General features: G+C 35.5%; 43 protein-coding genes (2 of these 43 cut by a window edge). 15 read left to right on the forward strand and 28 right to left on the reverse strand.

The window, feature by feature from the left end; translation table 11 throughout:
* The 7 genes in view from AAC069_RS11055 to AAC069_RS11085 are tightly spaced (at most 19 nt apart) and all read left to right on the forward strand, a layout consistent with a single transcriptional unit that may run on beyond the window.
* A protein-coding gene (locus tag AAC069_RS11055; protein WP_339920530.1) for a glycoside hydrolase family 88 protein crosses the window boundary here: on the forward strand, window positions 1-932 show its 3' portion. Its footprint begins 262 nt before the window's first position; 932 of the gene's 1,194 nt are visible here — the last part of the coding sequence; its start codon lies beyond the left edge, outside the window; its stop codon occupies window positions 930-932.
* Window positions 933-951: 19 nt separating this feature from the next.
* Window positions 952-2,172, forward strand: coding sequence for a glycoside hydrolase family 88 protein (locus AAC069_RS11060; RefSeq protein ID WP_339920531.1), 1,221 nt, complete (start codon window positions 952-954; stop codon window positions 2,170-2,172).
* A 15-nt stretch (window positions 2,173-2,187) separates the two neighbouring features.
* On the forward strand, window positions 2,188-3,810 hold the full coding sequence (locus AAC069_RS11065; protein WP_339920532.1) for a glycoside hydrolase 43 family protein: 1,623 nt from the start codon (window positions 2,188-2,190) through the stop codon (window positions 3,808-3,810).
* An 11-nt stretch (window positions 3,811-3,821) separates the two neighbouring features.
* Window positions 3,822-4,925, forward strand: coding sequence for a pectate lyase (gene pelA, locus AAC069_RS11070; RefSeq protein ID WP_339920533.1), 1,104 nt, complete (start codon window positions 3,822-3,824; stop codon window positions 4,923-4,925).
* Window positions 4,880-5,857 carry a pectinesterase family protein gene (locus AAC069_RS11075; RefSeq protein WP_339920534.1) on the forward strand — a complete coding sequence of 326 codons (978 nt, stop codon included), beginning with the start codon at window positions 4,880-4,882 and terminating at the stop codon, window positions 5,855-5,857. The genes pelA and AAC069_RS11075 overlap by 46 nt, the downstream gene beginning before the upstream one ends.
* 6 nt (window positions 5,858-5,863) lie before the next feature.
* Entirely contained in the window at window positions 5,864-6,595 is a 732-nt protein-coding gene (locus AAC069_RS11080; protein WP_339920535.1) for a rhamnogalacturonan acetylesterase, read from the forward strand.
* A gap of 6 nt (window positions 6,596-6,601) precedes the next feature.
* Window positions 6,602-7,960, forward strand: coding sequence for a glycoside hydrolase family 28 protein (locus AAC069_RS11085; protein ID WP_339920536.1), 1,359 nt, complete (start codon window positions 6,602-6,604; stop codon window positions 7,958-7,960).
* A gap of 61 nt (window positions 7,961-8,021) precedes the next feature.
* Here the strand turns inward: AAC069_RS11085 and AAC069_RS11090 are convergent, their stop codons facing one another.
* From AAC069_RS11090 to AAC069_RS11100, 3 genes are all read right to left on the reverse strand, one after another.
* The gene (locus AAC069_RS11090) at window positions 8,022-9,785 is read right to left on the reverse strand and encodes a DUF885 domain-containing protein (RefSeq protein WP_339920537.1); all 1,764 of its coding nucleotides are present in this window, start codon (window positions 9,783-9,785) and stop codon (window positions 8,022-8,024) included.
* A 187-nt stretch (window positions 9,786-9,972) separates the two neighbouring features.
* Window positions 9,973-10,812, reverse strand: a complete 840-nt coding sequence (locus tag AAC069_RS11095) for a cytochrome c (RefSeq protein WP_339920538.1) — start codon at window positions 10,810-10,812, stop codon at window positions 9,973-9,975.
* A gap of 169 nt (window positions 10,813-10,981) precedes the next feature.
* Window positions 10,982-13,249 carry a glycoside hydrolase family 3 N-terminal domain-containing protein gene (locus AAC069_RS11100; RefSeq protein WP_339920539.1) on the reverse strand — a complete coding sequence of 756 codons (2,268 nt, stop codon included), beginning with the start codon at window positions 13,247-13,249 and terminating at the stop codon, window positions 10,982-10,984.
* Between the two features lie 402 nt (window positions 13,250-13,651).
* On the opposite strand from AAC069_RS11100, the gene AAC069_RS11105 reads away from it, so the two are divergent.
* Window positions 13,652-14,443 (forward strand): prolyl oligopeptidase family serine peptidase, encoded by a 792-nt coding sequence (locus tag AAC069_RS11105; RefSeq protein WP_339920540.1) that lies wholly within the window; start codon window positions 13,652-13,654, stop codon window positions 14,441-14,443.
* Between the two features lie 176 nt (window positions 14,444-14,619).
* Here the strand turns inward: AAC069_RS11105 and AAC069_RS11110 are convergent, their stop codons facing one another.
* The 5 genes from AAC069_RS11110 to AAC069_RS11130 form a co-directional block, all read right to left on the reverse strand.
* Complete coding sequence (locus tag AAC069_RS11110) at window positions 14,620-14,982, reverse strand: nuclear transport factor 2 family protein (RefSeq protein ID WP_091089111.1); 363 nt, start codon at window positions 14,980-14,982, stop codon at window positions 14,620-14,622.
* Window positions 14,983-15,065: 83 nt separating this feature from the next.
* A complete protein-coding gene (locus tag AAC069_RS11115) occupies window positions 15,066-15,974 on the reverse strand; it encodes a pseudouridine synthase (RefSeq protein ID WP_091089107.1) in 909 nt (302 codons plus the stop codon).
* A 270-nt stretch (window positions 15,975-16,244) separates the two neighbouring features.
* A complete protein-coding gene (locus AAC069_RS11120) occupies window positions 16,245-17,201 on the reverse strand; it encodes a geranylgeranylglycerol-phosphate geranylgeranyltransferase (RefSeq protein WP_339920541.1) in 957 nt (318 codons plus the stop codon).
* A gap of 72 nt (window positions 17,202-17,273) precedes the next feature.
* Window positions 17,274-18,212, reverse strand: a complete 939-nt coding sequence (locus tag AAC069_RS11125; protein ID WP_339920542.1) for a mevalonate kinase — start codon at window positions 18,210-18,212, stop codon at window positions 17,274-17,276.
* Window positions 18,213-18,270: 58 nt separating this feature from the next.
* Window positions 18,271-19,356 carry a diphosphomevalonate decarboxylase gene (locus AAC069_RS11130; protein WP_339920543.1) on the reverse strand — a complete coding sequence of 362 codons (1,086 nt, stop codon included), beginning with the start codon at window positions 19,354-19,356 and terminating at the stop codon, window positions 18,271-18,273.
* Between the two features lie 242 nt (window positions 19,357-19,598).
* Between AAC069_RS11130 and AAC069_RS11135 the strand changes: the two genes are divergently transcribed.
* Window positions 19,599-20,075 (forward strand): TspO/MBR family protein, encoded by a 477-nt coding sequence (locus AAC069_RS11135; protein ID WP_339920544.1) that lies wholly within the window; start codon window positions 19,599-19,601, stop codon window positions 20,073-20,075.
* A 31-nt stretch (window positions 20,076-20,106) separates the two neighbouring features.
* Here the strand turns inward: AAC069_RS11135 and AAC069_RS11140 are convergent, their stop codons facing one another.
* The 11 genes from AAC069_RS11140 to AAC069_RS11190 all read right to left on the reverse strand — a co-directional run bounded on the left by AAC069_RS11140 (window position 20,107) and on the right by AAC069_RS11190 (window position 35,024).
* Entirely contained in the window at window positions 20,107-20,850 is a 744-nt protein-coding gene (locus AAC069_RS11140; RefSeq protein ID WP_339920545.1) for a hypothetical protein, read from the reverse strand.
* Between the two features lie 175 nt (window positions 20,851-21,025).
* On the reverse strand, window positions 21,026-22,234 hold the full coding sequence (locus AAC069_RS11145; protein ID WP_339920546.1) for an NAD(P)/FAD-dependent oxidoreductase: 1,209 nt from the start codon (window positions 22,232-22,234) through the stop codon (window positions 21,026-21,028).
* A complete protein-coding gene (locus tag AAC069_RS11150; protein ID WP_339920547.1) occupies window positions 22,231-22,908 on the reverse strand; it encodes a glycerophosphodiester phosphodiesterase family protein in 678 nt (225 codons plus the stop codon). Before AAC069_RS11150 ends, AAC069_RS11145 begins: the two co-directional genes overlap by 4 nt.
* Before the next feature lie 85 nt (window positions 22,909-22,993).
* A complete protein-coding gene (locus AAC069_RS11155) occupies window positions 22,994-24,526 on the reverse strand; it encodes an SPFH domain-containing protein (RefSeq protein ID WP_339920548.1) in 1,533 nt (510 codons plus the stop codon).
* Between the two features lie 13 nt (window positions 24,527-24,539).
* Entirely contained in the window at window positions 24,540-25,097 is a 558-nt protein-coding gene (locus tag AAC069_RS11160) for an NfeD family protein (RefSeq protein ID WP_339920549.1), read from the reverse strand.
* Between the two features lie 292 nt (window positions 25,098-25,389).
* Window positions 25,390-27,054 (reverse strand): alpha-amylase family glycosyl hydrolase, encoded by a 1,665-nt coding sequence (locus AAC069_RS11165; RefSeq protein ID WP_339920550.1) that lies wholly within the window; start codon window positions 27,052-27,054, stop codon window positions 25,390-25,392.
* Between the two features lie 52 nt (window positions 27,055-27,106).
* Window positions 27,107-28,984: a glycoside hydrolase family 13 protein gene (locus tag AAC069_RS11170; protein ID WP_339920551.1), complete on the reverse strand. Its 1,878-nt coding sequence runs from the start codon at window positions 28,982-28,984 to the stop codon at window positions 27,107-27,109.
* Between the two features lie 214 nt (window positions 28,985-29,198).
* A complete protein-coding gene (locus AAC069_RS11175; protein ID WP_339920552.1) occupies window positions 29,199-31,514 on the reverse strand; it encodes a glycoside hydrolase family 65 protein in 2,316 nt (771 codons plus the stop codon).
* A gap of 105 nt (window positions 31,515-31,619) precedes the next feature.
* The gene (gene pgmB / locus AAC069_RS11180) at window positions 31,620-32,276 is read right to left on the reverse strand and encodes a beta-phosphoglucomutase (protein ID WP_339920553.1); all 657 of its coding nucleotides are present in this window, start codon (window positions 32,274-32,276) and stop codon (window positions 31,620-31,622) included.
* Window positions 32,269-33,798 carry an MFS transporter gene (locus AAC069_RS11185; protein WP_339920554.1) on the reverse strand — a complete coding sequence of 510 codons (1,530 nt, stop codon included), beginning with the start codon at window positions 33,796-33,798 and terminating at the stop codon, window positions 32,269-32,271. The genes pgmB and AAC069_RS11185 overlap by 8 nt, the downstream gene beginning before the upstream one ends.
* A 194-nt stretch (window positions 33,799-33,992) precedes the next feature.
* On the reverse strand, window positions 33,993-35,024 hold the full coding sequence (locus tag AAC069_RS11190) for a LacI family DNA-binding transcriptional regulator (RefSeq protein ID WP_339920555.1): 1,032 nt from the start codon (window positions 35,022-35,024) through the stop codon (window positions 33,993-33,995).
* A gap of 332 nt (window positions 35,025-35,356) precedes the next feature.
* Here AAC069_RS11190 and AAC069_RS11195 point away from each other — a divergent pair, with 332 nt between their 5' ends.
* The 4 genes from AAC069_RS11195 to AAC069_RS11210 all read left to right on the forward strand — a co-directional run bounded on the left by AAC069_RS11195 (window position 35,357) and on the right by AAC069_RS11210 (window position 43,953).
* Complete coding sequence (locus AAC069_RS11195; protein ID WP_339920556.1) at window positions 35,357-38,296, forward strand: TonB-dependent receptor; 2,940 nt, start codon at window positions 35,357-35,359, stop codon at window positions 38,294-38,296.
* Window positions 38,297-38,313: 17 nt separating this feature from the next.
* Entirely contained in the window at window positions 38,314-39,906 is a 1,593-nt protein-coding gene (locus AAC069_RS11200; protein WP_339920557.1) for a RagB/SusD family nutrient uptake outer membrane protein, read from the forward strand.
* 21 nt (window positions 39,907-39,927) lie between these two features.
* A complete protein-coding gene (locus AAC069_RS11205) occupies window positions 39,928-40,995 on the forward strand; it encodes a SusE domain-containing protein (protein WP_339920558.1) in 1,068 nt (355 codons plus the stop codon).
* 69 nt (window positions 40,996-41,064) lie between these two features.
* The gene (locus AAC069_RS11210) at window positions 41,065-43,953 is read left to right on the forward strand and encodes an alpha-amylase family glycosyl hydrolase (protein ID WP_339920559.1); all 2,889 of its coding nucleotides are present in this window, start codon (window positions 41,065-41,067) and stop codon (window positions 43,951-43,953) included.
* A gap of 109 nt (window positions 43,954-44,062) precedes the next feature.
* Here AAC069_RS11210 and acs read toward each other — a convergent pair whose 3' ends face one another.
* The 9 genes from acs to AAC069_RS11255 all read right to left on the reverse strand — a co-directional run bounded on the left by acs (window position 44,063) and on the right by AAC069_RS11255 (window position 55,099).
* Window positions 44,063-45,970, reverse strand: coding sequence for an acetate--CoA ligase (gene acs, locus AAC069_RS11215; protein ID WP_339920560.1), 1,908 nt, complete (start codon window positions 45,968-45,970; stop codon window positions 44,063-44,065).
* A 16-nt stretch (window positions 45,971-45,986) separates the two neighbouring features.
* Window positions 45,987-47,903, reverse strand: a complete 1,917-nt coding sequence (locus AAC069_RS11220; RefSeq protein WP_339920561.1) for an acetate--CoA ligase — start codon at window positions 47,901-47,903, stop codon at window positions 45,987-45,989.
* A gap of 16 nt (window positions 47,904-47,919) precedes the next feature.
* Entirely contained in the window at window positions 47,920-48,282 is a 363-nt protein-coding gene (locus tag AAC069_RS11225; RefSeq protein WP_339920562.1) for a response regulator, read from the reverse strand.
* Between the two features lie 3 nt (window positions 48,283-48,285).
* Window positions 48,286-50,994, reverse strand: a complete 2,709-nt coding sequence (locus tag AAC069_RS11230) for a sensor histidine kinase (protein ID WP_339920564.1) — start codon at window positions 50,992-50,994, stop codon at window positions 48,286-48,288.
* Window positions 50,987-51,181, reverse strand: coding sequence for a hypothetical protein (locus AAC069_RS11235; RefSeq protein ID WP_339920565.1), 195 nt, complete (start codon window positions 51,179-51,181; stop codon window positions 50,987-50,989). Before AAC069_RS11235 ends, AAC069_RS11230 begins: the two co-directional genes overlap by 8 nt.
* Before the next feature lie 82 nt (window positions 51,182-51,263).
* On the reverse strand, window positions 51,264-53,015 hold the full coding sequence (locus AAC069_RS11240) for a sodium:solute symporter family protein (protein WP_339920567.1): 1,752 nt from the start codon (window positions 53,013-53,015) through the stop codon (window positions 51,264-51,266).
* Between the two features lie 28 nt (window positions 53,016-53,043).
* Window positions 53,044-53,304 (reverse strand): DUF4212 domain-containing protein, encoded by a 261-nt coding sequence (locus tag AAC069_RS11245; protein WP_091089014.1) that lies wholly within the window; start codon window positions 53,302-53,304, stop codon window positions 53,044-53,046.
* Window positions 53,305-53,332: 28 nt separating this feature from the next.
* Window positions 53,333-54,571: a hypothetical protein gene (locus AAC069_RS11250; protein WP_339920568.1), complete on the reverse strand. Its 1,239-nt coding sequence runs from the start codon at window positions 54,569-54,571 to the stop codon at window positions 53,333-53,335.
* A 108-nt stretch (window positions 54,572-54,679) separates the two neighbouring features.
* Window positions 54,680-55,099 (reverse strand): helix-turn-helix domain-containing protein, encoded by a 420-nt coding sequence (locus AAC069_RS11255; RefSeq protein ID WP_339920569.1) that lies wholly within the window; start codon window positions 55,097-55,099, stop codon window positions 54,680-54,682.
* A 218-nt stretch (window positions 55,100-55,317) separates the two neighbouring features.
* Here AAC069_RS11255 and AAC069_RS11260 point away from each other — a divergent pair, with 218 nt between their 5' ends.
* Window positions 55,318-57,237 carry a DUF294 nucleotidyltransferase-like domain-containing protein gene (locus tag AAC069_RS11260; protein WP_339920570.1) on the forward strand — a complete coding sequence of 640 codons (1,920 nt, stop codon included), beginning with the start codon at window positions 55,318-55,320 and terminating at the stop codon, window positions 57,235-57,237.
* Window positions 57,238-57,671 carry the 5' portion of a 3'-5' exonuclease gene (locus AAC069_RS11265; protein ID WP_339920571.1) on the forward strand. 181 nt of this gene lie beyond the right edge of the window, so the window shows 434 of its 615 coding nt (coding positions 1-434); it begins with the start codon at window positions 57,238-57,240; the stop codon falls past the right edge of the window. It begins immediately after the preceding gene.

Here is a 57,671-nt window from a genome sequence, read left to right on the forward strand (position 1 = left end):
TCAAAGAATATGCTGAGGGAATGATTGATCGTTCGGGTACAATAAGGACTTACAATAACAAAGAATATAATATAGATTTTATAAATCCAGGTAAAGTATTATTCGACTTGTTCAAGTTAACAAATGATGAACGGTATCGTACAGCACTGATGCATTTACGAAGCCAACTTGAACAGCAACCGCGAACAGAGAGTGGCGGTTTTTGGCACAAAGAAATATATCCTAATCAAATGTGGTTAGATGGATTGTACATGGCCGAACCCTTTTATGCGAGATATACAGTTGAATATGAAAACGGCAAATATTTGAATGATGTTGCTAAACAATTTGAGATTATTCACAAGAATATCGTGGACAAAAAAACGGGATTATTATTTCATGCTTGGGATGAAAGCAAGCAAATTACCTGGGCAGATCCTTTAACAGGAACTTCCCCAACGATATGGTCTAGAGGCATAGGTTGGTATATGATGGCATTGGTAGATGTTTTGGATTATTATCCAGACAAGCATCCTAAAAAGAAAGTATTAAAGGGTTATTTAAATGAAATGGCAACGACTTTACTGCAGTATAAAACAGCGACAGGTTTATGGTACCAAATTACTGATAAGACTTTACTAAAAGGGAATTACCTAGAACCTTCAGCATCAGCAATGTTTATATATGCTTTTGCAAAAGGAAGTAACCAAGGATATTTGCCAGGAAAATTTAAGAAGCAGGCTCAAAAGTCCTTTTCTAGCTTTATAACGGAATTTATAAAAATTAATGATACTGGTACGGTAAACATCGTTAATGTATCGCCAAATGTAGGGCTTGGAGGCACTCCTTTTCGAGATGGATCTAATGCATATTACCTCAAAGGCAAGCCAAAGGATAGCAGCTCAGCGGCTTTGGCTGCTTTTATACTAAGCGCGATAGCATTGGATAAATAGAAAATTAAAAATATTTAAAATGATACAAACTAGGAGACAAAGCTTTTTTGCTACAATGATATTCATTGTCACTATTAGTTTTACAAGCTGTAAAATGATTTCTCAGGAACCTACAAAGGCTACTTCAACAATTTCAAAAGAAAATAAATGGTCTGAGCGTATGGCGTTGTCTATTATGAAACGTCATCCAGAGTCCTTTCAAATTGATGGTCAAAAGGAGCCTAAATGGGATTATGTTCATGGTTTAGTTTTAACTTCTTTTGAAGAACTTTACAAACAGAAAAAGAATCCTCTTTATTATAATTATATTAAGAGTTATGCAGATATTTTGATTGATAAAAAAGGAACTATAGCGACCTACAAAATTCAAAATTACAACATTGATATGGTAGTAGCGGGTCGTTTACTTTTTAATTTGTATGGGCAAACTAAAGAGCCTCGTTATTTAGTTGCAATGCAAACGCTGAGAAAACAATTAGGAGAACAACCAAGGACAAACAGTGGTGGTTTCTGGCACAAAAAAGTATACCCAAACCAAATGTGGTTAGACGGATTGTATATGGGAGAACCATTCTATGCGCAATACACAACTACCTTTGAGAACGGAAAAAATTTGGATGATATCGCCCATCAATTCGAATTAATTCAATTGCACGCTACCGATAAAAAAACAGGCTTATTGTACCATGGGTGGGATGAAAGCAAACAAATGGCTTGGGCCAATGCTCAAACAGGAACATCTCCCAATTTTTGGTCAAGATCCATTGGCTGGTATGCTATGGCTTTAGTAGATGTTCTGGATTATTTTCCTAAGGAGCACCCAAAACAAAAAGAATTGGTTGGGTATTTGAATGCTGTGGCAGAGAGCTTAGTTAAATTCCAAGATAAATCGGGATTGTGGTATCAGGTTACTGATCAGGGAAATAGTGAAGGTAATTATTTGGAAGCATCGGGAAGTGCTATGTTTGCTTATGCTTTTGCAAAAGGAGCAAACAAAGGTTATTTACCAGCTAAATATAAGGCAATAGCTAATAAAGCTTTTGATGGGCTGACAGAAAAGTTAATAAAAGTCAGTGCAGATGGTGAAGTTACCATCACCCAAGCTTGTGCAGTTGCTGGACTAGGAGGAAACCCTTATAGAGACGGTTCTTACGAATATTATGTAAATGAACGAAAACAAGACAACGATCCTAAAGCTACTGGGCCTTTTATATTAGCGGCTTTAGAATTAAACAGATAATTTAAAAAAGATAGCATGAGATTTTTGAAAGTCATTGTATTATTATTTTTGGGTAGTCACTTTGTGATGGCTCAAGCAAATAATAAGAGTAGTATTTCAAAAGCATGGGTTGCTGATAACGGAGATGGAACCTATAAAAACCCCATTTTAGATGCTGATTATTCTGATCCAGATGTAATACGAGTTGGAGATGATTATTATATGACTTCTTCCTCTTTTAATTGTATTCCAGGTTTGCCAATTCTTCATTCGAAAGATATGGTCAACTGGGAGTTGGTTAATTATGCAATGCAAAAGCAACCTCCCTTAGATGTCTATGATAAACCAGGGCATGGGAATGGAGTTTGGGCACCTTGCATAAGATTTCATAATAATGAATTCTATATATATTATCCTGACCCAGATTATGGAATTTATATGGTTAAAGCTAAAGATCCTAAAAAGGTCTGGTCCAAACCAATTTTAGTAAAGGAAGGGAAAGGATTAATCGATCCTTCACCTTTATGGGATGACGATGGGCAAGTGTATTTGGGGTATGCATTCGCAGGAAGTAGAGCAGGTATCAAAAGTCTTCTAGCGATTTGTAGTATGAATGCAGCGGGAACTGTAGCTAATAATGATGATACTATTATTATTGATGGCCACGAAGATGAGTCAACTATTGAAGGCCCTAAATTATACAAACGTAACGGATATTATTATGTTTTTGCACCAGCAGGAGGTGTGCCTACAGGATGGCAAACGGTATTAAGAGCTAAAAATATTTACGGTCCATATGAAAAAAGAAAAGTACTAGACCAAGGTAAAACGGCAATCAACGGTCCGCATCAAGGGGCTTGGGTACAAACACAAACGGGTGAAGACTGGTTTTTTCATTTTCAAGATAAAGGCGCATATGGTCGGGTTGTTCATTTGCAACCCCTAAAATGGATAAACAATTGGCCAGTTATTGGAACTGATAAAGATGGAGATGGAATAGGGGAGCCGGTTATGGCTTATAAAAAACCAAATGTTGGAAAATCATATCCAATAGTAACCCCTGCTGATTCAGATGAATTTAATATGCCAACAATAGGTTTGCAATGGCAGTGGCATGCCAACCCAAAAGTGTACTGGGGTTTTCCTTCCACTATGGGGTATTATACAATGTATTGCCAAGCTATGCCTAATGAGGCTACCAACTTATTTGATGTTGGTAATTTACTATTGCAAAAATTTCCTGCAGAGGAATTTACAGTAACAACCAAAATGACTTTCAATGCTCGTTTTGATGAAGAACAAACGGGACTTTTGGTTATGGGCTTAGATTATAGCTATTTAAAAGTCAAACGATCAAATGGTTCTCTTTATGTATCTCAAGTTGTCTGTAAGAATGCAGATAAAAAAGGCGTAGAAACAGAGAATGGTAAATACAAATTAGAAAATAATAGCTTTTATCTACGAGTAAAAGTAAGCTCGGGCGGAACATGTGATTTTTATTACAGTGACGACGGAGAAAAATTCAAATCCATTGGTTCTAGTTTTACAGCTAGAGAAGGAAAATGGATTGGTGCAAAAATAGGTTTTTTAGCACTTCGAAATGGAGTGACAAATGACGCAGGGAATGTTTTAATAGACTGGTTTAGAGTTACTAATTAATACAAATTAAAATGAAAAAATTTCAAAAATGGAGCGTTGTGCTACTTGTTTTTTTAGCAGTTAATACATTTGCTCAAGTGCATGATAAATCATGGAAAAGCATTACTGAAATGCCTGAAGGAAAATGGTTTGCTTCTGCGGAAGCCAAAGCTATTGCCGAAAATGTATTGCTTTACCAGCGTAATATTGGTGGTTGGCCTAAAAACATTCAAATGCAAAAACTACTTTCAGATGAAGAGAAAAAGGAACTATTGGCGCTAAAAAGTGATATGCATAATATCACTACAGATAATGGCGCAACCTATCAAGAAATGGTTTTTTTGTCAAAAATGTACAGACAAGTTCCTGACGAAAGGTATAAAAGTGCTTTTCTAGCTGGATTAGATTATATTTTAGAAGCGCAATACGATAATGGAGGTTGGCCCCAATTTTATCCATTAAAAAAAGGCTACTATACGCACATTACCTATAATGACGATTCGATGGTCAATATATTAAACGTGCTTGAAGAGATTAAAGATAAAACGGATTGTTTTTCGATAAAGGCTTCAGATGAAACGATTAAAAAAATTGAATTAGCGTTTAATAAAGGGATTGACTGTATTATAAAAACGCAATACAAACAAAATGGGGTTTTAACTAGCTGGTGTGCACAACACGATGAAAATACACTTTTACCAGCGAAAGCGCGTGCATATGAACTACCTTCATTGAGCGGAAAAGAATCTGCTAAAATAGTTTTGCTGTTAATGTCGCTTGATAATCCTTCGAAAGAAGTAATTACGGCAGTGAATAGTGCGGTTGCTTGGTTTGAAAAAGTAAAAATAGATGGCTTACGAGAAGATCGAATATTGAATGCAGAAGGTAAAATAATTGACAAGAAAATGATACCAGATGCCAATGCACCAGCAATATGGGCGCGCTTCATGGAACTGGATAACAATAAACCATTTTTCTCTGATAGAGATGGTATAAAGAAATATGCACTATCTGAAATTGGTGACGAACGCAGAAACGGATACGCTTGGTATACAAATGAACCAAAAGAGGTTTTGAAAGCATACGATAAGTGGAAAAAAAAAATCTCATCGGGAAGGATCGGTCTGAAAAATTAGAAACTAAAACGCCAAAAGACGACTCTAATATTATTGTTGCTCAAGATGGAAGTGGCGATTTTACCAAAATTCAAGATGCTATAAATGCTGCAAAAGCTTTTCCAGATGATAGAATTACTATCTTTGTGAAAAATGGGGTTTATTATGAGAAGGTTAAAATTTATTCTTGGAACCCCAAAATTTCATTGATTGGTGAAAGTCGTGAGAAAACGATAATTACGTTTGATGATTATTTTAATAAAATCAATATCGGTAGAAACAGCACTTTTCATACGTATACAGTTTTAGTGGAAGGGAATGATTTTTTTGCTAAAAACTTAACAATTCAAAATTCATCCGGCGAGGTGGGACAGGCAGTAGCTTTGAACGTAAATGCGAATCGTGTCATGTTTACTAATTGTTCGTTTTTAGGTAATCAAGATACGCTTTACACATCTGGAGAAGGCACTAAGAACTATTTTAAAGACTGTTATATTGAAGGAACTACCGATTTTATTTTTGGAGACGCGACTGTTTTATTCGAAAATTGTATCATTAAGAGTAGAAAGAACTCCTATATAACTGCTGCTTCAACACCCCAAAATAGCACTTTCGGATATGTGTTTAAAAATTGCAAGTTGATAGCAAATGAGAGTGCCGATGCCGTCTATCTTGGAAGACCTTGGCGCATTTATGCAAAAACGGTATTTATCAATTGCGAAATGGGAAAACATATCAAATCTGAAGGATGGGATAATTGGTCTAAACCAGAAGCTGAAAAGACTTCTTTTTATGCCGAATATAATTGTACAGGAGAAGGATTTCAACCAGAAAAAAGAGTTTCTTGGTCGCATCACTTGACTAAGTCGGAGGCTAAAAAATATACTTTAGATGCTATCCTTGGAGACAATCAAGAAGAATTAAAGGTAAAATGGTATTCAATTTTTAAATAGATAAAGATGAAAATTAATTGGATTATTTTTTTATTAGTTACAACAAGTTGTTTGGCTCAAAAAACGACAATTTATAGTATTGGAGATTCGACAATGGCTAACAAAGTCAACCCTACTGAAAACCCTGAACATGGATGGGTACAGGTTTTATCGCCATTTTTCACAAGCAATGTTGTGATTGATAATAGAGCTGTAAACGGCCGCAGTACGCGCAGTTTTATAAATGAAAATCGATGGGATTCTGTGTGTAAAACCTTGAAAAAAAGAGATTATGTTTTTATTCAATTTGGTCACAATGACCAAAAAGCAGAAGATCCCAAGCGTTATACTAATCCACATACGGCGTATCGTCAGAATTTAATCAAATTCGTTTTAGATACTCGTGCCAAGGGAGCAACTCCAATTTTGTTTTCATCTATTGTAAGAAGAAATTTCAATGACAAAGGTGCTTTAATTGATTCTCATGGAGAATACCCTATGGAAGCCCGTTTAGTTGCTCAGGAATATAATGTTCCTTTTATTGACCTTCAATATTTAACAGAACAACTGGAAGAGGCTTATGGTGTGGAGGGTTCTAAAAAGTTGCATTTGCATTTTAAGGCAGGAGAAATCCCTTATTATAAAGAGGGTAAAGATGATGATACTCACCTGTCAGAATTAGGAGCTACAGAAGTTTCTAAATTAGTTATAGCAGCTTTAAAAGAGACCGATTTAGATTTAAAAAAACAAATTAAGTAGACTGGCATGAAAAAGATTTCTTTTTATTTTATAGCGATTTTATCTTTCAATATGTTATTGGCGCAATCAAACAGCAAGAATACCCTTTTTGAAATGGAAAAAATTGTGAATCGTATTCAATTGCCTAGTATTCCAAATTATAAAGTAGAAGTTACGCAGTTTGGTGCCAAAGGAGATTCGGTGACTAATTGTAAGTTGGCTTTTGAACAAGCAATGAAAGCTTGTGAAAAACGTAAAGGAGGAGTTATAGTGGTGCCAAAAGGAGTTTACACGATTAATGGACCCATTCATTTTGTAAGTAATGTCGAGTTGCATTTGGAAGCGGGAGCAAAAATAAGATTTGGTTCTAATCCAAAAGATTATCCACTTGTTCTTAGCAGTTGGGAAGGAACAATGTTGTACAATTATAGTCCTTTAATCTATGGCAACAATGTAGAAAATGTTGCGATTACTGGCAATGGAATTATTGATGGCGAGGGAAGTAATACTTGGGCAAAGTGGAAGTCATTAGAAAAAAAAGATCAGCTTTTAAGTAGAGAGATGAATCATAATGATGTTGCGTTGAAGGCTAGAATCTTTGGAGATGGACATTTTTTAAGACCACAACTCATTCAGTTTGTCAATTCAAAAAACATTTTAATTGAAGATGTTACTATTGAAGACTCTCCATTTTGGTGCGTTCATTTATTAAAATCGAAAAGTATTACAATTCGAGGCCTTAAATATGATGCGCAAAACTATAATAATGACGGTATCGATCCAGAATATTCGAGTGATATTTTAATAGAGAATATTCATTTTAATAATGGAGATGATAATATTGCTATAAAGGCAGGACGTGATAACGATGGGCGAGATAAATCAAATATACCATCAGAGAATATTGTAATAAGAAATTGTGAATTTAAAGGCTTACACGCTGTGGTTATTGGTAGTGAAATGTCAGCAGGAGTTCAAAATGTATATGTTGACAGTTGCAGAGCTAGCGGATATTTGAAGAGGGGAATTTATATTAAAACCAATTCGGATCGAGGAGGATTTATAAAAGATATTTATTTTTCAAATATTACTTTTGGAAAAGTTGAGGACTGTATATATATGACCGCTAATTATCACGGAGAGGGAAGTGGTTTGTTTCCTTCTAAGATTTCAGATATTTCTATTTCGAATATCAGTTGCGAGGCAGCTTCAAATGGGGCGATTGTAATTGAAGGATTCCCTGAAAGCAAAGTAGAAAATATTACTTTGGATAGAATTGCAATAAAAGTGGCTAAAAACGGAATGACACTAACGAATACGAAGAATATTAGTCTTAATGAAATTGTAATTGGAGATAAAATAGGGGTTCCAAGCTCCGCTAAATAGTAGATATAAAGAAAGCTTCTCTATCGAGAAGCTTTCTTTATATCTACTATTTAAAATTATTTTATTTTTCTGCAATCCAAGCGTCAATCTTTTTTTCTAATAGGGCCAGTGGCATTACTCCAGATTCCAACACTTTTTCATGAAATTTCTTAATTTCAAACTTAGCTCCCATTTTGTCTTGTGCTCTTTTGCGTAATTCCATGATTTTTAATTGACCAATTTTATACGATAAGGCTTGTCCAGGAATGGCCATATAGCGTTCGATTTCTGTAGTAATTCCGGCTTCACTTTCTGCCTCATTTTCCATTGAAAATTTAATGGCTTGTTCTCTAGTCCATCCTTTACTATGTATTCCTGTATCAACAACTAACCGTACTGCTCTGTGCATTTCATTTCCTAACATACCAAAATATTGATAAGGGTCTTTGTACAAGCCTAATTCCTTACCTAAGCTTTCAGTGTACAAAGCCCAGCCTTCGCCGTAAGCGCCAAACCAGTTGTACTTTCTAAAATCAGGTAATGCGGTGTTTTCTTGTTGTAAAGAGATTTGAAAATGATGCCCAGGGATTGCCTCGTGCAAAAATAAATCTTCGTCCCCATACATATTGTATTCTTTAATGTCTGGTATTGGTACATAAAATACACCAGGGCGCGAACCGTCTGCCGTTCCTTGACTGTATTCTGCACTAGCTGTTTTTTCTCTAAATGCTTCCGTTCGCCTAATTTCAAATTTTGTTTTGGGCTGTAAGGAGAACAATTTGTCTACGTTTGGTTTTATTACAGCGTAGATTCTTTCAAAGTTAGCAATTACTTCTTCTGGTTTTTTAAATGGTTTTAACTCTGGTTTGTTTCTTACATAATCAAAAAATTCAAGCAATGTTCCTTCAAAACCGACTTCAGTTTTTACTTTTTCCATTTCGGCATTTAATCTTGCCACTTCTTTTAATCCTAATTCATGAATTTCTTGCGGAGTCATTGTGGTTGTTGTCCACTGTTTTGCATAGGTAGCGTATAATTCTTTTCCAAAAGGCAAACTTCCTATTCCACTAGTTGATCTTGAGGCAGGCAGGTATTCGTTTTTAAGAAAAGCAGTCATTTTTTTAAACTGAGGAATCAGTTTATCATTGATTTCTGCGGTATATTTGGCCTTTAAATCCTTCTTTGTTTCTTCAGAAAATGTCGAGGGCATTAGTTTTATGGAAGAATAAAATAGATTGTCTTCAATATTAGTAGTTGGCATATCTTCGAACTGTGGAATCACTTTCACGGTTAATGATTTTGGTAATACAACTCCTTGTTCGATTCCTTTTTTCATATAAACCATTGCCGAATCAATCCATACGCTATACGAATCCATTCTTTTTAGGAAATTGGCGTAATCTTTTTCAGTTTTAAAGGGTTGTCCGCTAGTTCCTCCAGCATATTGCCCCATTGTTAAATGGGTTCCCCAAAACTGATGAACTGGCATTAGGTTTGTGGGTTGTTTTAATAATTCTTTACCCACTTCAACTTCCCATTTTATAATTTCATAACTATTTTTTTCTTCAGGGGTAAGTGCCGCTTCCTTAACCTTATTTAAGGCGGTTTCATATTTATTGAAAAAAGTCAATTGATCTTTTCTAAAACTGTCAGTCATCTCAAATTGTAGCTGATCGTTGTATTCATTTTGACCATTTTGTGTTGCGCTCAAAGGATCTAGCGCATTTTTATCGTTGAAATAGCTTGTTGTTAAGACACTAAAGTCTTCTTTTTTGTTTTCCTTTTTACAATTTACAAGTAATAAGGAAAAAATAGGCAGTAAAATAAGAAGGGGTGTTCTTTTCATATAAATTGATTATTAGGTAGTTGAGGCTAATTTACTCAAAAAAATCGAATTTTAGATTAATTGTATTTTTCTTGTAAATAATCAGCGGGTCATTTTTTGTTTTATGTCTAAAAATGAAAAATTCCTCGTTTGAGAGATTTTCTGAATGCTTGAAAGCGAGACTTATTATTGTTCTATTAAGGTTCTGTTATAATTTGTGGTTTGCCATGTATTCTAAATAATTGACAATTTCGTCTATGTCTTTAGTAGTTACGTTTGTGGGCGTAGGCATTTTTACTCCGTTTCTAAAGGAGGCTGGATTCTTTATGAAAGCTTTCAATTGTGTTTTGTCCCAATATTCGGTTACGCTTTTTGGGTAATTTAATTCTGGTCCCATGTTTCCTCCAATTTTATTAATAGAATGGCAAGCGACACAATTCTTGCTGAATAATTGAAACCCAATTTCAGCCTTAGCATCGTCTTTTGGAAATAACAAAGCGATGTTCTCATTATTAGGGACAAGATGTATTTTCATAAGGTTGTAAGGCCATTTAAAATCAACATCTTTTGTTGAAACTCCTTGATAAATTAAATAGAAGGGAGCGGCTTTCATTTCATGTCCGTCTTTTATAATTGGCGACCATAATTGCCCTTTTGGTGCATCTATATCGCTAATGGCAAGAAACGATTTTACCGAAAGAAATTTTTGCAAGGGCATCATAGGTTTGTATCCGTCTTTACATTCAAAGACGATTTGGTATTCGCTAGTTTCTAAATTTTTGATAGAAGTATAGGTTTCTAAAAGTTCTGGGAAAGGGATTGCATTGTAGCTTTTGATGCTATGATAGACAGGGTCGTCGTACACTGTTACCAAGGTTGTCTTTTTTAGTTTGCCTTTATTTTGTAAAGCTACTAAGTCAATGGTCAAAGAATCTGTACTACGACTTTGTGCAGTGGTTTCAGCGTCTGTTTTGTTTTGCGTTTTTTGATGACAACCCAGAGCGAGAAATAATATAAGAATCACTATTTTGTATTGAAATTGTCTCATTACTTTTTGGGTAGATATTTAGCTATAGCTAATATAGTTAAATAAAAGGAATGTATAGAGAAACAGGGTTTGGTAGATTTTAAGGCTTTATATGTTTTTTTGTTTAAAACAAAATAAGCTCCCCAATTGAGAAGCTTATTTTATATTGTAAATTTTATTTAATGAAGATTTACTGTAGTAAAAACTCCTTTGTAAGGTTGCCAATTTGAATTTTAAATGTTCCTTTTTCAGAAATCCATTTTAAGTCATTGCCTACAAACTGTAGGTCTTTTTGATTCAGCGTGAATGCTATTGTTTTAGTTTCATTAGGGCGTAAACTGATTTTTCCAAATCTTTTCAATGCTTTTACTTCAGGGGTAATACTAGCATAAATATCAGATAAGTAAAGTAATACAGCTTCTTTTCCGTTTCTGGTTCCTGTATTTTTCACCTCGACAGAAACGGTTATACTATCCGCTTCGCTTATTGTGGTTTTGTCAAGTCTAAGGTTTGAATATTCAAAAGTGGTGTAGGATAATCCGGTTCCAAATTCAAATTGTGGGGAGTAACTTTTTTCGTATGTAGCATCATTATTTTGTTCTTCATCACCTAAACTCTCCGTATATTTTCTATTGTATTTTTCCAATGAGTTAGGGTATCTCGGATAGTTGTATGGCAGTCGTCCGCTTGGATTTACGTCACCAAAAAGAATGTCAGCCAACGCTCTCGCGCCTTCATTCCCTGGAAGGTAGCATTGTACTACTGCGCTCATTTTATCTTCAAAATCACTGATTAACCTTGGTCTTCCTTCATTCAAAACTAAAATAATAGGTTTGTTTAATTTGGCTAAAGCCAAAGCTAATTTTATTTGTGCGTCATTGATGAATAAATTACTGATGTCTCCAGGTGTTTCGGTATAGTTCTTCTCTCCTAAACACAGAATTATTTTCGAAGCATTTTTAGCCATTTCTACTGCTTTCTCAATTTCAGCATCATCAAAATTAGCAAAATCACTACCTGGCGTGTAGAACACATTTTCTTTTCCTAGTTTATTTTGCAACGCTTCTAGAATAGTAGATTTATCAGCTGCATAGGTGTCTGAATTTTCTCCTTGCCAGTTGTAAGACCAGCCGCCGTTCAAGTATTTCATGCTATTAGCCGTTGGTCCTGTAACTAATATTTTTTCGTTTTTATTCAAAGGTAAAATGGCCTTTTTGTTTTTTAATAAAGTAATCGATTCTGCGGCTGCATTGTAAGCTACATCTATGAATTCTTGGGAACCAAATTTTGGGTAATCCTTTAAATTAGCCACGGTACTTTCGAATAAATTTAGTTCGAATTTCATTTTTAGTATTCGGGAAACTGCATCATCAATTCTCGACATCGGCACTTCGCCTTTGGCAACTAAATCTAGTAAGTCAGTATAAAAGCTGTAATCTTCCGGAACCATACTCATGTCAATTCCTGCCAATACTGATATTCTTACGGCATCCCTATTTGTTTCGGCCACTTTGTGACGTGTGTGTAAGTAAATAATGTCTTTCCAATCTGTAACCACGACCCCTTCAAAACCCAATTCTGTTTTTAAAATGTCTGTAATCATTCGTTTGCTCGCATGAACAGGAGTCCCGTTGATTTCGCCTGAACTCACCATAATGCTTTTGGCTCCAGCCTTAATAGCGGCTTGGTATAGGGTTAGGTCATATTGTCTCAAGATACGTTCCGGAATGATACTTGGTGTTCTGTCTTTTCCGGTTGTAGTACTACCATAACCTATATAATGTTTCATGCAGGAAGCGACATTGTATTTAGAGCCTACATCATTTCCTTCGAAACCTTTCACCATAGCGGCTCCCATTTCAGAAGACAAATAGGCGTCTTCGCCGAATGATTCCCATATTCTAGACCAAGCTGGATTTCGTGGCATGTCTAAATCAGGTGAAAAAACCCAAGGGATAGAAGAAGCTCTTGTCTCATAGGCTGAGATTTCAGCACCTTTTCTCGCGATTTCAGTATTGAATGTAGCTGCAATTCCTATTTGTTGTGGGAATAAAGTTGCTCCGGCAGTATAGCTGGAACCATGAATTGCATCAATGCCGTATAGTACCGGAATTTTCAATCTGGTTTTATTAGCTTCGTTGCTGATAGTGGTAATTACTTCTTTCCATCGTTGTATTGTTGGCGCACCGGGATTTGGTACATTTAATATGGAACCAATATGATATTTTAGGATTGCTTCGTCTAGCTTTGTCATGTCAAAAACACCGGGTTTGCCTTTTGCTTCAAAATTGGTTACCGTGATTTGAGTCATCTGTCCGATTTTCTCTTCAATGCTCATTTTAGAAAGTAATTCTGAAACTTTGCGGTTAACTTCTGTTTTCTGGGAGGATTTATTTTGACTCCATAAATTTGTTGAAACGAGTACGATTGTTAGCAGAAGTAGAATTGGTTTTTTCATTTTTGGACTGGTCTTTTGGTTGATTCTTTGTTATTTAAAAAAAAATCTAGACGATGTATTAGATTTTTAAATAATCGATATGAAATATATGCTTTTTTTAAGATAGTAATAGTTTAGACCGTTAATTTATGTTGTTTTCAATAGGTTTAACGTTTTCGTTTTTAAAAAGATAATTTGTTTTTAGGCCAGAGTTTTTATGTTTTATGGAATGCTGTTCGATATGAATCGGATCTACTTGAAAGGTTAAAGCAATTTCGTGACGATAAATAAAGAACTCAATTTCGCATCGTCTTCAATCCTTTTTGATGGAGGCTAATAGTCTATGAGGTCTTTTATTTCTTCTTCTAATTGTATGATAGATAGATTTATATTATTAAATTTAGATTTTAAAAAGAAAAACATATGAGGCTTCAAAAAACAACTTTAGTGTATTTTATTTGTTTAATTTTTATTTATGGATGCAGTAATGGTGGTTCAGAAGAGTCGGCTAACGTTCCGCGAACCTATCAAGATGTTGAGAAAGACTTTGATGCTATTAATTTTAAAACAGGTATTAACGATATCTCTTTAGCTAATTTTCGTGGTGGAAAATGGGATTTTAGAGTGATTATGCCAAATGTCAATTTAACAAATAACCTGAGACCGTTGATAATTACATTGCATGGAGCAGCTGGAGGTAGTCCGGATGCTCATAAACAGACTGCATGTTATGTAGAGACTGCTTATGCGGGTTTGAATGCTATAATTATAAGTCCAAACGGGTATGTGAATTTATGGTCTGAAGCGGTGAATCAAGAGCTGGTGTTAGCTTTGGTTGATTTAGCGACGAAATATCTTCCTGTTGATAAGAACAAAATTGTGATAGAAGGGTATAGTAATGGAGGGAATGGTGCTTGGTTTTTTGCTGAAACACAACCTCAAATATTCTCTGCAGCAATTCCATCGGCTAGTTATTACAATACGACAAATAATAGTATTGGAAGATTAATTAAAATACCAGTGTATGCTATTCATGGAGAAAAAGATGCTCTGTTTCCTGTAGCAGATGTTAAGAGGTGGGTTGATGCTACTAATGCCTCAGGTAGCAAGGTTACTTTAGTCATTGCGCCAGGATTAACGCATCCAGAACCTTGTTCTTATGTCAATTATATGAAAGGAGCCGCAGAATGGTTGGTTAACGATGTTTGGAAATAAGTTCAATAACTAAAGGCGAATATTGTATAACGAAAGCTTGTTGAAAGATACAAAAGAGTTAGGAATCACGCTTTAAAAATAAGGGTTACTATACAATACGGCTTGCTCTAATTGAATAAGAACAAGCCGTATTGTATTACAAACTAGTAAATAGATTTTTAATTGAGCGAAATTTGCTATCCGTGATATACTCTTGAGGCAACAATTTTGTCTTCTCTTATGTCTAATACTTCTGCAACAAGCATTTCATCTTCTCCGTCTACTGTTCTTATGTATTCCATAAAAACGCGATCTCCGTTTGCTGTAAGCGAAGTTACTTTGTAGTTTAAACTAGGCAATCGCTCAAAAGCATCTTGCCACCATTCTCGTAACGCTTGCTTGCCTTTCACCAGGCCATTTGTTTCTGGCTTGTGGATTTTTAGTTTTGGACTGAAGTGTGCAGCATCTTCGTCATATAAAGCTAGGAGTTTTTCTAATTCTTTGTTGTTGAAAGTTTCAAACCATTTAAAGGCGATCGATTGTAATTTTTCTGGTGTCATGGCGTTGGCTTTGTATATTTAATTAAAAAAATCCCATTCGTTTGTTACGAAAGGGATTTTAATGTAATAATTTCAATGAAGTATTATACGTTTTTCAAGTTGATGATTTCTTGATCAGTAAGCAATCTCCAGTTTCCTCTTGGTAAGTTTTTCTTAGTCAAACCTGCAAACGAAACTCTGTCAATTCTTAAAACATCATAACTGAAATGTTCAAAAATAGAACGAACTACTTTTACATTTGATGATCTTAATTTCAGACCTATTTCGCTTTTAGCTTCTCCTTCAATATAGCTTATATCTTCTACAAAAACACGGTGTCCGTCAAGCGTTAGCCCTTTGTTGATTTTTTCTAAATCTTCAAATTTCAGGTTTTTGTCTAAAGAGACGTGGTATATTTTAGATGATTTTTGGCTTGGTAAAGTAAATTTACGCAACATGTCTGTATCGTTTGTAAACAATAAAAGACCAGTCGTGTTCTTATCCATTCTCCCTACAGCGCCAATTTTGGCAGTTGTAGACCCTTTTACTAATTCTAAAACATTACGAAATTCTTGACCTTCATCAAGTGCTGTCGTGAAATTTTTAGGTTTGTTTAATAAAATGTAAACTTTTTTCTCTGGAGTCAAAAGCACTCCGTCAAAATTTACTGTATCTCCAGGTTTTACCATGTATCCCATTTCAATAACAGGAATTCCATTTACTTTTACGTTTCCAGATTGAATGTAAATATCAGCATCACGACGTGAGCAAGCACCAGAATTGGCGATATATTTATTCAAACGAATTTCGTCTTTAACTTTAGGTCTCTTAGGTGCCTGATTCGGTTTTTTTTCAACCTTATCAGAAACTACTTCTGCAACTTTAGTGTTTATTTTTACTTTTTTTGGCCCTTGTGCCCTTTTTTGCATCGCAGGTTTTGGCTTATTAGAGCTAGGTCTAGAACTCGTTGGTCTAGCACCGCTTTTTTTATTATTGCCTTCCTTATTATTCATAATATTCCATAATTTGTGCAAAGATAGTATTTATATTATTGCTAATCGATATATGGCAATTATAAAACGGTAACTATCTAATTAATAAGTTTTTATTTTATTTTCTTGGAGCTGTTTAGCTATGCTGAATCTTCGATGTCCCGCTTTCCTCTGTATCTTTTTATCATGAACTTGTTTCAGGATCCTGAAACAAGTTCATGATAAAAAGGATGTCGTTTCAATCAGGGCTAGCAAAATAGAAAAATCAGGTTTTGCCACAATGTTTTTCGCTTAAATAAGCAATAAGAGTTTCTTTCCGCTCCATAATACGGAGGGGTTGATTAGCACGATGCAAAAGACACCAGATACAATCAAGAATTTAAGGACGTTATGAAGTAACAGGTACTGTTCCTTTTTTACCGCCTTCCATAAGTAAAGGACAAAGAAAATCAAGATAATCAAACAGGCATAAAAATATACATCCATATAGCCCACATCATAAATTTCAATCAGTACATACACTGGAAAGATGGTCAGCATAGTTAAGCTGGTGATGATTTTTTTAGAAAGCATTTCGCCATAGACAATCGGAATTGTTTTATAGTCGTTAGCCAAATCACCTTTTATGTTTTCCAAATCTTTGATCATTTCGCGAATAAGTATCAATAGCGAAAGAAAGCTAGCATGGGCAAAAATCACAGCGAAATGTCCTTTGTAATTTTCGATTTCTTCAAAAGAAAGGTTGTTGTAGTAATGCAATAATATCGCGAAAAAAGGAATAACCGCCAGTAAAGCAGCAGTTAGGTTCCCTACGACTGGGTATCTTTTTATTTTATGCGAGTAAAACCAAATCAAGAAGATATACGTCGAAAAGAATAACAAAGCGCGCCATGATATAAACAAAGCCATGATGGCTACTATAAAATTCAGCGAAAAGTACACGGTAAGTTTTGTTTTCTGGCTTACTAGTCTATCCAGCATGGACTTGTTAGGACGATTGATCAGATCTTTTTGGCTGTCGTAAAAATTATTGATAATGTAGCCTGAAGCGATGGTCAATGAGGAGGCAAAAACAAGAATGAATAAGTTGAAATCGAGTAGGACAGCAAGTGCTCTTTTTTCAGGAGCTAGAATAAAGATGGCTGAAAGGTATTGCGCCAAAATAATAACAGGAATGTTATATCCTCTTACTACCGAGAATAAACTTACGATCTTCATTATTAAAAGCTTCTGCTTTCTGCTTAACATGGTACTTTTTTAAAAGATTAAAGCTTAAAACCACAAGGGATTTTAAGCTTTAAATATAATTTTTATTGTTTGTTAAAATTGGTATACCACTTCTAATTTATAGTCTTTCAAGGAAAGTTTTGCGCGTTCTAAATCTTCGGTAAAACCTAAGATATAACCGCCTCCACCAGAACCACATAATTTTAAGTAGTAATCATTAGTGTCTATTCCGTTTTGCCATATCGCATGAAATTGTTCCGGAATCATCGGTTTGAAATTATTCAAAACTACGCTTGATAATTTTTTTGTATTCATAAACAATGCTTTCATGTCTCCGCCAAGGAAGTTTTCTACACAAGCATCAGTATATTTTACGAACTTATTTTTTAACATCGTACGGAAACCTTTGTCTTTTAGGTTTTCCATGAAGATACTAACCATAGGGGCAGTTTCTCCAACAATTCCAGAATCTAACAAAAACACAGCGCCTTTTCCATTCAAAATTTGATTCGGAATGCCAGTCGCTTCAATGTTATCTTTAGAATTGATTAAAATTGGTATGCTCAAATAGCTGTTTAAAGGATCTAATCCTGAGCTTTTTCCATGAAAAAAGCTTTCCATTTGAGAGAATATGTTTTTTAATTGCAATAACTTCTCGCGAGTCAAATTTTCAAGAACAGTGATTTTGTCCTGAGCATATTTGTCATAGATAGCTGCTACTAGAGCACCACTACTTCCTACACCGTATCCTTGTGGAATACTAGAGTCAAAGTACATCCCTGTCTCAATATCGCTTTTTAATTCAGCTAAATCGAAAGTTGCCAACTCTGGTTGCTCGTTTTGCATTGTTTCAAGATAATCAGCAAAACGTTTCAAACTTGCGTTAGATGCAATCGCTTGGGGAGATGGATCTTCATCTCTTTTCAATGCACCATTATAAAAGTTATAAGGGATAGAAAGCCCTTTCGAGTCACGAATAATTCCGTATTCTCCAAAGAGTAATATTTTTGAGTAAAATAAAGGTCCTTTCATTGATTTGATTACTAGGTTATTGCTTAAAAATAGATTTGGTATGTAAAGATAGTAATTATTAAACTAATCGAATAGCTCCATTTCCAATTTCGTCACAAATGTACTGCCCATTTTGGCAAAAGCCAACTAATTCGTCCTTAATAAATTGTAAAACGATAGCGCTAACGTTTTCGGGATACAAAACATGGACATTTGCTCCGGCATCAAGTGTAAAACACACTGGAATTTTAGTGTCATTTCGGAATTTCCAAATCGCATTAATGATTTGCAGGGTGTTGGGTTTCATTAAAATAAAATAGGGCATCGAAGTCATCATCATCGCATGTAAAGTCAACGCTTCGCTTTCGACCACTTTAATAAAGTCTTCTAAATTCCCACTTTCAAAAATCGCAATCAGTTTGTCCAGGTTTTCGTGCGCTTGCTCAAATCGTCTTTCGGCATACGGATGTGCGTGCATCAATTCATGACCTACAGTGCTCGAAACTTGTTTCTCGCCTTTGTCGACTAATAAAATAGTATCTTGGAAATTCTTGAAATTATCGTGAATGGCATTTGGAAATTCGACTCCGTATAAATTAGAGCTTCCTTCAATATTAGCTTGGTTTCCCCATACAACTACTTGCCCTTTTACACTACGGCATGCACTACCTGAGCCTAAACGAGCCAGTAAGGATGCTTTTTGGTAAAAGTAGGCGTCAGTCATTTCAGGATTCAACGCTTTCTCAATGCTCATTAAGTTCATCGCCAAAGCCGCCATTCCAGATGCCGAAGATGCAATCCCTGAACTATGCGGAAACGTATTTTCTGTATCAATAGTAAAATGATAGTCTTTCAAAAAAGGAAGGTATACTTCGATTCGCTCTAAGAATTTTTGGATTTTCGGTTTGAAATCTTCTTTTGGCTTTCCCTCAAAAAGTAAATCAAACGAAAAAATATCTTGGTTTTCTTTTTTGGCGAAAGCCAGTTTAGTAACTGTTTTACAGTTATTCAAGGTAAAACTCACCGATGGGTTCGCCGGAATTTGATTGTCCTTTTTTCCCCAATATTTTACCAAAGCGATATTGCTGGGAGCGCTCCACTGGAACTCGCCGCTTTCTATGTTATGAGAATAAGCTTTAGGGATAAAATCGTTTGTTGTAAACATGAAATATAAAATTTATGCAAAGATACTTTTTTGGTTTATACGTTCCATGTATTATTTTTTTGAAACACATAGATTGATACTTTTTTTTAATAGTAGACGCTTTGCTTTGTGATGAGTAGATAGACTTGGTATGCGGGGAAAGTGATTTTTATCCAAATCTTTTTTCGATAGTTCTATGTGTTTAGATTTTAATTTTTAATATGCTGAAGTTTGACTATTTTTGACACAAATAGAAAACTAAAATGAATAAGCTTACCAAAATACTAACTGTTGTTGTTACCTGTCTTGCGATAGGTTATTTTTCTGGAAATTCGACTCGTTCTGCCATAATAGATTGGTATCCAACATTGATAAAGCCAAGTTTTAACCCTCCAAATTGGATTTTTGCGCCAGTGTGGAGTATGCTATATATAATGATGGGAATTGCTGCGGGACTCGTTTGGGATCGTATTGATTTTGAAAAAGAAATAGTAAAAAAAGCCCTTATTGTTTTTGCAATACAATTGGCGCTAAATGCTTTGTGGTCGTATTTATTCTTTGGTTTGCACAACCCAATGTTAGCAGGATTAGAAATTATTGTTTTATGGTTGATGATTTATGAAACCTACCTTCAGTTTTCTAAAATTAATAAAATCGCTGGTTATTTATTCATACCGTATTTGGCTTGGGTAAGTTTTGCTATGGTGTTGAATGCAAGTATTTGGTGGTTGAATAAATAGTATTCAGGTTCTAAATCGCTAAAGAAATAAATTAGTTTTTTGAAGTAGCTATCTTTTTAAACTCTACATTTTTGGCGAATAAGAAATCCATCGTACTAAGCATATTATTGTTTGTTGCAACTATTTTTGATTTGGGATCTGCTTCACAAAACTGAAGAAAGAGTTCTATTTCATTAGGGTGTAGCTTTAAGGTTTCAAGATAGAATTTATGATCATAGCTGTTTTTTGCTACTGTAGAAAATTCAATTTCAGGAAGTGCTTTTTTGACTTCCTCTTTTTCTTTTTTGAATAGGCCTAAAACCATACCGCCAATTCGCATCAAATTCATTCCGTTTTCAATTGTTCCCATATTAACACCAATAACTTTTGGAGTGGATGCATTTTTTTCTATTGCATATTGGTCGATCTTTTTTTGTTCCCATGTGGCATCCATACTTAGTTTAATAGATGGCATGTTTGTAATAACTACTTCGTTTAATTCTTCTGCTTTTAGAATTAGTTCAACGTCTATTTCGCCGTTAGTGAATAGCTTAGGGTTTATTATAAGTTTTTTTACTTGATGTTCTTTCGATACAAATACGAGCGCGTCATTCGTTTTTGCAATAATTGAAAACTCCCCATTGGCATCAGTAACTGTAAGTGCTTTTGTGTTAGCATTGATTACTTCCACTTTAGGAATTGCATAATTATTACATACAACCTTCCCTTTAATTGTTTGTGAGAAGCTAACTTGGGAAGTGAATAAAATTAATGTGCTGAATAGTTTTACTTTCATAGGTTTCGAATCTAATAACTTGATAGTAAAATTATTAGATTCGTCTTAATGAAAACTTATTAAATATGTAAATTCTTGTTAATTGATTGTATTTGTTTGAATTATGGGAGTACTGAAAAGATTGTAGCCATTACACTTATCTGTAGGTGTTATTTCCATAAACTGAGACTCATCACTAAATACTATTCGCTAATATAAACCCACTTGTCCACGCATTCTGGAAATTAAACCCTCCAGTAATTGCATCGATATTGACAATTTCTCCAGCAAAATAAAGATTTTCGTGTAGTTTGCTTTCCATGGTTTTAAAGTTGACTTCTTTTAAATCAATTCCACCGGCGGTTACAAACTCTTCTTTAAAGGTACTTTTACCGTTCACTTGAAAAGTCCCGTTCGTCAACTGATTCGATAAGTTTTGTAGTTGCGCTTTCGATAAATCAGCCCATTTGGTTTCGGCTTCAATTCCTGAGGCAATTACTAGGCTTTCCCAAAGACGGTTTGGGAAATCAAAGTGAGATTTCTTAGAAACTGCTTTTTTGGCGTGTTCCTGTTTTAAGTCTTTCAGTATTTTTTCGGCTTCGCTGGTTTCAACATCATTCAACCAATTTACAAATATGGTAAACTGATAGTTTTTGTCATGTAAAATTCTTGCTCCCCAAGCTGATAATTTCAAAACTGCAGGGCCGCTCATTCCCCAATGCGTAATCAATAAAGGCCCTGTAGAAGTTAGTTTAGTGTCTTTGACTTTTACGGTAACTTGTGCTGCCACACCCGGTAGTTCTTTTATGCGGGGGTCTTTAATGTTGAAGGTGAATAGGGAAGGGACAGGGCTCACAATCGCGTGACCATAAGTTTGTAGCATTTCCCATATTTTAGGGTTGCTTCCTGTTGCTAAAATTAATTTTTCAGCGATATAGTTTTCGTTTTGGGTTTCTATTTTCCAAAGATTATCTTTCTTAAAAATAGATTGTACGCTTTGTCCCGTCAACACTTCAATTCCTAGTTTTTGAGTCGCTGTGAGAAAACATTCGATAATAGTTAGCGATGAATTAGAAACGGGAAACATACGACCGTCGTCTTCAATTTTAAGCTCCACACCATGTTTTTCAAACCATTCTATGGCATCTCCAGAACAAAATTGATGGAAAGGACCACGAAGTTCTTTCTCTCCACGCGGATAATATTTTACCAATTCGTTAGGTTCAAAACAGGCATGGGTCACGTTGCAACGTCCTCCACCAGAAACACGTACCTTTTGGAGTACTTCGGCACCACGTTCTAGGATGGCTACTTTTAATTTGGGGTTTTTCTCTACAATATTGATTGCCGTAAAAAAACCTGCTGCTCCACCACCTACTATTATAATATCAAAATTTTGGTTCATATTCTATCTGGAAAATCGCTGATGATTCCGTTTACGTTAAATGATTTTATTTTTTTTATGTCTTCTGGCTCGTTAACCGTCCAAGGAAAAACTTCGAATCCTTTTTCCTGTAATTGTGCCGTATTTTCGGCGGTCAACAGATGATGATAAGGATGAATTGATTTTGCCTGAATAAATTTAGCGAAAGCCACAGCCAGATCTAAATCCGTTTCAGTTAACACACCAATGCGTATCTCCCAATTCAAGAGAGCAACTTGTTGCAAGGCCGTCCAATCAAAACTGGAAACTACGAATTGGCTGTAATTCCATTTTTTTTCTGCAATGAATTTTTCGATTAAATCAACTACTTTATCTGCAGTGTCATAGCTTTTCAATTCAATATTAACATCGCAGCGTTGATCAATGAGGTTTAATACTTCAGTTAAAGTCGGGATGCATTGGTTCTTTTCAATCTGGAAGCGTTTCAGTTCCGGCAGTGAAAATTGGTTTACGGCGCCCTTTCCATTGGTAGTTCGATCAATGGTCTCGTCATGAATGACCATTAATTCACCATCTGAACTCAAATGTACATCCAGTTCAATTCGATCGACATGCAGGTCAATTGCTTTTTGAAAACCAATAAGGGTATTCTCCGGTTCATAACCTCTAGCGCCACGATGACCTATTTTTAGCATTGGATTGATTTTTTACAAAGGTAACATAAATAAAAAACCCCAAATACAAATTGATGCATTTGGGGTTTCTAAATTATAAAAGAAATTATTTTTGCTCTTCAGTAGGTGTGTTGATTTCGTTTGAAGTAGCTGATTTAGCTTCTTCAGGTTTGTCATCGCCTTTTAAATAGGTTGGCAAATTTAATCCAGCCATATTGAATAGGTCATTTAAAGGAGGGACAGTTTTCATCATACCAGCAACAAAGTTAGCAGTTGAACCAGCTCCGTTATCTCCGTTGTTTCCAGAATCCCAAACAGTAATTTTATCAATTTTGATGTTTTTAACTGCTTCTACTTGAGTTCTAACTAATTCAGGTAATTTTTCAATTAATAATAATTGGAACGCTTTTGTTGGGTCGCCACCGGCAGCACTAACTACTTCACGATATCCTTCGGCTTGTTTGGTTAAGATTTCGTATAAACCTTTTGCTTCAGCTTCCATTTTTGCAAAGATGGCATCAGCTTCCCCTTTTGCTAATTCTCTTGTTTTTTCAGCTTCAGCTTGTGCATCAATAATTGCTTTTTGTTTAGCAATTTGAGCAGGAATAACGATATTGGCATTTTGTGTAGAACGTTCTCTTTCGGCACGAGCATCCTCTGCTTTTTGCTCCGCTACATAAGATTCTTCTAATGCTTTTGCACTTTGTACTTTTTCAGATGCTAAAGCAGTTCTCAACGCTTCTGCTTCACGCTCACGACGTGTGGCTTCTGATTGTGCAATTGCGATTCTAGCTTCATTTTCCCCTTTAATTGCAACCGCATTGGCTTCTGATGTTTTTACACGAGTATCTCTTTGAGCTTCCGCTTTACCAATACTTTCATCTTTAAAAGCAGCAGCGATACTTACTTCTCTATCCTTATTAGTAATAGCAATTTTTACATCACGATCTCTATGAGTTTCAGCAATTTGAACGTCTTTCTCACGATCAGCCATAGCTTTTCCTGTTTCTCCAATTTTTTCTTGTTCGGCAACCGAAATTTTAGCTTCGTTTATTGCTTTTGCAGCAGCTTCTTTACCTAAAGCTTCAATATATCCAGATTCATCTTTGATATCCGTAACGTTAACGTTGATTAATTTTAATCCAATTTTCTTTAATTCAGAATCAACATTTTTCGAAATATTCTCTAGAAATTTATCTCTGTCAGAGTTGATTTCTTCAATTGTCATTGTTGCAATAACTAAACGCAACTGACCAAATAAAATATCCTTTGCTAATTCCTGAATTTGCTCTGGGTGTAAGCCTAATAAACGTTCTGCAGCGGTATTCATACTTTCTGATTCAGTAGAAATAGCTATGGTAAAACGACAAGGAACATCGACACGAATATTTTGACGCGAGAGTGCATTCGTTAAATTGGCATCAATAGAAAGAGGTTTTAAATCTAAATATTGATAATCTTGAACAACGGGCCAAATAAAAGCACCGCCACCATGTACACATTTCGCAGACGTTCCGCCCGTACGACCATAAATAACAAGGATTTTATCTGAAGGACATCTTTTGTAACGAGAAATAAGTGTTAAGAAGGTTACAAAAACAACAAATACGGCAACAACAATAATAATAATTTCAGTCATGGTTTAGTTTAATTTAATTTTTTTCTACAATTAATAAGTTGCTTTCTACGGCAACCACCTTCACTGTAGTATTAGATGGGATTTTTTCAGTCGAAAGAGTCATAGCGTCTAATTCATGGATTGCTCCATTTACGCTAATTAGTACTTTTCCTTTTCCTGATTTTGCTTCAGGAATAGTTAAGTAGACTTGGGCCGTTTTATGGAGTGTGTTTTCAATCTTAAAGCTATTATTCTCAGATAGTTTTAAGATTTGTTTGATTAAGAAAAAGAAAATGGCAACAAATAGTAGTCCTACTATCACGGAGATAATAATCAATACCGTTTTGTTTTCTATGGAGTTGTAAAATGAAATTCCAGTCCAACTAAATCCTAATAGAAAGTTGATCAAGTTACGTAAAGTGAAGATTTCAAAGGGTAATTCAACATCTCCAGTGTCAGAGTCTATGTCAGTTTCTCCGTCACTTAAGCCAAGAAATGTCATAATAGTTTGGAGTCCAAAAAATAAGCTTACCGGTAAAGCAATGTACCAGAAGGCTTTGAGTAAGGGTTCGTAGTTTTCTAAAAAGTTCATAGTTAAGGTTTAGTTGTACTAATTAGACGACAATTTTGCAAATAGTTACAACGGGAGATAAATATATATTGAAAGAGCACTATTACATTGATAATTAAATAAAAAACACTCTTCTATACTTTAGGCTTTTTCTAGAATGAACAAGCTAAATTGTATGAAAAGAGTGTTTTTTTGCAAAAATGAACTTCTTTAAAATTGCGATAGTATGCTGGACTTTTTATAATGGAAATAGAGAGTCGTTATTTAATTGCGAGCAACTAATTTGTTAACTTAACTTAAAGTCTATTGCTATTTATCTTTTTTCCAATAATACGATATCGAAATCAGTTTTGATTTTAATTCTGCCTTTTTTGACTTCAACGACTTTACCGGAATAAGCATCTCTAACTCGGGTTCCATCTGCGAAGACAGCGGATACTTCTAGTACTTTTCTACCGATAGGCAAATCTAATCCAACGAAGACTTGGTCTTTATAGGCTCCTTTAGAATACGTTCTTGAAAAAGTATAGGGTTGCGCTGAAACTTCCTTGTGTACACCAGCACCTACAGCAGGGTGGTTTTTACGAAATTTCCCCAGTTTTCTCCAATGTGCAAGAGTCTTTTTAGTCTGTGGATTGGTTTTAATAGCATCCCAGTTCATAAAGGAACGTAAGGTTGCATCACCTTGAGTTCCTTCAATTACTAAAGAACGGGCACTTTCATCACCGTAATATACTTGAGCAACTCCTGGAGAAAGTAATAGTTTTGTCCCTGCTTCTATAGTTTTGGTTCTTTTTGCGTCAAATGGACCACCATCATCGTGAGACGATAAATAATTCAAAACACTATATCCTTTCAATTCGCCATTTAGAATGGTAGAATATTTTGAGAATATAAATTCATAATCTTTTTGGGCATCATATTTAAACTCAAAATTGATCATGTTGTTAAAACCATTTTCGAAATAGTTTACTTTTTTATCTCCAAAATCAAAATTCTTACCGGCACTGATATTGTAATTGTAAACTTCGGCGATGGTGTAAAAAGGATTGTTGTCTAGTACTTTTGTTGGGTTGTTTTTCTTCCAAGTGGCAAAGGCATAGTCGCTTTGGGTTTTGAAATCAGCCCAAACACTTTCTTCGGTATGTTTTACCGTATCAGCACGGTATCCGTCAATTCCATATTCAGTAATATAATCCGTTAACCATTTGATAATATAATAACGTGGCGTTTTTGGATAGCCAGTTCGTTTGAAGAAAGCGTCCAATTCTGTCATTTCTTGGTCGTAGCGTCCTTCTTTTTTCCATTTTTCAATTAAAAAAGGAGGTAAGTCTACATCTTGTGTGCTTTCTGTTCTAATGTCCGGAAGATTAGCCACTAAAGTACATTCCGTGGTGTTTTGATAATTTTTGTAATCACAAACAGGGCTTGTGCGCACCCAGTAGTTTGGCCAGGCAACATCAGTATTTGTAACGGGTCCAGTATGATTGATTACGCCGTCCAGCACAATCCTGATTCCGTGAGCATGTGCTTTTTTAATTAAGTTTGCCAAGTCTGCTTTTGTTCCAAAGTTAGGATCCAAAGCAGTCCAATCTTTAGCCCAATAACCGTGAAAACCATAGCTTAAACCTGTCCCTTCATCTACAGCATCATGAATTTGTTCCACTATTGGTGTAAACCAAATGGCATTGATCCCTAATTTATCGAAATAGCCTTCATCAATTTTTTTTGTGATTCCCTTAATGTCACCTCCTTCGAAACCACGTAGTTTTCCAGCAGTTTTAGTTCTGTCAAAATTGAGGTCATTTGATTTGTCTCCGTTATTGAATCGATCTGTCATTAAGAAATAGACAGAAGCTGCTTCCCAAACAAAGGGCACTTTTTTCTTTGGTTTTTTTAGAGAGACTGATTGAGTCGTTGTGCAACTCACAAAAAAAGATAGAGTTAATAGTAGAAGTAGGCTGGTATATTTTTTCATTATTGTTTAACTGATTTTGTAGATGTATTTGTTACATCTGTTTTGATATGCTTTATTTTAATTCTAAAATTACAACCGACTTTGCTTCTAAGCTAATTTCGGTAGTGATTTGGAAAGTCAAGTCTGTTAGAATATTTGTGGCCGTTGTAAACTCTTTTATATTTTCCTTAAAACGAGCGGTATTTATCGTTTGATTCTCTTTGCTATTGTTCATTATAATCATAACTGTTTTTTTTTCAGTATATCTAAAATAGACGTAGACATTATTTTCAGGAATGTAATGCGTCATTTTTCCAAAATGTACCGCTTCATTCGTTTTTCTCCATTGGAACAATTTAGAAGTAAAGTCAAAATATTCATTTTGATATGAAGTACGGCCTTCTTTCGTAAAAGCATTGTTTTCATCGCCTAGCCAGCCTCCGGGGAAATCTTGGCGTATGTCAGCATCGCCTTTGTCTTTATCGCCGCTCATACCAATTTCGCTACCGTAGTACAATTGAGGAATCCCGCGGACAGTAGCTATTAAAGCCATGGTCATTTGGTATTTTCTAAAATCATTTTGATAGACGTGATTGATGCGGTTCGTATCATGATTTTCGGCAAAAACCATAATGCTATTGATGTTTGGATATAAAAAATCATTAGCGAAATTGTCATATACTTTTACCATTCCTTTGTCCCAAGTTCCGTCATCTTCATTGAAAACAGTACCAATGGCATCGTGTAAAGTAAAATCCATAACACTTGGCAGGTACGAATTGTAGTTTTGTATAGCGCCAATTTTACTGTCTTTTTGCCAATAAGCCATTTGAGCTTGATCATGCATCCATATTTCCCCTACAATATTGAAATTAGGGTATTCATCAGTGATGGCTTTTGTCCAAGATGCAATTCCAACGGGGCCAGAATAGTTATAAGTGTCTACTCTGAAGCCGTCTAGATCTGCATATTCAATCCACCAGATGGCATTTTGTTTGAGGTAATTTAATACTAAAGGATTCGATTGGTTTAAGTCAGGCATTGAAGGAACAAACCAACCATCAAGACAGATTTCGGTGTCTATTTTTGAAGCATTAATATCGCTTATCGTTGAGCGTTTGTGATTTGTTTGTGTATAGTTTTCAAATTGATGAATCCAGTCATGTGTGGGTAAATCATTCATCATCCAATGTTCAATACCCCAGTGATTGGTAACATAGTCCATCACTAGTTTCATGTCTTTTTTATGGATCTCAGATGCCAAACGCACGTAGTCTTCATTAGTTCCATAACGAGGGTCAATTTTATAGACGTCAGATTGAGCATAGGTATGATACGAAAACGCTTTGTCGTTGTCCTCGCAAAGCGGCGTGCTCCAGATTGCTGTTGCTCCAAGCGAAGAAATGTAATCTAAGTTTTTTATTATTCCTTGAATGTCTCCACCATGTCTTCCGCCAGGTAAATCGCGATTGTATTTTTCTACAGTGGCGCTATTGCTGTCATTTTTTGGATTGCCATTAGCAAAACGATCGGGCATGATAAGATACATCATGTCTGATGCGTCAAAACTTTTACGCTCTGCTGATTTTTCTCTTCTTTTCTTTAGGCTGTATTTATGTGTAAAAGCAATTTGATTTTTATTTCTGAACGAAAAGATGATTTCGGTAGCAGCAACATTTTTAGTGTTAATGGTAACAAATAAATAATTCGGGTTTTCTGTTTTCTTTAGGTTCGTGATGGCAATGGAATTTGAAGCTGTTACTTCATATTGCGCTATGTTTTTACCATAAAACATAATCTGTAATTCTGGATTATGCATTCCAGCATACCAGAAGGGAGGTTCGACCCTATCGATTTGTGCATTTATGGTTAGAGACATAAAAAAAAGGATTATGGGAATGATTTTTAAAAAAGATATGTTTCCCAGTGAAATCGAGGTAAATTTATTCATATTTAAGGACATAATGATTACGATTAGATTTTTTTCAGACAATTAAAGTTGTGGATGTCACTACTTGGAGTGCTTGCGTTATTCTCTTTTTATTGATATCAGATCTTGAAGTACAACTTAAATCAATTAAACAATCCCAATGAATATTGGGATTGTGTGTTAGCCACAGTGGACTTATAATTAAGTGAAAGAATTGTCTACAAGTTCTTTACAGTTAATTTTGTGATACAGCAATCGGGCTGTTTGGCGATACGGTAATATTTTTTCCGTTTACTACAATAGCCAAATCTGTAGTTCCGTCTACTGAAAAAGTAGTTTCGATATGAGTGATTGCTACTTTTATAATCTGATTTCTGAAATTAATTTTAAAGGAATATCCTTCCCACTCTTTAGGGATTTTCGGAGAAAAATTAAGGGTGTCGTTTTTTACGCGCATTCCTCCAAAACCTTCAACAATACTCATCCAGGTTCCAGCCATAGAGGTGATGTGACAACCTTCTTCAACCTCTTTATTATAGTCATCTAAATCTAAACGGGATGTTCTTAAGTAAAAAGTATAAGCCATGTCCATTTTATCTAACGAAGCTGCTTGTATAGAATGTACACATGGAGAAAGTGAACTTTCATGCACAGTAAAAGATTCATAAAATTCGAAGTTGCGTTTCAATTCCTCTTTAGAGAAATGTTCTTCAAAGAAATAAAAGCATTGTAATACATCAGCTTGTTTGATATAAGGCGAACGCAATACTCTGTCCCAAGACCATTTTTGGTTAATTGGTCGTTGTGCGGGATCTAAATCTTTTACTGGAACTAAGTCTTTGTCTAAAAAACCATCTTGTTGTAAGTACACACCCAGTTCCTTAGAGACCGGAAAGTACATGTTGTCAGCTACTTTTTTCCATTCCTTTAGTTCAGATTCAGCCAGTTTTGTTTTTTCAATAATACGTTTGTGGTCTGATGGGAATTCCAGTGAAACTCTCTGAAGTTGTTCATACGTATAATCAATACACCATTTTGCAATATAGTTAGTATAGAAATTATTGTTTATGTTGTTTTCATATTCATTAGGTCCCGTAACTCCTAAGATCACATACTGATTTTTATCTTTAGAGAAATTGGCTCTTTGATGCCAGAAGCGTGCAATACCAATTAATACTTCCAATCCTTTTTCAGGAATATAAGAGTAATCTCCGGTAAAGCGATAATAGTTAAAAATAGCAAACGCAATTGCGCCATTTCTGTGAATCTCTTCATGTGTGATTTCCCACTCATTATGACATTCTTCCCCATTCATGGTAACCATAGGATATAGAGCTGCCCCGTTTTTAAAACCTAAATTGTTTTGCGCATTTTCAATCGCTTTTTCAAGGTGATTGTAACGGTATGTTAATAGATTACGCGCTACTTGTTGGTCTTTTGTAGCCATATAAAATGGAATACAATAAGCCTCAGTGTCCCAATAAGTAGATCCTCCGTATTTTTCACCAGTAAATCCTTTTGGTCCGATATTCAAACGGCTGTCTTTACCTAGATACGTTTGGTTTAGTTGAAAAATATTGAAACGAATTCCTTGCTGTGCTTTTACGTCACCTTCAATGGTAATGTCTGACATCTCCCAGATTTTTGACCAAGCTTCTTTTTGGTCTTCCAATAATTGATCGTAGCCTAAAACTAAAGCAGATTGTATTGCTTTTTCAGCAGCAGATAGTGTATTTTTATGATTTAAAGAAACAGTGTATCCTCCAATTTTTTGAATAGATGATTTTTGACCTTGTGCTACAAGTACATCATATTCAAATTGAATTTTATCTAAAGTAGTATCGATAGATGATGGCGAAATATTAGTGTTAACCCCATTTTCTAAAATACTGTTTTGCATAAAAGTAGTAACCTCAAAATGAGTCTTAAAGGTCTGAGCGGTTACAAAACCTTCATTTCCTGATTTCTTTACTTCAAGAGGTTCCCAGAATTTTTCATCCCAGTTTGCATCTTCATTGGTTACTCCTGCATCAATATAAGGTTTGTAAATTATTTTAGTATCCTTATTTAAAGGGGTGATTTCATAGTTAATGATTCCTACTTCGTCTAATACGATAGAAAGGAAACGACGAATATTTACGGCTATTTGGGTGCCGTTTTGCAGCGTGGCTTCAAAAGAACGATTGTACCAACCTTCTTTCATGTTCAGTTCGCGACGGAAGTTTTTAACGGCAGTACACGTATTTAAATCTAAGTTTTCACCATTTATTTCAATGTCTATTCCAATCCAGTTTGGAGCATTTAAAACTTTGGCAAAATATTCTGGATAGCCATTTTTCCACCATCCCACTTTGGTTTTATCGGGATAATATATTCCTGCAATGTAACTTCCCTGAAAAGTTTCTCCTGTATAATTTTCTTCAAAATTAGCGCGTTGCCCCATCGCTCCGTTACCAATGCTAAAAAGGCTTTCAGAGGACTTTACGCTTTCTGCATCAAATCCTTCTTCAATGATGGACCAATTGTCTGGTTTTATGTAATCTTGGTTCATTCTTTTCTTTTGTTTAAAGTTTAAAAAGTATAAGGTGTAGAAGTTTACAGTCTCTGAAATAGACGACAGTTTCTATTACCTCTTGTTTCTTTTTATTCGATCTGTTTATTTATTAATTAATCCTTCAATGAAACTCATATCTATATGGGTGAAATCCTCAAATATGTATTTTGCTTCATATAAAACAGATTCCTCTCCAATTCCGATACTTGTCATTTTTCCAATATTGGCTGCCTGAACGCCTGCTACAGAATCTTCAAAAACAATCGCGTTCTCAGGACTAACGTCTAGTAATTTTGCTGCAATTAAGAATACTTCTGGATCCGGTTTTGCATTAGAAACATCATTTCCATCGACGATAGCATCAAAGTAATGTCTGATTCCGGTTTTCTCTAGAATAGGTCTGGCATTTTTGCTGGCAGATCCTAAAGCAATCGGTTGGTTTTTTTCTTTTAAGTAGTGTAGCATTGATAAAACACCTGGCAGTAGTTCGCTTTGATCCATATCGACTAAGTACGATAAGTACTCTTCGTTTTTCTGGATTAGCCACCTGTTTTTGTCTTCTTGCGAAGCTTCTACTTTTCCTAATTCTAAAATAATATCAAGAGAGCGTACTCGGCTTACGCCTTTCAATAGCTCGTTGTTTTCTAATGTAAAATCAATATTTAATTCATTTGCAATTTTTTGCCACGCTAAGAAATGATATCTGGCGGTGTCAACAATTACTCCGTCAAGGTCGAAGATGAATGCTTTCTTATTCATTTATTATAATTTTTGATTCGTCATTAATGGTTAGAGAAATAATTCCGGCAAGAATCATTGAAACACCACCAATTAAAAGTGCATAAATAGGTTCGCTGTTAAAAAATTTAGAAACTAAAAATCCTAAAATAGAGGCAGCTACTAACTGTGGGATTACGATAAAGAAGTTAAAAACTCCCATGTAATAGCCCATTTTGTTAGAAGGTAGAGAACCGGATAACATTGCATAGGGTATAGACAGGATACTTGCCCAAGCAATTCCAACACCAATCATTGGAAGCCATTCCATCATAAAAACCGTTGGTTCTTGGATGAAATAGATGGATATAAGGCCAAGTCCACCGCATACTAATGCAATAAAGTGCGTGAATTTTGTACTAGTATATTTTGCTAATACGGGTAATAAAAAGGCGGCAATTGCAGCAATTAAATTATAATTGGCAAACATTTCACCTACTTGATTTGCACCTGTATTATACGCTTCAGATGTAGTATCTGTCGTCCCGTAAATATGCTGTGTAACCGCTAGAGTCGTGTAAATCCACATGGAGAAAAGTGCAAACCAAGAGAAGAACTGGACCCATGCCAATTGTTTCATGATTTTTGGCATAAACTGAAAATCATTCATAATGGTCACAAAACCATTGTCAGTTGTATTGTTTTTTTGCATCATGCCAGAAACTAGCATCGCCAATCCTCCTAGGCCTATGAGTCCTAGTGCGAGTACATATAAGTCTTTCTTTAAATCGTAATGATAAATCACTACTGAAAATAGTGCGCTTACTATTAGGAATAAAATCCCTTTAGTCAAATGCGATTTTCCGTTAGTAACGAACCACTCAGCAGAATGTTCTTCTTTTGTGAATGTTGTTTCTTTGTGTTTTTCAAAAGCTTCTAGCTCTTCAGGAGAATATTCTTTAGAAGTGATGACAGTCCATAGCACCGTTACAATAAATACGACTCCACCAAAGTAGAAGGAGTATTTAACTGAATCGGGAATGATACCAAGCGGAGCGGTATTTTGAACTCCGAAATGGGTAAAGATTAATGGTAGTTTTGATGCGAAGTAAGCGCCAATTCCTATAAAAAAACTTTGCATGGCAAATCCCATGGTGCGTTGTTTTTCTGGAAGATTGTCTCCAACAAAAGCACGAAATGGTTCCATTGAAACATTGATGGAAGCATCCATAATCCAGAGCATCCCAGCTGCAAACCATAAGACGGGAGAATTGGGCATTATAAATAATGCTGCAGATGCTAAAATTGCACCCGCTAAGAAGTAGGGCTTTCTTCGTCCTAATTTTGTCCAGGTCCTGTCTGAAAAATAACCAATTATAGGTTGGATTATTAATCCCGTCATAGGAGCGGCAACCCATAAAATTGGGATATCGTCAATGTTAGCACCTAAAGTCTGAAATATTCTACTGACATTCGAATTTTGCAAGGCAAAACCCATTTGAATTCCCAGAAACCCGAAACTCATGTTCCAAATTTGCCAGAAACTTAATTTACGCTTTTCCATTATCGTAATTATATGATATTAACGATAAGCGCTATGCTTATCAAAACTTAACTTGTTTTCGAAGTAAAAGTAAAAGCGTTGACTGGGTAAATATAAAAATTTATTTCAATCTTTTATTTTTTCGATACGAATAAAAAGCAACTTTTTTAACTACAAGGTTGTAGTAATGAATAAAATAGGAAAATATCTAAGTTCTAAGCTTGGTAGGTAGATTCCCTTTCAATAAGATGGGTTTCAATTACTTCAGTTTTATAATTTTCTTCTTCTAGATGTTCGTCTTCCAGTTCCAGTCTGTCAATCAGCATTTTTGCTGCTTTATTGCCCATTTTTTTACCACTTTGACTCACGGTTGTAATAGTAGGAGTAGAGTATTTAGAAATAATTCCATCTGTAAATGCAATTACGGCCAGGTCTTTAGGGACATTGACGCCCATTTTGTTTGCGGCTTTAATACTCGTAACGGCAAAGAGTTCGTTTACGGCAAAAACGGCATCGATAGCTTTGTCTTCGAGTAGTTTACCGATGATGATTTCGCAAGTATCTACGTCTTCAATTTTTATGATTAAATCCTCATTAAAAGGAATTCCATTGTCTAATAAGGCTTTTGTATAGCCATCTGTTCTTAGCTTACCTACACTTACATAATCGACGGTGGTAACTAGGGCTATTTTTTTTCTGCCTTTGTCGATAAGGCTTTGGACTGCTTCGTAAGCTGCCAGTTTATCATCGATAATCACTTTGTCGCACAGGATTTCATTAGAAACTCTGTCAAACATAACCACGGGCATTCCTTGATCTATAACTTCTGAAATGTGATGGTAATCGCCTTTAAACTGGGTTTCTTTCGATAAGGACATAATAAAACCGTCAATGCTTCCATTAGCAAGCATTTCCATGTTAAGAACTTCTTTATCAAACGAATCGTCAGATAGAGTGATGATGACACTGTATCCATTTTCATTTGCTACTTGTTCTATTCCGTTAATGACTGTGGAGAAAAAATAATGGACAATCTCCGGTATAATAATCCCTATGGTTTTTGTTTTTCGGTTCTTTAAACTTAAGGCAATATTGTTGGGCCTATAGTTGTAAAATTTAGCAAAAGCCTGCACTTTTAATCGGGTATCTTCTCCGATTTCTAAGCTATTTCTTAATGATTTTGAAACTGTAGAGATTGAAACGTCAAGTTCTTTAGCAATTTGTTTAAGCGTTACTTTCCTTTTCATAGAGATGGAATTTATTTTTTAGTGGTCAGATGTAGTATCGCTTTTTGTTTTTTGGTACTGATTTGCATCAAATTTTTTGTTGCTGGCGATGTCATAATTGTAAAATTGATAAAAATTATTTTCGTAATAAAGATATGGTTTGTTTTTATTAATGGCAATTTAACCCTTAAATAATTGGATAATACAGAAAGTTTTCAACACTATCACGTTTTCGTAAACTAATATAAAAATGGGTTTGTCGAAGGCGTTAAAATTTATATAATTTTAGCGTTCGAAGTAAAATTAAAAGTTAAAAACACAACTCAAAACACAAATTAATTTAAACAAAAAGTATGAAAACAATTTATAAAAAGTTGTTATTTTTATTACTGCTACTTCCTTTTAGTATTCTGGCTCAGAATACTCTTAGTGGAACTGTTCTTGATAAAACATCAGGACAGCCCATTCCTGGAGTAAATGTAAATGTACAAGGTAGCACAAATGGAGTTTCGACAGATTTTGACGGAAAGTTTCAATTGCCAAATGCTAAGAAAGGCGCTAAAATCGTTTTTTCTTTCATTGGTTACAAAAACACAGTCATTAACTATGATGCTCAAAAATCAGTAACGGTTTCACTAGAAGAAGATGCAAATCAATTAAGTGAAGTAGTGATCCAAGTGGGTTACGGTACCGTTAAGAAAAAAGATGCAACAGGAGCGGTAACCGTATTGACATCGAAAGATTTTAATAAGGGACCAGTAACTTCTGCAGATCAAATGATTCAAGGGAAAGTAGCTGGTTTGCAAATCATTAATGGAGGAGGTTCTCCAGGTGAAGGTGCTACAATCAGAATTAGAAGTGGTTCGTCATTATCTGCAAATAACGATCCTTTATACGTGATTGATAATGTTCCAGTTGCGGCTGGTGGGATTAATGGGGGAAGAAATCCATTGTCTACGATAAATCAAAATAATATAGAATCTATCACCGTATTGAAAGATGCTTCGGCAACTGCTATTTACGGTTCTCGTGCTTCTAATGGTGTAATTATTATTACTACCAAAAAAGGAAAAGCTGGAGAATTGAAAGTGAATTACAATGGAAATCTTCAAGTTTCGGAAGTTACTAACAAAGTAGATGCTTTGTCGTCTACTCAATTTAAAGACTTTGTTACTGCTAATGGTACTGCTGCTCAAATAGCTTTACTGGGTACTGCTGATACGAATTGGCAAGATGAAATTTTCAGAACTGCTATTGGTACTGATCATAATATTGCTTTAAGCGGTGGAACTGATAATGTAGTTTACAGAGCTTCTGTTGGATATGCTAATTTGAATGGTATCTTAAAAAGAGATAACATGCAAAGAACGACTATTGGAGTTGGTGTAACTGGAAATTTCTTGGACAAACATTTGAAAATTGAATTAAACAACAATACATCATCAATCAAAAACAACTACAGTAATAGAGGTGCAATTGGCGCGGCTATTAGTTTTGATCCTTCACAAGCGGTTAGAAATGCTGATGGTACTTTTTTCCAATGGTATACTTCGCCTACAGAAATAAATCAGTTGGCAGGAAGAAACCCTGTTTCTTTAATTGATCAGTTTGATAACTATGGTACTTCATACAGAAGTATTGGAAACATTCAAACGGAATATAAAATGCATTTTTTATCAGAACTAAAAGCAGTAGCTAACTTTGGTTATGATCAATTGAGCGGAAGATCTTACGGTGGTACAGGTGCTAATTTCCTTAACGGAATTAAAGGTTCAGGACACAATAATACGTATGAAAATACAGGTTCAAGATTTAATAAAGTGATGGATTTGTATTTAAACTACAATAAGAAAGTAGATGCGATCGATACACAAATTGATGCAACGGGTGGATATACGTATCAAGATTTTAGAGATGTAAATGATGGGTCTTCTTTTGATTTCCAAAATAATGTAACGGTTGCTGGTGTTCCTGTTCCTTCTAGAGTGAACTTACAATCTTTCTTTGCTAGAACAAACTTCACGATTGCGGATAAATATATTATTACGGCATCTTACAGACGTGATGGAACATCGAGATTCACAGAGTCAAACAGATGGGCAAATTTCCCAGCAGTAGCAGTAGCCTGGAAGTTAAACGAAGAAAGTTTCTTGAAAGATGTAGCTAGTATTTCTACTCTGAAAATTAGAGGAGGTTGGGGTATTACAGGACAACAGGACATTGGAGTAAGTTATCCTTCGATTCCGTTGTATTTAATTTCTAATAGTACGGCTCAATATCAATTTGGCAATGCTTTTTATTCTACTTTTAGACCGCAACCTTACAATAGCAACTTGAAATGGGAGCAAACAACCACTTTAAATGCTGGTCTTGACTATGGCTTGTTCAACAACAGACTTACAGGAAGTGTAGATTTGTATAAAAGAACGACTAAGGATTTATTGTTGTACACTCAAAACCCATCTTTCTTTGGTTTTTCAAATTATGACAATTATAACGTAGGAACAATCGAGAATAAAGGTATTGAATTGTTAGCTGAGGTTATTCCGGTTCGTACTCAAGATTTTGAATGGACGATAGGTGGAAACGTTACTTTTCAAGATTCTAAAATCACAAAGTTAACGACTACTCAACCTAATACTCCTGGTATTAGTGTAGGTGGTATCTCTGGAGGTACTGGAAATACAATTCAAAATCACCAAGTAGGATATGCGCCAAGTTCATTCTTTGTATATGAGCAAGCATATGGTGCTGACGCAAAACCACTTGACGGAGTTTTTATTGATAGAAACGAAGATGGAATCGTTAATGAACAAGATAAATACCGTTTTCATAAACCGGCAGCTGATGTTTTCTACGGTTTCAATACAAGTGTAACTTATAAAAACTTCGATTTTTCAATGGATTGGAGAGGATCTTGGGGTAATTATATGTACAACAATGTAGATTCTAATTTTGGAACGGATATTAATGTATTATTAAGACAAACAGATTTATCTAATGGTGTTGCAAATCTTTTGGAAACTCGTTTTGCTAAATCAAATGACCTTCAATTGCATTCTGATTATTATGTACAAGACGCTTCGTTTATTAAGTTAAATAATGTGAGTGTTGGTTATACTTTTAATCAAAAACCAGAATCATCTTCATTAGTGAAATTAACTTTATCAGCTCAAAATGTTCTAACTATTACTAAATATGATGGTTTGGATCCAGAAATTTCTGGTGGTATTGATAATACTTTATATCCTAGACCAATTATTTTCACGTTAGGTTTAAACGTTAATTTCTAATACAAACAAAAAGAAAAATGAAAAAGATACAAATAAAATTATTGGGTATTTCATTGTTATTGATGGTGTTTTTATTTCCATCATGTACCAATGATTTAAACCAAGCACCTGAAAGCACTAATGCTATCCCAGGGGATCAATTTTTTACTGATGCAGCTTCTTATAAACAAAATCTAGCAAAGTTATATGCAGGTTTTGCTACTTCAGGACAATCGGGACCTTCAGGGTCACCAGATATTTCTGGAATAGATGAGGGAGAAAGTCAATACATAAGAGGATATTGGTTATTACAGGAATTAACTACTGATGAGGCAGTTATTGCTTGGAATGATGGAACTATAAAAGACCTTCACTCACAAACATGGACTTCTTTGGACCGTTTTGTAACTGCTGTTTTTGCCCGTTACTCTTTTCAAGTTGTAAACTGTAATGAGTTTTTAAGACAAACTACAGATGAGAAATTAGCGGCAAGAGGAGTAGACGCTACTTTGAAAGCAGAAATTGCTACTTATAGAGCAGAAGCTCGTTTTTTAAGAGCGATGACGTATTGGCATTTAATTGATATGTTTGGTGGTGGTTCTTTAGTAACTGAAGAGTCTCCAAGCACTTTCTTTTATCCAGAATACGCAACAAGAGAAGAGTTATACAAGTTTGTTGATGAAGAATTGACTGCGATTACACCTTTATTGAAAGCACCAAAATCGAACGAAGCATTTCGTGTAGATCAAGCTGCTGCTTGGATGTTACAAGCTAATTTGTATATGAATGCAAAGGTATATACTGGTACAGATCATTATGCTGAGGCACTTCCTTTACTTACAAAAATTACTGGTTCTGCTTATAAATTGCATACTAATTACAATCAATTGTTCTTCGCTGACAATGATAAAAATGGGGCGCAAAACGAATTTATCTTTGCTGTAGCTTTTGATGGTCTTCGTACGCAAACTTATGGTGGGACAACTTTCTTGACACATGCACCAGTTGGTGGAAGTATGAAAGCTGCTGACTTTGGAATCAATGGAGGATGGGGTGGTATAAGAACTACTTCTGCTTTTGTTGATAAATTTGATGCAAATACAACAGATACTCGTGGACAATTTTATAAAGATGGGCAAACTAAAGAAATCAAAGAAATTGGAAATTTCACAGATGGATATGCTATTCAGAAATTTAGAAATGTAGATGTGAATGGTGTACAAGGTTCAGATAAAGCGGGGAATTTCTCGGATGCTGATTTTCCTATTTTCCGTTTAGCAGATGCTTATTTAATGTATGCAGAATGCGCTGTAAGAGGTGCAGGTGGAAGTTTAGTTACTGCTACAAAATATGTTAATGATTTAAGAACTAGAGCTAAAGGTGCAGCCGTTACTCAAGGAGATCTTAATTTGAATTTTATTCTTGATGAAAGAGGTAGAGAATTGCACTGGGAAGGACACAGAAGAACGGATTTAATTCGTTTTGGTAAATTTTCTGGAGGAAGTTATTTATGGCCTTGGAAAGGAAATGTGGCTGGAGGATCTCCAACACAGTCTTACAGAGATTTATTCCCAATTCCTGCGACAGCTCTTGCATCAAATAGTAAATTAATACAAAACCCTGGATACTAATAATATTAAAAATTTATAAAAATGAAAAATATATCTAAATCAATAATTGCCTTATTCGCGGTAGTTGCTTTGTCTTGCAGCGTAGAAGATGTTCAAGACAGACCCGTTATCGAAGGAGTTGATTCTCCTGTATTAACAGCTCCAACAGCTGGTGCTGCTTATGTACTTTCTCCTGCAAATGCAACTGCACAAGCAGAGCGTTTTACATGGAAATCTGCTAACTACGGTGGTGCAGTAGAAGTTGTTTACACGGTAGAAGTAGACAAGAAAGGGAATGCGTTTAAAACACCTGTGGTATTGGCTTCAAGAAAATCTGAAAACCAAGCATCAGTTTCAGTTGAAACTATGAATGGAGCAGCATTAACATTGAAAAGCACACCTTTTGCTCCTGCTGAATTTGAAGTAAGAGTAAAATCTACTGTTGGTACTCAAGTAATGCTTTCTAATGTAGTTGGAATCGTTATTACTCCTTACACAACTGAAAGCCCTAAATTATGGGTTCCTGGTGGTTATGCAAAAGCATCTGGATATCCAAATGATTGGGATCCTGCTACATCTCCACAGCTTTCTGCTTCAGGATATGGTAAAGTAGACTTTGAAGGATACATCAATTTTAATGATGCTGGTGCTGAATATAAATTTACAAGTTTCCCAGAATGGAAAGGGGAATATGCTGCCGGAGCGACTGCTGGTACTATTGCTACGTCTGGAGCAAATCTTAAAATTCCAGCTGCTGGTTATTATAAAATGGAAGTTGATACAGAAAAATTAACTTACAAAGTTACTGCACAAGTATGGGGAATTGTAGGTAATGGTACTCCAGGTGGTTGGGATGCTGATACTAAGATGACTTATAATAAGGTAGCTAAAACTTGGTCTATTATTGCCACTTTGACAACTCAATCTGCTCCAGATAACGGAATGAAATTTAGAGCTAATAACAATTGGGATTTTAACTTTGGAGATACTGGTGCTGATGGTACTCTAGAAGCTGGAGGTACTAATATTAGTACTACTGCAGGTACTTATTTGATCACTTTAGATTTAAGTCATCCAAGAGCATATACTTATACTATGGTAAAACAATAATATATTTTGTTTCCCAAAAAGGGCTATCTTTTCGATAGCCCTTTTTTATAATTTTAAAGAATAAATATTATGAAAAAAACTATACTTTTAATACTGTTTTTCTTGTCAATTGGGGCTTTCGCCCAACAACAGACCGTTAGTTACAGCATTAGTCCAACTACCTTCGAAGAGTCGACAGCTATCACTATTACCGTTAATGGGAGTAGTATAAATGAAGCCACTTGGGGAGTAACTGGAAATGCTTTGTACTTATGGGCTTGGGCATTTGATTTAGACGATACAACGCAAAAAGGAACACCTCTGAATGGTTCATGGACTGCATCAGATGAGGCGAGTAAATTCACTTATAACCCAGGGCCTGATACCTATACAAAAACGATAACACCCACCGCGTACTATAATACAACTAGTATTGGGAAAATAGGGTTTTTGATAAAAGCCAAAGATGGTACTGGAGATAAAAAATCACAAGATATTCTGGCTGAGGTGGGAAGTTTTCAGGTTACTTTAACTTCGCCTTCGCAAAATAGCTCTACTATTATTACTTCTGGCGCAAGCTTGAATATTGTTGCAACAAATACAGGTGGTAATGCCAGTTACAACTTAAAGTCAAATGGCGCTAGTATTAATACAAACTCAGCAACAGCAAATTATAGTTATAACCATACTAATATCACTTCTAATCAAAATTATGAACTTGAAGTGACGCAAGGTTCAACTACTCTTGTTAAGAAGTTTACTGTTATTGTAAACCCTGGTGCAGTATCTGGAACTATGCTGCCGGGTTTACTAGACGGAATCAATTATAACACTGCAGATGCTACCAAAGCTACTTTGGTACTGGATGCGCCGTTAAAGGATTTTATATATGTTGCGGGAAGTTTTAATAACTGGCAACCTACTAATGCTTATTCGATGAAAAAAGATCCTATATCTGGGAAATTTTGGTTGGAGCTTACTGGTCTAACATCGGGGGTAAATTATACGTATCAGTATTGGGTAGGAGAAACAACTCCCATTGCTAATTCACCTGCATTGGTAAAAACAGCAGACCCTTATTCAACTTTGGTTTTGTCACCTTACGATGATGGCGGTATTCCCGCTACAAGTTATCCTAATATGCCTGTCTATCCAGTAGGGCAAGAAAGAGAAGTGACGGTTTTACAAACAGGTCAAGCGCCTTATGCGTGGAGTACTGCAACAACAAATTTCGTGAAGCCAGAGAAGGAAAAACTAGTAGTTTATGAACTTTTAGTAAGAGATTTTGATGCTGGTAGAAATTATCAAAGTATAATTGATAGAATCGATTATTTTAAGAATTTAAAGATAAACGCGATTGAGTTATTGCCAGTAATGGAATTTGAAGGAAATGAAAGCTGGGGGTATAATACCTCATTTCATATGGCTTTAGATAAATTTTACGGGAGTTCAAGCAAGCTTAAAGAAATGATTGATGTTTGCCATCAAAATGGAATTGCGGTAATTCTTGATGTTGCTTTGAATCATGCTTTTGGGCGAAACCCGATGGTTAGAATGTGGATGAACGATCCTGACGGTGACGGCTGGGGATCGCCAACAGTTGAAAGCCCTTATTTCAATACTGAGGCTAAACATAGTTATAATGTGGGTGAAGATTTTAATCATCAGTTGCCAGGAACACAGAATTATGTGAAACGAGTTATAAAACAATGGATTCAAGAATATAAAATAGATGGTTTCCGTTGGGATTTAACTAAAGGTTTTACACAAAATTGTCCTTCAAGCGTTGCAGGTGGTCAAGATAATTGTACCAATGCGTTCCAACAAGATAGAGTAGACGTTTTGAAAATGTATGCTGACTATTCTTGGAGTTTGGACCCAACGCACTATATTATTTTTGAACATTTAGGAGGTAATACGGAGGAACAACAATGGGCAAATTATAAAATTGCTGAATCTCCGAGTAAAGGAATCATGATGTGGGGTAAAATGACTGATAATTATAATGAATTATCTATGGGTTACCCTGGGAATATTTCCGGAATGACAAGTGCCAGTCGCGGATTTACAGCTAATAGATTGATGGGATATGCTGAAAGCCATGATGAAGAGCGCCTAATGTATAAAAATTTGCAGTATGGAAATAGCGCAAACCCAGCGCATAATGTAAAAACATTAGATGTCGCCTTGTCAAGAATGTCAGCTATTGGTGCCGTATCTTTATTGGTTCCAGGACCAAAAATGATATACCATTTTGGAGAATTAGGCTGGGACACCTCTATATTTAGTTGTAATAATGGGACGGTAAATACGCCTAATGATGCTACTCCCGGAGATTGTAAGTTAGATACAAAACCGCAGCCACAATGGGTAAATAATTGGTTAGCTAACAACAGCAGAAACAAGATTTACACGGATTGGGCAAAGATGATTAGTTTGAAAACAACAGAGCCTGTTTTTATAGGTACTGCAACGATAAATAATAGTTCGTCCTTATCACAAACTATTAAAATCACAAACGCTACTCTGGCAAGCACGCAGCTTAAAGACGTTTTGGTACTTGCTAATTTTGATGTGACAGCTAGTGCCGTATCTACTGGTTTTCCATATACTGGTACTTGGTATAATTTAATGGATAATTCTACTATTAATGTAACAAATACTTCATCACCTATTAGTGTTGAGGCAGGTGGTTTTAGGATTTATGGAAACAAAGTAGCAAATTTGGCAATAGCAAATTATGAAGGCGAGACTGGGATATTTTTGTATCCAAATCCTGCTTCTAATTATTTTACTTTAAATACGAATACTACTAAAGTTCAGATTTTTTCAATGGCTGGGAAATTAGTAAAAAGTTTTGATGCGAGTCATTCTAAAGATACTCCATTTGCAATTAGTGATTTGAGTAAAGGACTTTATATTGTAAAGGCATTGAATGAAAACAATGAAATTCAAGTGATGAAATTCATAAAAAAATAGTGTTTAGTTTGATTTCTGAAAAAGCTGCCTCAAAAGGCAGCTTTTTTTATACAAAAAAACTGCTCCATAAATGAAGCAGTTTCTCAACAAATTAAAACTAATAAAAAATTTAAATTTTACCGTTCTTTATTTCTTCCACAATTTCTGGATTCAATAAAGTGGAGGTGTCTCCAAAGTTAGAATAATCACCTTCCGCTATTTTGCGCAATATTCTACGCATAATTTTACCCGAACGTGTTTTTGGTAAACCAGATACAAATTGAATTTTATCCAGCTTGGCAATTGGCCCAATTTGGTTTGAAACTTGTTGGTTGATTTCCTTACTTAGATTTTCTCTGTCACGATATTCTCCTGTTTCTTTTAGAATCACAAAACCATATAATGCATTTCCTTTTACGTCATGAGGGAAACCTACAATGGCGCTTTCAGCAACTGCTGGATGCTCGTTGATGGCATCTTCAATAGGAGCGGTTCCTAGATTGTGACCGGAAACGATAACAACATCATCTACACGACCTGTAATTCTGTAATAGCCTACTTCGTCACGTAAGGCACCGTCGCCAGTGAAATATTTGCCTGGAAAGGCAGTAAAATAGGTTTCTTTATATCTTTTATGGTCACCCCAGATGGTTCTAGCAATTCCTGGCCATGGATGTTTAATACATAAACTACCTACTACTTGATTGCCTTCTATTTCATTTCTTTTTTCATCCATTAATACAGGTTGGATTCCTGGTAAAGGTAACGTAGCATAAGTTGGTTTAGTAGGAGTAACAAAAGGAATAGGAGAAATCATAATACCTCCTGTTTCTGTTTGCCACCAAGTATCTACTACGGGGCATCTTTTATCGCCCACGTGGTCATTGTACCAATGCCAAGCTTCTTCATTTATAGGTTCTCCCACGGAGCCGATTACTTTTAAAGTATCTAATTGGTATTTTTGTACGAAATCTAAACTCTCTTTTGCCAAAGCACGAATAGCAGTTGGCGCAGTATAGAACTGTGTTACTTTGTGTTTAACAATAACTTCCCAAAAACGACTATAATCTGGATAAGAAGGAACTCCTTCAAAAATTACTGTTGTAGCTCCGTTCAATAAAGGACCGTACAAAATATAGGAATGTCCAGTTATCCAGCCAATATCTGCAGTACACCAGAATATATCGTTGTCTTCATAGTTGAATACATTTTTAAAAGTATAGGCGGAGTAAACCATATATCCTGCTGTGGTATGTACCATTCCCTTTGGTTTTCCGGTTGAACCAGAAGTGTATAGAATAAACAATGGATCTTCGGCATCCATGATTTCGGCAGCATTATTGTCTGAAGCTGCATCTATAAGTGGCTGTAACCATTGGTCACGTCCTTCTTGCATGTTTATAGTGCTGTTGGTTCTTTTTACCACCAATACGTTAGAAACACAAGGCGTATTTACTAATGCTTCATCGATAATTCCTTTCAAATCAATCGTTTTGTTCCCGCGATATCCACCATCTGAAGTGATCACCATTTTACAATCGCTGTCATTTATTCTAGTAGCCACTGCTGATGCTGAAAACCCAGCAAAAACAACAGAATGGATGGCTCCAATTCTAGCACAGGCCAAAGTAGTAATAGCCAGTTCAGGAATCATTGGTAAATAAATACAAACGCGATCTCCTTTTTCTATTCCTTGTTCGCGCAATACGTTTGCCATTTTACAAACACGTTGGTGCAATTCAGTATAGGAAATATGCAATGCTTCTTCACTTGGGTCATTTGGTTCGAAAATGATTGCAGTTTTGTCTCCTTTTTTAGCAAGATGTCTGTCAATACAGTTTTTGGTGATGTTTACTTTGGCATCGACAAACCATTTTATTTCGGCTTCAGCCATATTAAAATCAACCACTTTATCCCATTCTTGGTACCAGGTGAAGTTTTCGGAAGCAATTTTGTCCCAGAATTTTCTTGGCTCACGGACTGATTTTTTATATTCTTTAAAGTATTCTTCTAGATTGTTAATTTTATAGCGACTCATAATCTGTTGGGTATATTTAGTTAGTTAGTGTGTTGTTTTTGTTAAAAGTGCCGATTTCATATTTTTGTAAGACCTCGGTGATTTCATCGATAATGGCTTCGTCATCGATTGTTGACGGGACTTGAAACTGGTCTCCATCTGCAATGCTTCGCATCAGTTTTCGTAGGATTTTACCAGAACGTGTTTTCGGTAATCGATTTACGATAACCACGTTTCTCAAGGAGGCAACAGCCCCTATTTGCTGGCGCACAATCTTGATAATTTCATGTTCTAGTTGAAAATGTTCTGTATCGTCGTATAATTTAGTTACTACTAATGCTAAAGGTATTTGTCCTTTTAGGGCATCGTTAATTCCAATAACGGCGCATTCTGCTACCGATGGATGTGAGGCGACTACTTCTTCCATTTCGGCTGTTGAAAGACGATGTCCCGCAACATTGATAACATCATCGACTCTTCCGGTGATATAAATGTAATCGTCTTCATCTTTATAACCTGCATCACCAGAGAAATAATAGCCAGGAAACTGTTCTAAATAGCCTGCCTTAAATCTGGGGCTGTCATTCCATAAATCAAGTAGTGTTCCAGGAGGTAATGGGAGTTTTACCACTACATATCCTTGCTGATTTGCTTGCACTTCATTTCCTTCTTCATCAAATATTTTAATGTCATAGCCACAAACTGCTTTACCAACGGAGCCGGGTTTTATAGCTAAAGGCTCAACTCCTATCATATTCGCTATCATGGGCCATCCTGATTCAGTTTGCCACCAATGGTCAATTGCCGGAACAGGAATATGTTGGTTATACCATTCTAGTGTGGGAACATCACAACGTTCTCCAGCCAGAAATTGTGTTTTCAAAGAACTCAAATCATATTTTTTTATGAAATCTCCATTTGGATCTTCTTTTTTGATGGCACGAATGGCTGTTGGTGCGGTAAACATTGCATTAACTTTATGCTCGTCAATAATTCTCCAGAAAGTACTGGCATCTGGCGTTTTTATTGGTTTTCCTTCAAAAATAATAGTGCTGTTTCTATTGATTAAAGGCCCGTAAACGATAAAGCTATGACCTACAACCCAACCCACATCTGATGCTGCCCAAAAAACTTCAGCTTCCTTTATGTTGTAGATTTTTTGCATCGAAAATTTCAATGCGACTGCGCAGCCACCTGTGTCACGAACCACTCCTTTTGGCTTTCCGGTTGTTCCTGAAGTATACAGAATGTACAATGGATGTGTAGCACTAACAGGGACACATGGCGTTTCTTCAGATCCATAAATTAAAGCATCATAATCCACATCATATTTCTTAAATGGAACTCGGGCTCCTAATTTTCGGTTGAATACGATTACTTTTTTTGGTCTGTGGGTAGCCAGTTCAATCGCCTCGTCTACCAATGGTTTGTAGGTGATTAATCGGTCCACTTCTATTCCAGAGGAGGCAGTTATTATTAATCTAGGTTTACAATCATCTATTCTGATGGCTAATTCATGTGGTGCGAAACCACCAAAAACTACTGAATGGGTTACGCCAATTCTGGCACAGGCCAACATTGCAAATGCAGCTTGAGGAATCATTGGCATGTAAATTATGGCAGTGTGTCCTTTCTTTAATCCTAAAGACTGCATTCCTCCAGCGAGTTTTGCCACTTCAGTTTTTACTTCAGAAAAAGTGTATTTTTTTATGGTTTGGGTCACTGGCGAATCATAGATAATCGCCACTTGATCGCCGTAGCCATCTTGAATGTGTTTGTCAAGTGCGAGGTAGCACACATTTAATTCGCCGTCCTTATACCATAATGGGTAGCCGTTCTCATCTTCGGATAAGATGATTTCGGGTTTATTGTACCATTCTATGGTGTTTGCTTGCTCTTTCCAGAAATTTTCAGGTTGAGTAATGCTTTTTGCGTAATAATCATTGTAATTCATAATAGTAATATCTTAATTATTGAATTAATTCCTGTACTTGTTCTACTAGTTTTTTTATCGAAAAGGGTTTTGTTACATAGAGATTTGCTCCCAATGAGAGTCCTTTTTCAATGTCCTTCTCCTTGTTCTTTGCCGATAGGAAAATGACTTTGCAATGTTGCAATCGTTCGTCTTTTTTTATTTCTTCTAATGTGGCAAAACCGTCGACCATAGGCATCATGACATCAAGGATGATTACGTCTGGTAATTGTTTATTTAGAATGTCTAATGCTTCTTGTCCGTCACGTGCTATGAAAACTTCAAAATTATTTTTTTTGAATGTATATTCTAGCGACATTACAATGTTGGGTTCGTCATCTACAATTAAAATTTTTTTCATTATTTATTGTTTTTCGGGGGTATTGTAATTGGGTAAAGTAAAAATAAATGTGGCTCCGTTTGTATGGTCGCTTTCGACCCAGATATTTCCTTTATGATGCTCTATAATTTGTTTACAAATGGCAAGTCCTAAACCGCTTCCTACAGGTTTTTTTACATTTTGATTTCGAGACTGATAGAACTTATCAAAAATGGGTTCAAACTCTTCTACTTTTATTCCTTTGCCATTATTATGGATGAGTACAGCTATGTCTTTGTTATTCTCCGTTACCGTAATTGTAATTTCCCCATCTTTTGTAGGGCAGAATTTTATGGCATTTGACAGTAAATTATGAACGACCTGAATGATTCTTTCCTCATCATAAAAGGCTTTTATTTCTTCTGAAGCTTCATTAAATATAATAGCAATGTTTTTGTTATTTATTAATTGTATTACTGAATCGATTGTGTTTTTTATGGTTTTTGAAATATTGTTTTTTGAAAGATAAATTTTGTGTTTACCTGTTTCAAATTTTTCTAAATCTAGAATTTTATCAATCAGACGATTCAGGCGATCTGATTCTGATATAATACTTTTTAGAAATTGTTTCCTTAATTCATTTGGGAGCTCATCATCGTCATCATGTAGGATTTCAGTTGCCGCACGTATCGCAGTAATGGGTGTCCTAAGTTCATGTGTAACGGTGTCCAGAAATTCATCTTTTTGAATATCTTTTTTGATTAATTCCCGATTTGCGTGTTTTAGCTGATCTGATATTTTCTTTAACTCATTCGAAGTATCGGTCAGTTTTTTGTTGATGATAATATTTTCTTTAGATTCCTCTAGAATACGCAATACTTCGGGAAGGCTAATTTTGTCTTCTTTAATGACACTTGAAATTAAAATTTTGGCGGAAGCCGTACCAATATGACCAGTCAAGAGATTCTCTGCAAATTTTATAAATCGGGCATCTGCAGTGGTGATGTTTTTATCGATATTGTATTTCAAGTTAAAAATTTTCAAGGCGCGTTTTGTTCGATCCTCACCTAAGAAACGTTGCAACACTTTTTTAATATCAGAGATGTACGCGGTTCCTTTCCATACAAAAGCATTCTCGTGATTCGTAATGTATTTGTCGATATCTACAAACATTTCGGCATAGTTGCGCTCTCTGTAATTCCCTTTGAAACTCACTGAAACAGCTAGGTAGCTCATGGTGTTTAGCAGCATACTCCAAAAAAAAGCATTCTGTATAGGTTCTAAATAATCCAGTCCAAAAAGATGGAATGGTTTTAATAGTTCAATTGCCCATGGTCCTTTTTGAAGGAACGCACTAGAAGAGGAGGTGATTCCGATTGCATAGGGGAGCAATAAGGTATAAAAACAGACAAGGAAACCAAGAACGATTCCTGTTATAGCGCCTTTTTTAGAGCCTCTTTTCCAAAATAGAGCACCAAAAAAAGCGGGTGCCAATTGTGCAATAACTACAAATGAAACTAAACCTATAGAAACTAATGAGTAATCTAAAACAAAAAATCTATAGATGAAATAGGCTAGAATGATCAATGAAAAAATAGCTATTTTTCTAGAGTTTAAGATTCTTTTGTTGTTTTTTTCTTGCGAAGTATTTTCTAATGAACCTACAAATCCATAAGGAATCAGTAAGTTGTTACTTAGCATAGTGGATAAGGAAATGGACGAAACAATAATCATTGAAATAGCTGCCGAAAAGCCACCTAGAAATACTAAAACGGTTAACGTATTATTGTTGAAAAACTGTGGAATCAATAGCGAATAAGTATCTGCATTTAAACCTTGTCCTTCAAAAAGAATGTTGCCGCCCCAAGCAATAGGGAAAACGAAAATATTGAAAAGTAATAAATACAATGGGAAAAGCCATATCGCTGTTCTAATGTGTGTTTCCTTATTGTTCTCAACAATTGCGGTGTGAAATTGTCGTGGCAAAAGAAAGATAGCAAACATGGATAAAACACAAAGAAAAAACCAATTGATACCTTCGGATAATCCCCCAATAGTATTTTTTTTGTCAAAGCTGTCAAGTAGTGCTGCTTTAGCGTAGATGTCATCAAAGCCATCAAACACAAAGTAAGTTACATAAATACCAATGATTAAAAAGAAGACTAATTTTAAGATAGATTCCATCGCAACTGCGGTAACAATTCCTCGTCTTTTCTCGGAAGCATCTACATATTTTGTTCCGTAATAGGATGCAAATAAAGCTAATGCGATACAAACATAAGTAGTGGTATCACTAAAGGTATTGGAACTCGACTGTGTGTTGGTTACAATGTTAAAAGTATCGGAAATGGACTTTAGTTGTAGTGCAATATAGGGTAAAACTCCAAAAACACATATTAAGGTTACTAGTGCTCCTAGAAACCTGCTATTACCATAACGTAAAGAAATAAAATCGGCAATACTAGATATTTTATTGACTCTTGAAATGCGTATAATTCTCTTAAGGATAATCATCCAAGTTGGAATGATGATGATTGGGCCTAGATAGATAGGAAGGTAACTTAAACCTGATTGTGCAGCAACACCAATACTTCCATAATAAGTCCATGCAGTACAGTAGACCGCTAAGGAAAAAGAATAGATATAAGGGTTCGTAGTCCATTTAGAATTACTCCTTTTTTCTGCCCAATGCGCTATGTAAAAGAGAATAGATACATAGAGGGCTAAAATCAATAAGAGACCAATACTACTCATAATATTTTTTTATGATTATGTACGATATCGCTATAGAGAACAACCATGCCGAAAAGATATACACGTAGATTATTGGGAACCCAAAAAGAGATTTTGAATTATCAAATAATAGCAATAGCGGAATATTCAATGCTAATACTAAAAGCATTGAGAGGATAACCAACTTTTGTTCGTGTCTTTTTTTCATGGTGTTAAATAATACAATCTCTACAAACAAATGTAGAGATTGTATAGTTTAAAAATAATTTTTATAAGCTATTTAATATTTTCTAGTGTGTTGCTTCGCCAGCACCAGAAGGAATTCTAATGTGCTCTACAATATCTTGAACATCTTGTGGAGGTGCAGGTGTAAAACTTTTAACTGTAAATGCTACAACAAAGTTTACAATCATTGCAATGGTTCCAAAGCCTTCAGGGGAAATTCCAAACCACCAGCTTTCTTTTAAACCAGCAACGGCATCTTGTCCACCATCAAAAAGACCAAATTTGAATTTCAACATGTAGAAAAGCATCAATAAAAGTCCGATAACCATACCTGATATAGCTCCTTCTTTATTCATTTTCTTATCAAAAATTCCAAGGATAATCGCAGGGAAAAGAGATGCAGCGGCTAATCCAAAAGCGAGCGCCACAACTGCGGCGACAAAACCTGGAGGATTGATACCAAAATAACCTGCAATAACTACTGCAACTGCTGCAGCTCCACGGGCAGCCCAAAGTTCTCCTTTTTCGGAAATATTTGGGTTGATCATTTTTTTGATAATATCATGAGATACAGAAGCTGAAATTACTAGTAATAAACCAGCAGCAGTAGATAAGGCAGCAGCTAATGCTCCAGCTGCAACTAATGCAATAACCCAGTTCGGTAAGTTAGCAATTTCAGGATTAGCAAGTACCATGATGTCTTTATCAATAATCAACTCACTACCTTTATTTCCTTTTGCTTCTTCAGCTGCTAAAAAAGTGGCATCTTTAGAGGCGTCATTATAATATTGAATTTTACCATCTCCGTTTTTATCTTCGAATGTTAATAAGCCGGTTTTCTCCCATTTAGTAAACCAAGCTGGCATTGAAGTATAGTCTTTTCCGTTAACAGTTTCAATTAAGTTTGTTTTTGCAAACACAGCAATTGCTGGTGCAGTAGTATATAATATTGCAATTAAAATCAATGCATATCCAGCTGATTTTCTAGCGTCTTTTACTCTTTTAACGGTAAAGAAACGAACAATAACGTGAGGTAGTCCTGCAGTACCAACCATTAAGGCTAATGTGATTGCAAATACATCTATCATTGATTTTGTTCCATCAGTATATACTGCAAATCCAAGATCTGTAGAAAGACCGTTTAATTTGTCAAGTAAATAAGTGTCAGTACCCAAAACTGTTCCCCCCATTCCTAATTGTGGAACTGGGTTTCCTGTCATTTGTATAGAAATAAAGATAGCAGGAACCATGAAGGCAAATATTAAGACACAATATTGTGCTACTTGGGTATATGTGATCCCTTTCATTCCTCCTAGAGTGGCATAAAACAAAACGATTACCATTCCTATGATAACTCCAGTGTTAATGTCAACTTCTAAAAATTTAGAAAATACGAGACCTACACCACGCATTTGTCCGGCTACGTAGGTAAAAGAAACGACTAGCGCACAAACGACAGCAACGGTTCTAGCACTATTAGAATAGTAACGTTCTCCAATGAAATCCGGCACAGTAAATTTCCCGAATTTTCTTAGATAAGGCGCAAGTAAAAGGGCAAGTAATACATATCCACCCGTCCAGCCCATCAAATAAACGGCCCCGTCATATCCATCAAAAGAGATGATTCCGGCCATAGATATAAAGGAAGCGGCACTCATCCAGTCAGCGGCTGTAGCCATACCATTTGCTAATGGTGAAATTTCTCCACCGGCAACATAAAATTCTTTAGTCGATGTAGCACGCGACCAGATTGCAATTCCAATATAGAGGGCAAATGTTACCCCAACAAGTATATAGGTCCAAGTTTGTAAATCCATGATGTTTTATTTTTTTATAGTTTTTAAATTATTCGTCGTAGCCGTATTTTTTGTCTAGTTTGTTCATTAAATGAACATAAACAAATATTAGTATGACAAATACATAAATTGAACCTTGTTGTGCGAACCAGAAACCAAGTGGGAAGCCACCTAATTTAAAGGAATCTAATGCTTGTTTGAAAAGGATTCCTGCCCCGTAGGAAACAGCAAACCAAATGCTTAATAAGATCAGAAGGTATTTTAGGTTTTCCTTCCAATACGCAGTTGCGTTGTCTTGTTTATCGCTCATGATAGTTGTGATTAAAAAGTTAATAGATTTATAGGTAAATCATTGCTTGCAGCGTAATTGTATTTACAGCTTTGTTTGTACCATATTTTAAAGTTTGGTATTCTAAAGTTAGTTTAGAATTATGACCGCTAAAAAATGCATTAGCACCAATGCCTACTTGAGAAGCATTGTCGTTTATAGCATCTATTTGTCTTTGGTCATAAGACGCATACGGTTGAAAGCGAGTTTTAGATTTTCCAGGCAGAACGTAACCTAGGTGTGCATGAACCATTGATCCTGTTTCATAAGTTGTCCCTAGTCTGTAGTCTTTTCCGTAATCATTGTTTTGATATAAGGCATATGCTGTAAGAGCAGCGCCTTGAGTTCCTACTGGGACATCATAAAAAGCATCAAGTCCGAAAATAGTAACGTTTTCTCCGCTTAAATTTCCAGCTGCATCAGCAATTACAGAGCCATTAGGATGTGAAAAGAAACCAGCTCCTATGTTGAATACTTTTTTTGTTCCTAAATAAGTACCTACTTTATAAGGTAAGAAGTTACTTTCAGAATCTAAAAAGGCATATTCAAAATATCCAGCATATGTTCTTCCTGCTTCTTTTGAACCTAATAATCTTTTACCAGTATAAGTTGCTGGACCGTTGTTTGTAGGTACTGTAGTGGCTTGTAAATTTGTTGTAGCGGCACCATTCATCGAAACGCGATATTGAAATTTCCCAAAAGCTCCTTTGGCGTATACCCCAATATGTCTGGCAAATTGATCAGACAAACCTAAAGTAGCCCAAGCTTGTCTTTGGTTGTCTAAGGTCATCATGTTTAATGTACTTTGGTTGTTCAAACGAGAGATTCCGTTCCAGTAATGTAACCCACCTCCAATAGCATTGTCTTTTCCAAGGCTGTATTGAGCCCAAACATCATGCATGAATAATTGTGAGCCATCACCTTTTCCTGTTGGACTCATTGAATCTGCGTTTAGACTGTTAAGTCCAAAATGAGTTACGATTAAAAAGTCTTTGTTAATTTGCGCGTACATAAGTACACGTGCTCTTCTTACGCTGAAATCTAAATCAGCTTGTTGATTACCATTTCCGTCAAGTGGACGGTCTGAATTGTATTGTCCCCAAATTTGCGCCCAAGATATCACTCTAAGATACTTTGAGCCATCCTCATTAAGGTTAAATTTCATTCCGGCTCCATAATCAGGAGAGCCTTGTGAAAAGCCTTTTAAGGATAGAAGCAGGACTGCTGCAATCAAATAAACTTTTTTCATAATTAATTATTAGTTTGGTTAAGTGAAATGGTTAGTTTCTAGACCGCCAAAGTCTAATTTTTTGTTAAGAAAAAAAAGTAAGGTATATATTTGTGTAAAAAGCTATAGTTAATCTTTGAAACGTTCCCATTTTATAAGCATAAACTTATCCCCTAACTCGGTTATTATCATTCCTGCTCCTGATAGTAAATCTTTGTTTTTGATGTATTCTACTAGTTCTAAGTGATTAAAAATCTTGTAAGTAGGGTGGTAGTTAGCGTGAGAAGGTTTTTTTATATTAAAAGACTTTACCCAGTTACTGACGGTAACATGGGATACCCCAATAATACGCTCGATTTCGCGATAACTCAATCCTTCGAGGTACAGCTGTAATGCTTTGGTTACATAGTAATCATCTATCTTTTTTCCGATTTTATTAACAGTAAAAAAATAATTGCATTTTTTACATAGATACCTTTGTTTATTGTTGATTACACCGCTTTTTATGATGTGAGTTCCTTGGCATTTCGGACAGGCTAAAAGCTCCATATATATAAAATTTGCATAAATATAGTAAATTAGCAATTATAGTAAACGAATAATGTAAATAAAATGGGTTTAATTTATAGGAAGTTTATTTATGACAGTGATTTGTTGAGGTTTTATCGGTTTTAACCGGTATTTGTTCTTAGTTTTCCCGGAGTTTAATTAGTCTATAGTTAGAACCTTGTCTATTTTATGTAATTTTAGATATCAATAAATAGTTTATGAAAAATTCAATAGCAGAACGAGTAGCCGATTTTTTACAAAAACACCCTCCCTTTTTGAGTCTTAGTATGCCTGATTTGATTGCCATCTCTAGAGAATCTCAAGTTGTTTATTTGGAGAAAAATCAGGTGCTTTTTAATGTGAATGACGAGCCTCATTCTTTTTTTTATATTGTTAAAGACGGAGCAGTGGGCTTGTCGATTTCTTATGACGAAAAAGAAATTCTAATCGACAAATGTGATGAAGGCGATATTCTAGGGTTGCGTCCTTTCTTTGCTAAGGATAATTATTTGATGGATGCCATGGCTCGGGAAGAAAGTCTGCTTTATGCTATTCCAATTGCTGTTTTTAAAACGTATGTTTTTCAGAATGCAAAAGTTTCTGAGTTTTTATTAGAAAGTTTCGCGTCTAATACACGAAATCCCTACGACAAAGAGAATAAGGGGAAACTGATTTCAGAAAATGTGATTTATAACGAACAGGATGCTATAATTCAGTATTTCAAACCCATTTCACATACTGAAAATCCTATCACGGCTAGCAGAAATGTAACCGTAAAAAGTATAGCTGAGATGATGGTGAAGTATAAAATAGGAAGTGTTGTTATTGAAGAGAATCGATTGCCAATCGGTATTATTACCGACAAAGATTTGCGTTCTAAAATTGCTACGGGAATGTTTGCTATCAACGATACCGCGGACCAAATTATGTCAACACCTGTAATTACCGTCCCTGCAAATCGATCTGTGGCTGAGGTCCAATTGCTTATGATGCAGCATAATATTGGGCATTTGTGTGTGACTTCAGATGGTGCGCCAACATCAGAAATTATAGGAATTATATCTGAACACGATGTTTTTACCGCTCAGGCTAATAACCCTGGAGTACTTGTGAAACAAACAAAACGTGCAAATACTGCTGTAGAACTTCAAGGGATTAGAGAGAATTTAACGCAGTTGATTCAGAATGCGTTGTATGAAAATATTCCTATTGGACATATTTGTCAGATTGTAGGGGAGATCAATACGGCTATTACAAAAAGAGCCATTGAATTGTCTATTTTAAAAATGAAGGAACAACCTCCCGCTCAATTTGCATGGTTGAATATAGGAAGCCAGGGAAGAAAAGAACAATTGTTATTGACAGATCAAGATAATGCCTTGGTTTTTGAAGATGTAGCCACAGAAAGATACGATGAGGTTAAAAAATACTTTATAGAATTAGCAGAAAATGTGACGAATGTATTAAATGTAGTAGGTTACGAATTTTGTCCCGCTGAAATGATGGCGAGTAATCCATTGTGGTGCAAGTCCGTAACAGAATGGAAGGAGCAGTACGGGACTTGGATTCACAGCCCGGGAGAGAAAGGGATTCTAATGTGCTCCATTTTTTTTGATTATGACTTTGTTTATGGTGATAAAGCGTTGGTTGATGTAATTACGGAGGCTATTTTTAAAAATGTAGATAATAATCAAATCTTCTTTGCTTACTTAGGAGGAGATGCTATGAAAAGCCCACCTCCATTAGGTTTCTTTAGGCAGTTTTTAGTAGAGAAAGATGGCGAATATAAAGATAGTTTTGATGTTAAAGGTCGCGGGCTAATGCCTTTAATTGATGCGGCCAGATTGTTGTGTTTGAATCAGAAAATTACCGGCACTAATAATACTCTGGTACGGTTTAAAGAATTGGCAGCTTTAGAGCCGCAAAACGCTGCGATTTATGAAGCTTGTTCGGAAGCATTCTCTGTATTGCAAAAGTTTAGAACCGAAGAAGGTTTCGCTAGTAACTCCAGTGGACGATATCTAGACTTAAATAAATTGTCAAAATTGGATAAGGTAAAGCTCAAAAATGCTTTTCAGCCCATACACGAGGTGCAGGAAATTCTCAAAACTCGATTCCAACTCACTTATTTTACTTAAATGAAGCTATTTAACTGGTTTAAAAAAGATAAAAAAGTCTATCCTGAATTTTGGCAATGCTATTTGTCCTGTTTTGATTCTAAAGCAAAAAATAATTTAGAACAACGGATTGTGGCTTTTGATACAGAAACTACAGGCTTGAATTATAGAACAGATGTAATTCTGTCGATTGGTGCTATCGGAATTTATGAAAATACTATTGGCGTAAGCGATTATTTAGAGTTGTTTTTGATTCAAGATATTTTTAAAAAAGAAACAGTGCCTATTCATGGAATTTTAAAAGAAGGGAAGGAAGAAAAAATAACAGAAACTGAAGCAGTGATACAATTTCTTGGCTTCATAAAGGATGCTGTACTTGTGGGTCATCATGTGAGTTTTGATGTTAAAATGATCAATGAGGCATTAAAACGGATGGGGCTGGGTAAACTTAAAAA

Origin of the sequence: uncultured Flavobacterium sp., from assembly GCF_963974175.1 — a bacterium.
Taxonomy (GTDB): Bacteria; Bacteroidota; Bacteroidia; order Flavobacteriales; family Flavobacteriaceae; genus Flavobacterium.

Coding starts and splice junctions, on each gene's coding strand:
- AAC069_RS11060 (WP_339920531.1), top strand. CDS start 952: ATGATACAAACTAGGAGACAAAGCTTTTTTGCTACAATGATATTCATT.
- AAC069_RS11065 (WP_339920532.1), top strand. CDS start 2,188: ATGAGATTTTTGAAAGTCATTGTATTATTATTTTTGGGTAGTCACTTT.
- pelA (WP_339920533.1), top strand. CDS start 3,822: ATGAAAAAATTTCAAAAATGGAGCGTTGTGCTACTTGTTTTTTTAGCA.
- AAC069_RS11080 (WP_339920535.1), top strand. CDS start 5,864: ATGAAAATTAATTGGATTATTTTTTTATTAGTTACAACAAGTTGTTTG.
- AAC069_RS11085 (WP_339920536.1), top strand. CDS start 6,602: ATGAAAAAGATTTCTTTTTATTTTATAGCGATTTTATCTTTCAATATG.
- AAC069_RS11090 (WP_339920537.1), bottom strand. CDS start 9,785: ATGAAAAGAACACCCCTTCTTATTTTACTGCCTATTTTTTCCTTATTA.
- AAC069_RS11095 (WP_339920538.1), bottom strand. CDS start 10,812: ATGAGACAATTTCAATACAAAATAGTGATTCTTATATTATTTCTCGCT.
- AAC069_RS11100 (WP_339920539.1), bottom strand. CDS start 13,249: ATGAAAAAACCAATTCTACTTCTGCTAACAATCGTACTCGTTTCAACA.
- AAC069_RS11105 (WP_339920540.1), top strand. CDS start 13,652: ATGAGGCTTCAAAAAACAACTTTAGTGTATTTTATTTGTTTAATTTTT.
- AAC069_RS11110 (WP_091089111.1), bottom strand. CDS start 14,982: ATGACACCAGAAAAATTACAATCGATCGCCTTTAAATGGTTTGAAACT.
- AAC069_RS11115 (WP_091089107.1), bottom strand. CDS start 15,974: ATGAATAATAAGGAAGGCAATAATAAAAAAAGCGGTGCTAGACCAACG.
- AAC069_RS11120 (WP_339920541.1), bottom strand. CDS start 17,201: ATGTTAAGCAGAAAGCAGAAGCTTTTAATAATGAAGATCGTAAGTTTA.
- AAC069_RS11125 (WP_339920542.1), bottom strand. CDS start 18,212: ATGAAAGGACCTTTATTTTACTCAAAAATATTACTCTTTGGAGAATAC.
- AAC069_RS11130 (WP_339920543.1), bottom strand. CDS start 19,356: ATGTTTACAACAAACGATTTTATCCCTAAAGCTTATTCTCATAACATA.
- AAC069_RS11135 (WP_339920544.1), top strand. CDS start 19,599: ATGAATAAGCTTACCAAAATACTAACTGTTGTTGTTACCTGTCTTGCG.
- AAC069_RS11140 (WP_339920545.1), bottom strand. CDS start 20,850: ATGAAAGTAAAACTATTCAGCACATTAATTTTATTCACTTCCCAAGTT.
- AAC069_RS11145 (WP_339920546.1), bottom strand. CDS start 22,234: ATGAACCAAAATTTTGATATTATAATAGTAGGTGGTGGAGCAGCAGGT.
- AAC069_RS11150 (WP_339920547.1), bottom strand. CDS start 22,908: ATGCTAAAAATAGGTCATCGTGGCGCTAGAGGTTATGAACCGGAGAAT.
- AAC069_RS11155 (WP_339920548.1), bottom strand. CDS start 24,526: ATGACTGAAATTATTATTATTGTTGTTGCCGTATTTGTTGTTTTTGTA.
- AAC069_RS11160 (WP_339920549.1), bottom strand. CDS start 25,097: ATGAACTTTTTAGAAAACTACGAACCCTTACTCAAAGCCTTCTGGTAC.
- AAC069_RS11165 (WP_339920550.1), bottom strand. CDS start 27,054: ATGAAAAAATATACCAGCCTACTTCTACTATTAACTCTATCTTTTTTT.
- AAC069_RS11170 (WP_339920551.1), bottom strand. CDS start 28,984: ATGAATAAATTTACCTCGATTTCACTGGGAAACATATCTTTTTTAAAA.
- AAC069_RS11175 (WP_339920552.1), bottom strand. CDS start 31,514: ATGAACCAAGATTACATAAAACCAGACAATTGGTCCATCATTGAAGAA.
- pgmB (WP_339920553.1), bottom strand. CDS start 32,276: ATGAATAAGAAAGCATTCATCTTCGACCTTGACGGAGTAATTGTTGAC.
- AAC069_RS11185 (WP_339920554.1), bottom strand. CDS start 33,798: ATGGAAAAGCGTAAATTAAGTTTCTGGCAAATTTGGAACATGAGTTTC.
- AAC069_RS11190 (WP_339920555.1), bottom strand. CDS start 35,024: ATGAAAAGGAAAGTAACGCTTAAACAAATTGCTAAAGAACTTGACGTT.
- AAC069_RS11195 (WP_339920556.1), top strand. CDS start 35,357: ATGAAAACAATTTATAAAAAGTTGTTATTTTTATTACTGCTACTTCCT.
- AAC069_RS11200 (WP_339920557.1), top strand. CDS start 38,314: ATGAAAAAGATACAAATAAAATTATTGGGTATTTCATTGTTATTGATG.
- AAC069_RS11205 (WP_339920558.1), top strand. CDS start 39,928: ATGAAAAATATATCTAAATCAATAATTGCCTTATTCGCGGTAGTTGCT.
- AAC069_RS11210 (WP_339920559.1), top strand. CDS start 41,065: ATGAAAAAAACTATACTTTTAATACTGTTTTTCTTGTCAATTGGGGCT.
- acs (WP_339920560.1), bottom strand. CDS start 45,970: ATGAGTCGCTATAAAATTAACAATCTAGAAGAATACTTTAAAGAATAT.
- AAC069_RS11220 (WP_339920561.1), bottom strand. CDS start 47,903: ATGAATTACAATGATTATTACGCAAAAAGCATTACTCAACCTGAAAAT.
- AAC069_RS11225 (WP_339920562.1), bottom strand. CDS start 48,282: ATGAAAAAAATTTTAATTGTAGATGACGAACCCAACATTGTAATGTCG.
- AAC069_RS11230 (WP_339920564.1), bottom strand. CDS start 50,994: ATGAGTAGTATTGGTCTCTTATTGATTTTAGCCCTCTATGTATCTATT.
- AAC069_RS11235 (WP_339920565.1), bottom strand. CDS start 51,181: ATGAAAAAAAGACACGAACAAAAGTTGGTTATCCTCTCAATGCTTTTA.
- AAC069_RS11240 (WP_339920567.1), bottom strand. CDS start 53,015: ATGGATTTACAAACTTGGACCTATATACTTGTTGGGGTAACATTTGCC.
- AAC069_RS11245 (WP_091089014.1), bottom strand. CDS start 53,304: ATGAGCGATAAACAAGACAACGCAACTGCGTATTGGAAGGAAAACCTA.
- AAC069_RS11250 (WP_339920568.1), bottom strand. CDS start 54,571: ATGAAAAAAGTTTATTTGATTGCAGCAGTCCTGCTTCTATCCTTAAAA.
- AAC069_RS11255 (WP_339920569.1), bottom strand. CDS start 55,099: ATGGAGCTTTTAGCCTGTCCGAAATGCCAAGGAACTCACATCATAAAA.
- AAC069_RS11260 (WP_339920570.1), top strand. CDS start 55,318: ATGAAAAATTCAATAGCAGAACGAGTAGCCGATTTTTTACAAAAACAC.